This is a genomic window from Lysinibacillus sp. HST-98, from assembly GCF_016757845.1.
GTDB lineage: Bacteria > Bacillota > Bacilli > Bacillales_A > Planococcaceae > Lysinibacillus > Lysinibacillus capsici.
Genome location: NZ_JAENHX010000005.1, coordinates 229367 through 274036 on the forward strand (window position 1 = coordinate 229367; position 44670 = coordinate 274036).

At 34.8% G+C, this 44670-nt stretch carries 41 protein-coding genes and 1 pseudogene; 10 read left to right on the top strand and 32 right to left on the bottom strand.

What is annotated here, in order from left to right; all coding sequences use genetic code 11:
- Positions 1-695: 695 nt before the first annotated feature.
- A complete protein-coding gene (locus JIN86_RS14010; RefSeq protein ID WP_202342221.1) occupies positions 696-2051 on the bottom strand; it encodes an FAD-binding oxidoreductase in 1356 nt (451 codons plus the stop codon).
- 470 nt (positions 2052-2521) lie between these two features.
- On the opposite strand from JIN86_RS14010, the gene JIN86_RS14015 reads away from it, so the two are divergent.
- Positions 2522-2821: a PepSY domain-containing protein gene (locus JIN86_RS14015; RefSeq protein ID WP_202342245.1), complete on the top strand. Its 300-nt coding sequence runs from the start codon at positions 2522-2524 to the stop codon at positions 2819-2821.
- Positions 2822-2915: 94 nt separating this feature from the next.
- Here JIN86_RS14015 and JIN86_RS14020 read toward each other — a convergent pair whose 3' ends face one another.
- The 7 genes from JIN86_RS14020 to JIN86_RS14050 form a co-directional block, all read right to left on the bottom strand.
- Complete coding sequence (locus JIN86_RS14020; protein WP_004230379.1) at positions 2916-3461, bottom strand: TlpA family protein disulfide reductase; 546 nt, start codon at positions 3459-3461, stop codon at positions 2916-2918.
- On the bottom strand, positions 3458-4144 hold the full coding sequence (locus JIN86_RS14025) for an ABC transporter ATP-binding protein (protein WP_004230380.1): 687 nt from the start codon (positions 4142-4144) through the stop codon (positions 3458-3460). The genes JIN86_RS14020 and JIN86_RS14025 overlap by 4 nt, the downstream gene beginning before the upstream one ends.
- Entirely contained in the window at positions 4141-4890 is a 750-nt protein-coding gene (locus JIN86_RS14030) for an ABC transporter permease (RefSeq protein ID WP_004230381.1), read from the bottom strand. Before JIN86_RS14030 ends, JIN86_RS14025 begins: the two co-directional genes overlap by 4 nt.
- A 44-nt stretch (positions 4891-4934) precedes the next feature.
- On the bottom strand, positions 4935-5387 hold the full coding sequence (locus tag JIN86_RS14035) for a nitrous oxide reductase accessory protein NosL (protein ID WP_004230382.1): 453 nt from the start codon (positions 5385-5387) through the stop codon (positions 4935-4937).
- Positions 5384-6649, bottom strand: coding sequence for a right-handed parallel beta-helix repeat-containing protein (locus tag JIN86_RS14040; RefSeq protein ID WP_202342222.1), 1266 nt, complete (start codon positions 6647-6649; stop codon positions 5384-5386). Before JIN86_RS14040 ends, JIN86_RS14035 begins: the two co-directional genes overlap by 4 nt.
- Positions 6621-7262, bottom strand: coding sequence for a nitrous oxide reductase accessory protein NosL (locus JIN86_RS14045; protein ID WP_004230385.1), 642 nt, complete (start codon positions 7260-7262; stop codon positions 6621-6623). Before JIN86_RS14045 ends, JIN86_RS14040 begins: the two co-directional genes overlap by 29 nt.
- Before the next feature lie 200 nt (positions 7263-7462).
- Complete coding sequence (locus tag JIN86_RS14050; protein ID WP_004230386.1) at positions 7463-8056, bottom strand: class I SAM-dependent methyltransferase; 594 nt, start codon at positions 8054-8056, stop codon at positions 7463-7465.
- Positions 8057-8377: 321 nt separating this feature from the next.
- Between JIN86_RS14050 and JIN86_RS14055 the strand changes: the two genes are divergently transcribed.
- The 3 genes from JIN86_RS14055 (at position 8378) to JIN86_RS14065 (ending at position 11786) form a co-directional block, all read left to right on the top strand.
- Positions 8378-9706 (top strand): c-type cytochrome, encoded by a 1329-nt coding sequence (locus JIN86_RS14055; RefSeq protein WP_202342223.1) that lies wholly within the window; start codon positions 8378-8380, stop codon positions 9704-9706.
- Positions 9703-10743 (top strand): cytochrome ubiquinol oxidase subunit I, encoded by a 1041-nt coding sequence (locus JIN86_RS14060; RefSeq protein WP_202342224.1) that lies wholly within the window; start codon positions 9703-9705, stop codon positions 10741-10743. Before JIN86_RS14055 ends, JIN86_RS14060 begins: the two co-directional genes overlap by 4 nt.
- A gap of 614 nt (positions 10744-11357) precedes the next feature.
- Positions 11358-11786: a HEAT repeat domain-containing protein gene (locus tag JIN86_RS14065; RefSeq protein WP_004230391.1), complete on the top strand. Its 429-nt coding sequence runs from the start codon at positions 11358-11360 to the stop codon at positions 11784-11786.
- Between the two features lie 410 nt (positions 11787-12196).
- Here the strand turns inward: JIN86_RS14065 and JIN86_RS14070 are convergent, their stop codons facing one another.
- The 4 genes from JIN86_RS14070 to JIN86_RS14085 form a co-directional block, all read right to left on the bottom strand.
- Complete coding sequence (locus tag JIN86_RS14070; RefSeq protein WP_202342225.1) at positions 12197-13369, bottom strand: anti-sigma factor; 1173 nt, start codon at positions 13367-13369, stop codon at positions 12197-12199.
- A complete protein-coding gene (locus tag JIN86_RS14075) occupies positions 13359-13901 on the bottom strand; it encodes an RNA polymerase sigma factor (RefSeq protein ID WP_202342226.1) in 543 nt (180 codons plus the stop codon). Before JIN86_RS14075 ends, JIN86_RS14070 begins: the two co-directional genes overlap by 11 nt.
- A 347-nt stretch (positions 13902-14248) precedes the next feature.
- The gene (locus tag JIN86_RS14080) at positions 14249-15265 is read right to left on the bottom strand and encodes an LCP family protein (RefSeq protein WP_202342227.1); all 1017 of its coding nucleotides are present in this window, start codon (positions 15263-15265) and stop codon (positions 14249-14251) included.
- On the bottom strand, positions 15258-15782 hold the full coding sequence (locus tag JIN86_RS14085) for a sigma-70 family RNA polymerase sigma factor (RefSeq protein WP_004230396.1): 525 nt from the start codon (positions 15780-15782) through the stop codon (positions 15258-15260). The genes JIN86_RS14080 and JIN86_RS14085 overlap by 8 nt, the downstream gene beginning before the upstream one ends.
- A 475-nt stretch (positions 15783-16257) precedes the next feature.
- Between JIN86_RS14085 and JIN86_RS14090 the strand changes: the two are divergent.
- Positions 16258-16781: pseudogene (locus JIN86_RS14090) on the top strand (LysE family translocator); the annotation flags it as partial.
- A 564-nt stretch (positions 16782-17345) separates the two neighbouring features.
- Entirely contained in the window at positions 17346-17621 is a 276-nt protein-coding gene (locus JIN86_RS14095) for a YqhV family protein (RefSeq protein WP_202342228.1), read from the top strand.
- Positions 17622-18166: 545 nt separating this feature from the next.
- Here JIN86_RS14095 and JIN86_RS14100 read toward each other — a convergent pair.
- Positions 18167-18487 carry an ArsR/SmtB family transcription factor gene (locus JIN86_RS14100; RefSeq protein ID WP_004230401.1) on the bottom strand — a complete coding sequence of 107 codons (321 nt, stop codon included), beginning with the start codon at positions 18485-18487 and terminating at the stop codon, positions 18167-18169.
- Positions 18488-19017: 530 nt separating this feature from the next.
- Here JIN86_RS14100 and JIN86_RS14105 point away from each other — a divergent pair.
- Positions 19018-19638, top strand: coding sequence for a class I SAM-dependent methyltransferase (locus JIN86_RS14105; protein WP_202342229.1), 621 nt, complete (start codon positions 19018-19020; stop codon positions 19636-19638).
- Positions 19639-19800: 162 nt separating this feature from the next.
- On the opposite strand, the gene JIN86_RS14110 is transcribed toward JIN86_RS14105, so the two are convergent.
- On the bottom strand, positions 19801-20694 hold the full coding sequence (locus tag JIN86_RS14110) for a DMT family transporter (protein WP_004230404.1): 894 nt from the start codon (positions 20692-20694) through the stop codon (positions 19801-19803).
- A 183-nt stretch (positions 20695-20877) separates the two neighbouring features.
- Here JIN86_RS14110 and JIN86_RS14115 point away from each other — a divergent pair, with 183 nt between their 5' ends.
- The gene (locus JIN86_RS14115) at positions 20878-21747 is read left to right on the top strand and encodes a LysR family transcriptional regulator (protein WP_202342230.1); all 870 of its coding nucleotides are present in this window, start codon (positions 20878-20880) and stop codon (positions 21745-21747) included.
- 45 nt (positions 21748-21792) lie between these two features.
- Here JIN86_RS14115 and JIN86_RS14120 read toward each other — a convergent pair whose 3' ends face one another.
- Positions 21793-23949, bottom strand: coding sequence for an ATP-dependent helicase (locus JIN86_RS14120; RefSeq protein ID WP_202342231.1), 2157 nt, complete (start codon positions 23947-23949; stop codon positions 21793-21795).
- Positions 23950-24175: 226 nt separating this feature from the next.
- On the bottom strand, positions 24176-24625 hold the full coding sequence (locus JIN86_RS14125; RefSeq protein WP_004230407.1) for a GNAT family N-acetyltransferase: 450 nt from the start codon (positions 24623-24625) through the stop codon (positions 24176-24178).
- Between the two features lie 188 nt (positions 24626-24813).
- Between JIN86_RS14125 and JIN86_RS14130 the strand changes: the two genes are divergently transcribed.
- The gene (locus tag JIN86_RS14130; protein ID WP_202342247.1) at positions 24814-25041 is read left to right on the top strand and encodes a hypothetical protein; all 228 of its coding nucleotides are present in this window, start codon (positions 24814-24816) and stop codon (positions 25039-25041) included.
- A gap of 87 nt (positions 25042-25128) precedes the next feature.
- Here the strand turns inward: JIN86_RS14130 and JIN86_RS14135 are convergent, their stop codons facing one another.
- The 4 genes from JIN86_RS14135 to JIN86_RS14150 all read right to left on the bottom strand — a co-directional run bounded on the left by JIN86_RS14135 (position 25129) and on the right by JIN86_RS14150 (position 27914).
- Positions 25129-25947: an SPL family radical SAM protein gene (locus JIN86_RS14135; RefSeq protein ID WP_202342232.1), complete on the bottom strand. Its 819-nt coding sequence runs from the start codon at positions 25945-25947 to the stop codon at positions 25129-25131.
- Between the two features lie 30 nt (positions 25948-25977).
- Positions 25978-26511 carry a methylated-DNA--[protein]-cysteine S-methyltransferase gene (gene adaB / locus JIN86_RS14140; RefSeq protein WP_202342246.1) on the bottom strand — a complete coding sequence of 178 codons (534 nt, stop codon included), beginning with the start codon at positions 26509-26511 and terminating at the stop codon, positions 25978-25980.
- The gene (locus tag JIN86_RS14145; protein WP_202342233.1) at positions 26495-27115 is read right to left on the bottom strand and encodes a bifunctional transcriptional activator/DNA repair enzyme AdaA; all 621 of its coding nucleotides are present in this window, start codon (positions 27113-27115) and stop codon (positions 26495-26497) included. The genes adaB and JIN86_RS14145 overlap by 17 nt, the downstream gene beginning before the upstream one ends.
- A gap of 85 nt (positions 27116-27200) precedes the next feature.
- Positions 27201-27914, bottom strand: a complete 714-nt coding sequence (locus JIN86_RS14150) for a 2OG-Fe(II) oxygenase (protein ID WP_202342234.1) — start codon at positions 27912-27914, stop codon at positions 27201-27203.
- Positions 27915-28076: 162 nt separating this feature from the next.
- On the opposite strand from JIN86_RS14150, the gene JIN86_RS14155 reads away from it, so the two are divergent.
- The gene (locus JIN86_RS14155; protein WP_202342235.1) at positions 28077-28988 is read left to right on the top strand and encodes a DNA glycosylase; all 912 of its coding nucleotides are present in this window, start codon (positions 28077-28079) and stop codon (positions 28986-28988) included.
- Positions 28989-30619: 1631 nt separating this feature from the next.
- On the opposite strand, the gene JIN86_RS14160 is transcribed toward JIN86_RS14155, so the two are convergent.
- The 12 genes from JIN86_RS14160 to JIN86_RS14215 form a co-directional block, all read right to left on the bottom strand.
- Positions 30620-30940, bottom strand: coding sequence for a stage III sporulation protein AH (locus JIN86_RS14160; RefSeq protein WP_237497281.1), 321 nt, complete (start codon positions 30938-30940; stop codon positions 30620-30622).
- A gap of 385 nt (positions 30941-31325) precedes the next feature.
- Positions 31326-32246 carry an ABC transporter ATP-binding protein gene (locus JIN86_RS14165; protein ID WP_202342236.1) on the bottom strand — a complete coding sequence of 307 codons (921 nt, stop codon included), beginning with the start codon at positions 32244-32246 and terminating at the stop codon, positions 31326-31328.
- 11 nt (positions 32247-32257) lie between these two features.
- Positions 32258-33469, bottom strand: coding sequence for an ABC transporter permease (locus JIN86_RS14170; RefSeq protein WP_202342237.1), 1212 nt, complete (start codon positions 33467-33469; stop codon positions 32258-32260).
- A 17-nt stretch (positions 33470-33486) separates the two neighbouring features.
- Positions 33487-34611: an ABC transporter gene (locus JIN86_RS14175; RefSeq protein WP_202342238.1), complete on the bottom strand. Its 1125-nt coding sequence runs from the start codon at positions 34609-34611 to the stop codon at positions 33487-33489.
- Positions 34612-35004: 393 nt separating this feature from the next.
- Complete coding sequence (locus JIN86_RS14180) at positions 35005-35433, bottom strand: GNAT family N-acetyltransferase (RefSeq protein WP_269799456.1); 429 nt, start codon at positions 35431-35433, stop codon at positions 35005-35007.
- Between the two features lie 637 nt (positions 35434-36070).
- Positions 36071-36865 (bottom strand): aminoglycoside phosphotransferase APH(3'), encoded by a 795-nt coding sequence (locus JIN86_RS14185; protein WP_009371688.1) that lies wholly within the window; start codon positions 36863-36865, stop codon positions 36071-36073.
- A gap of 236 nt (positions 36866-37101) precedes the next feature.
- A complete protein-coding gene (locus JIN86_RS14190; RefSeq protein WP_202342239.1) occupies positions 37102-38358 on the bottom strand; it encodes a DUF4179 domain-containing protein in 1257 nt (418 codons plus the stop codon).
- Complete coding sequence (locus JIN86_RS14195) at positions 38355-38855, bottom strand: sigma-70 family RNA polymerase sigma factor (protein ID WP_004230431.1); 501 nt, start codon at positions 38853-38855, stop codon at positions 38355-38357. The genes JIN86_RS14190 and JIN86_RS14195 overlap by 4 nt, the downstream gene beginning before the upstream one ends.
- Positions 38856-39024: 169 nt before the next feature.
- Positions 39025-39387, bottom strand: coding sequence for a hypothetical protein (locus JIN86_RS14200; RefSeq protein ID WP_009371692.1), 363 nt, complete (start codon positions 39385-39387; stop codon positions 39025-39027).
- A 40-nt stretch (positions 39388-39427) separates the two neighbouring features.
- Positions 39428-40867, bottom strand: a complete 1440-nt coding sequence (pdxR, locus tag JIN86_RS14205) for a MocR-like pyridoxine biosynthesis transcription factor PdxR (RefSeq protein WP_202342240.1) — start codon at positions 40865-40867, stop codon at positions 39428-39430.
- Between the two features lie 133 nt (positions 40868-41000).
- Positions 41001-42293, bottom strand: a complete 1293-nt coding sequence (gene hemL / locus JIN86_RS14210) for a glutamate-1-semialdehyde 2,1-aminomutase (RefSeq protein WP_225341037.1) — start codon at positions 42291-42293, stop codon at positions 41001-41003.
- Positions 42294-42319: 26 nt separating this feature from the next.
- Positions 42320-43546 carry a benzoate/H(+) symporter BenE family transporter gene (locus tag JIN86_RS14215; protein ID WP_009371695.1) on the bottom strand — a complete coding sequence of 409 codons (1227 nt, stop codon included), beginning with the start codon at positions 43544-43546 and terminating at the stop codon, positions 42320-42322.
- Positions 43547-44670 lie beyond the last annotated feature (1124 nt).

Consider the following 44670-nt stretch of genomic DNA (forward strand, 5'->3'; position numbering starts at 1 on the left):
AATCTAGGACGGGTAGCTTCAGGAGGTATTTTGCACTTTTTTAAGTGATATGTTACACAAACAACTTGATGTAGTTTAAGAAAATGCGGAATTACAATGTTAAAAAAAATAATTCTAATGCTAAAAATCGTAATTCCTCGATACTAAAATTGAATTTGGCAATTTTTATTTTAATTCCATTGTTCCGCCTAGTTAGCTATCCATGTAGTGCAAAAACAGTACCCGAATATTGAAGTTCGTTATTCATTTAAAACAAACTAAAAAGTCACTTTCCTTACAGAGAGGAAAGTAACTTGTAGTCTTTTTCAATGGCCTGATTGTGGGACTACTCTATTGTTACTCAATAATTATCAATTAGATATGTATATTGGACATGTCTAGATTAAATACTATTATTTATACGAATAACCTTTTGAGCGATCAATTATGAGGAGCATCCGATAACCAGTAAGTTGTGACCAATTTACTTATATTATGTAAACTAAAAATTATTTGGCGAGGAGTCGGGCTTGATTGCGTCTACTACCCATGCCATTGCAATAAACCCGCCTTCTTTGCATGAGGATTTTAAAGCTTCATCATATTTTAGACAAGTACTTTTATTTAATTAATTTGAAACGAAGATTTACAGAACGTTTATAGTATAGCCGTAAATTATCTCTTATATAGTGATCATTTCCTATTTCAATTTAATTTCATTTTAATCCCTGTGGAAACCTAAATACATTAAACGGATCATACTTTTGGTTAACTTGTTTCAACCTCTGTGCATGGCCTCCAAAGTATTCCTTATCATAATTTTTAAGCTCACTTATAGGAAAATTCACATAAGAACCTTTTGTCATATTTTTAATCATTTCAAAACGCTCACGAACCCACTCCTGATTATCTCTTGCATACTTATCCTCTATCCATACAGACTGGACACCCATTATATATTTAGCATCTCTATAGTAAAAAGCCGTTTCTTCTTTATCAATGTGCTTGATTTCTCCTCCTAATGCATAAAAAGAAATAGCAGCATATACAGAACCATCCGGAGGACTTTGGACACTAGTTCCAATATTTTTAAGCTCTTCTACTGTATAGTTTCTTTGTACAAACCTACCAGTGGATTTAAATTTTTCGAAAGGTGGATAGGTTGCCTCTACCTTTTTCACTGCTTCTAGAAAGGAAGATTCTTCTAAGTTCAATCGAAACCCTTTAATTTCTGCAAAAGGTTGTAAAATCTTTTTTGCTAATTTGGATGGACCGTAAAAGAAACCAGTTCCGAAAATTCCTAACCCTTCATTTTCAGCGTTATAAAAGCTTGTTACTAAAGTCATTCGTTTATCCAATTTAGGCAACCAATTTTGCCAAATATTCATGACATCTATTTGCTTAGCCATTGTTGTATTTACATAATAGAATCTAATGAATGTGACAGAACGTTGTGTTGGTTTTGGTAACTGAAAAGTCATGCTAATAACCACTCCAAAGTTACCTCCACCTGCACCTCGACAAGCCCAGAAAAGATCAGCGTTACAATTTTTATTTGCCTTAATAATCCTTCCCTCGTAATCTACTAGTTCTAGTTCTAGTAAACTATCACACCCCAACCCATAAAGTCGACTGGAGAATCCCCATCCACCCCCGAGTGTAAAGCCAGATACTCCGACAGTGGGGCAAGTTCCACCAGGAAAAACATATCCATTGGAGCCAACAAAATCATACACTTCCGTGTTTTTTGCTCCAGCTTCCATCTCTAATATGTGTGTTTTCTTATCTAGTTTCAGCGTATTCAATCTACTAATATCAATTACAAGCACGAAATCACCATTAGAATAGCCTTCATAATGATGTCCTCCAGACCTAATGCGGATATCCACACAATGTTTACGTGCCCAATGTATGGCATTCACAACATCTTGTCTTCTTTCACAATAGACAATGATCAATGGAAACTTTTGATTGGCACGATTCCATTCTTGTCTTGCTTCATTGTAGTTAGAATCTTTTACGGTTACTACTTCACCAGTTAGCCCTTTTAAGAACAATGAATCTTGCTCCATTTCAGTCACCTCTATCAACACAATAATAATTTTTCTACTAGTTTATTCTTTTGGTTGAAAGTGGTTTAGGTTTTAGGCTGATATAATTGACTACTGTAGCTAAATATAATGAGTTAGTTTAGAGTTAAAAAGCATGCAAATCCATCGGAAGTTTATTGAAAAAGCACGCTAAGTTAAATACCTGAATGATTGTCAAACAATTAATCCTAACTCTTAAGTGATTTAAACAAAATTAAAGAGCATCATTCTTATTTGTAAATGATGCTCCTCTAAAAAACGTTCCTACTTATCTTGTAATGATTTATGATTTAGAAATGTATTTAGTCTAAGTTGGCAAAATTAAAGGGTAAGAAGGTTTTTTTCGTCTATCAATGTGTAGAAAACTCCGCATATAACTTGTACATCAGCATCTATCCTCTGTTAGAACAAAATTACCTAATTGAGTTAGAACATAGTGGTTTACATGGGGAATTCCACTACATGAAGGACATCTATTTGGTTGGCCAAATAGAATCATCAATCGATTTATTTGTCTAGCATTTTTATATTTAATCTACCTTGGCTTTAAATCATGGTTATTACGTAGACAAAAGGGTATGATTTCTGCACCATCTATGCCAAAGGAAATATCTATTCCATTTTGTATTTTCATGATTTTACTAGGTGTCATTATGCCACTCTTTGGAATTTCTCTTATTGTAGTTGTTTTAATTGAACTAATTTTTGGATTTACAAAAAGGAATAGAACCGCCATTCAAGGAAGAAAATAACGAACAATAAAGTATACTCATAATAATAAAAACCAGGTGCTAACACAATAAGCTCCTGGTTTTTATTAATATTAAGTTAATATCTGTAACGTTCTTACAAGCTTTTTATAATATTATCTATATATGCCTCATCAATGGGTCCATAAACTTCATGAACAATCTCTCCATTTGCGCTTAGAAATATTGTAGTGGGTATTGTAAAACCACCGAATCGCTTTCGGATATCCCCAGTTTCATCCAATAAAATAGGTAAATCCCATCCCTTTTTAGTAGCATATTTAGTTACCGTTTCTATACTTGCTTCGGTATCAGTTGCATTGACTGTGACAATCTGTACATCTTTTTTTGTGTCATAATAATTTTGCAAGCGTGGCATTTCCTCATTACAAGGTCCACACCAGGTTGCCCAAAATACAAGGACAACCGGTTTGCCTAGATAATTGTATAATGTTTTTGGTTCGCCTCTGAGATTTGGCAATTCAAAATTTCGCACTGCTCTATCTGAAAGTTTTATATCTGCTGTGTTAACTGTACTACCAATTATTTCTTTAGAAGTTTCAGTTTTATCTGAATCTAAATAGCTAATAAAGACAATACCAATTAAAATTAAAACAACACTTGCTGAAAGCCAATTTTTCAAGACCTCTCCTCCCCTAAATACAATTTCAACCATAGGGATTCTAAAGTTTCTTCCGAATATTGTCTTTTCAGGCTCGAAATATTACCAGACGCAAGAATTTTACCTTTATGAATGAAAATTACTTCATCTGCAATCTCCTCTACTGTTGATAGTAGATGAGTAGAATATAAGATTAATTGACCTTTCTTTCTTTCTTCCTTTAAAATTGATTTCACTCTGTTGATCCAATACGGATCTAGACCGTTGGTAGGTTCATCTAAAATATACACTTCGCATTCGCCTAACAGGCTTTGTGCAAAGTTTAAACGTTGTCTCATTCCTTTTGAAAGCTCACTAACAAAACTATTTTTATGCTCGAATAGATCAACTAACTGTAAGATATCATCTTGACTCTTACTATTAATCCCCTTTAGCTTACCTAAAAGCTCAATAATTTCTTTCACTTTGAGTGTAGTTGGAAAGTTTAAATCATCAGGCATATATCGTACTCTTCCTTTGGGAATGCCAGTTATAGTCCCTTTATCTAAGGGTAATTGTCCCATAATCAGTTTCATTAATGTACTTTTTCCAGCACCATTCTCCCCCACTAACGCTACAATTTTCCCACTTGTAAGTTGATAGGTAACTGGGCCAATTTGTTGTCCTTTACGATATGTAATCACAACCTCTTGTAGCTCTATCATCTATAGCTCTCCTTACGTTTCAACTTTAAAAAAGCAAGACAAAGTGGAATAAACCACCATACTATTGTGATACCTATTATCAAGCCAATCCCTAGACTAGTTTCGTAAAACTGTGATAAATAATAAAACGACTTCCCTAAAATACCTGTTTGTTCTATTTGAATTAAATAGATATAGCGGAGCCACTCAATAATATTAATATGAACATGTGTATAAATTATTTTTTCATAGACGTGTTTTGGAATAATGGTTCCAATTGCCATTACTACATAATTACTCAATAATGTAAAAACTGCCCATAGCCCTAGACTAAAACCTAATGCCTGTAATCGATGTATGGAAAAAGCGCCAATCATTACACTTATAGCACTAAAAACAACGATAATAACTGTTGTTAATACAAGAAACTGACTATCTATATGAACGCCACCAAAGAAAGAACCTACAATTAAAATAACTGCCTCTGTAGTTGCTAAAGCAAATAAAAAAATGGATACTAATGCAATATATTTCGCCCCTAAATAATGTGCGATACTAACAGGATATGATCGTATTAATTGATACCATCCTGATTCTATATCAGCAGCTATACTCATTGCTCCTATTGTCAAAATAAATAAAGGAAACAAAAAAAGTAATAAATTTAAGAGAGAGGCTTGAAAGCGGTCGAATCCGCCCGCATCCGTGTTTAACTGTTGCAACATCAAAATAGCAACAAATAATACAATAAAAATACCAAGCAACATGTAAATCCACTTACTCCGGAAAAGCTGTTTTATTTCCGATTTAATCAATGTTCATGCACACCCCAATTAAATGACGTTACTAATTCTTCGTATCCAAGAGGCTTACCCGCACCATTTTCTTGCTCATAAATTGCTGCGTCTCCAATCGACGCAAAGGCAAGTACACCATAATTCATGGGTGTCCAATAATCCTCATTATATAAATAAGCTGCCGTTTTCACATCTATCCATTCTTGCTTATCATTTGATTTGATATAAGCTGCTGCTACTTCTTGCTCTGGACTTTTCAAATATTCAATTAAACAACCTAGATCATCAAACACTAAATAATCATTATTCTTGAAAATTACTTGCCCTGCATAATCAGGATGCGTAATACCCATGTTACAAACAATACAAATATCCGTCTCTGGATCAATATCTCGAGGTTCTATGGTCTTCTCCGAACAACCCATCAAAAAAAGTCCAATTACTACTAATAAAATGATCTTTTTCATTTCAATTTCCTCCAACTTAAAACTAGTACAATCAGTAAAGCAACGCCAATGCTAAGATGTTTTCCTGAAAAGGATACTTGCCAAGGCTGACCCTCACGAACAATGGGTTGCGCATCCATTAGAGCATTTGGTTCTGATATTTTGTTATCCATCTTTTCTAATAATCCAGTGGCTGTACTCCCAATAAAATATTGATAGTATTCGTTTTTTAATACCCATTTACCGAAAGTAGACGTTGCAATGTAAACACTATCGCCATAGCCATCCTCATCGAAGTCTTCCCCTTCGTAATCATCATAAACATTCGCTCTAAGTGTTATGCCTTGGGACCCACTTGAAGCAACGAGCACATTTCCATAAAGTTGATTGTTTGTAACAAGGACATCTTTTGGCTTTATATTTTTAAATACTAATAAATTACTAGCAAATATATTACTGGACATATCTACCGTATCTGCCTGCTGTAATTGAACGGCTATAGAATTTTCACGAATGATATTTTGGACCACATTTACTTTTGAAGTTTGATAAAGTGTAATGCCAGAACTATTTAAAGCATTTTGATGTTTAATTGTGTTCTCTTCTATATCTACATTATTTGCCATCATGGACATTACCCCTGTTATATGATGTGAGTAGTTATTCTGAAGTAATTTCATATCGCTACCATACATGATATGAGTCCCGTAACGTCCATACGTAATCGTGTTTTTTTCGATTGTAACTTGTCTGCTATTCTCTAAGTAAATCCCATCTTGTGTTTGTGTAATAGTACTATTTTTAATATGAATACCTTTAGAGTTATAAAGAGAAATACCATGGCTTTTTTCTGAATAATGACCAGATTTACCAATAATGTCTACTTCAGCAATTTCACTATTTTCTACACCATCGAAGTAAATAGCAAACCTTTTTGTTTGAAAAGAATTTTGGGTTATTTTTATGTTTTTAACTTTTTTTGCAACAATGCCTTGCTCTCCAAGAAATTGAATGTCACTAATCTCTACATCATCAGCTTTAATTTCTATTTTTCCAGTGAATTTAACACCTTTGTTTCCGTTTATTTTAATAGGTTCTTTTATTAATAAATTTTCTGAATATAGTCCTGGTTCTAGCTCTAAAATCTCACCCGACGAGAGACTATCAATCTGCTGTTGTACGCTCTGAGCATATGCAGGTGTTGAAAATCCAACTATGCAGAAAAAAAGGGCAAGTAAACTGCCCTTTTTCATATTAGTGACTATGTGTTTCTTCAGTTCCATGCTGGTCCTCACTATGTTGTTCATGGTCCCCTTTTTCTTGCATCATTTTTTCACGACGTTCTTTTGCTGCTTGTTTAATTACGTCTAATTCTTCAACTTTTGCGGTTGGATTTTCTGAAATATAAGCTTTTGCATCTTCTTCAAAGGCAAAGAATATATACCCCCAGTTCATAGGGGATTTCATATCCGTTTTAACAGCTGTAGCTTCCTCAACATCTATCCAATTTAATGTTATATAATCTCTCACAAATTTTTCATTCGTTTGATTTTGAACCAACTCCGCATTTAATAAACAGCCAATGTCGTCATAAAATGCAATCGATCCATCTGGTTTAACAGATTGCGCAGAAAAAACGCCTAGGTCATGGTCCTTTGTATATACTTTCATATTACACATTTCACAAACAGTATCCTCTGCTGGCTCTTGTAGACGATCATCTATTTTCCACTCAGCAGTGGATGCTAAATATGTAACTTCATTCTTCGGTTGCTCTGAAACAACCTCTTCATGTGTGGGCTCCTGTTGAGTGTCTTTGTTCGTTCCTGTTGTACTATCCTCATTACATGCATAAAGAGCTAGCATAAATGGAACAATTAGAAAAACTTTCTTCATACCTTTACCTCCAAAGTAATTATTTTACTAGACATATTTACTTTACTAAAAAGTTGTGAAAAAAATTAGAAATTAAAGTGACAATAATATTCTTTTTGAATAGTTAAAATCGATTACGTGAAGATTCGCTCCTACCACAACCTTACTATTTCTTTGAGATCTCCTTGAAGAAAATGTATTTTGAATTGTAAAAAAATGTCTTATTTTTCTATAATAACTTGTATGACACGGCGAGTATTTGTTTGGAAAGAAACTTCATATTGTTCTACCTCCCCTGTGAAGTAATGTTTTAGTTTATAACGCCTAGCCCACCTTAATATATCTTCAGCATTATATAAATAAGCCATTTCGTTTGGTCCTCCTGTATTGTATAAAAGCTGCGCATATTCATACACCTCAAACATAAAAACACCATTTAATTTAATAGAGTTCATTATTTTTTCCAATATCACTAATTGGAATTTGTGCTGAAAATGACCAAATACCATGATTGCACCATCATAAGTTTCTTGAGGTAGCTCATACTCTATTAAATCTGCTCTTATTGTAATAATTGATACACCATTCATTCTTGCTAATAACTGCACCTTTGCTAGACCAGATGAAGTTGAATCATAAACTGTTATCTGGTGTCCAAGCTTCGCTAAAAAAACCGCGTTCGCTCCCTCTTTCTCTTCATAGGCAGCAATTTTGGCTTGTTTAGGAAAATATTGAACTGCTGAGGTAATAAATCGATTAGCCTCAGTTCCATATATATATAATGGTGGACTAGCTTGCTTACTCCATATACTCATACCCTTCCTCCTATTTGTAAAAAGCTTCATTTTTTAACTATATTGTTCCTATTAACATGACCATTATAAAAAACAATTGAGAAATTCAAATGAACTTTATGCAACAAAAAATAGAATTTCATTTGTATAACCTATAGGGCTGCTATAAAAAATAGGGCTAATAAAGAGAGCCCAGTGTAAAGAAATTCTTGTTACTTAAACTATTTTGACAAAACAATGAAATATAGTTCCTTTCAATTTCACATATTACTCATTCGATTTTCAAAACTATTTAGTATGATTGCGTTGCATTTGATTAAAAAATGAAAGGAAGAGGGTAATATGAATTTTCCATCCGTGGATTATACATGGTTTGGTAATGGCACTGTGATTGCTCTTATTGCAATTATTCATGTGATAATTAGCCATGGCATCGCGATAGGTACATCTGTTTTAGTTGTATCGACTGAATATCGAGCGATGAAAAAGAAGAATGAGCAATTAGATCAAATAGCAAAAACAATGTTGAAATGGGTTTTAATCATTACTACAACTATAGGAGCGATGACTGGAGTAGGAATTTGGTTTTCAACCACAGTTATACAACCAGATTCCATTTCTTCTTTATTGCGTATTTTTTTCTGGGCATGGGTGGTTGAATGGGGAGCGTTTATCTCAGAAGTAATTATACTTATTATTTACTATTATACTTGGGATACATGGAAAGAAGGCGAACGTAAACGTAAACATATCATGCTGGGCGTAGCACTCAGTGTTGCTTCATGGGTGACAATGGTGATCATTACGGGTGTCTTAGCTGCAAAATTAACACCTGGGCGTTGGATTGAAACTTTTTCATTTTGGAATGCATTTCTCAATCCAACCTACTTCCCTTCACTTGGATTCCGCATGTTTTTAGCAATTATGCTAGCAATATCTTTAGTATCATTTTTTATCCGTTGGCGTATTAAAGATAAGGCTTTACGTACAGAAGTTTTTCGTGTATTTGCATTCTGGGGTGCTATCTCTTTACCTATGACTTTTATCATAGGGTTATGGTATTTATGGTCCATCCCAACTGAAGCCTATAATATGATTGTCTGGTCTACAGGGATGTCCGAGGTGATCTTCAAAAGTTTAAATATCTTAGGATTTAGTATACTTATTATTTTCTTAGTATGGCTTGCAAAAAGTCCAAAAACTGTCCCATGGATTCTATCAATAGCAGTGATGTTCTCATCCATTGGTTTTATTGGGGAATTTGAAGTTGTAAGAGAAACAGTAAGAAAACCCTATATTATCTATAACTACATGTATGCGAATGGAATGTTAGCAAAGAATGAAGAAAAACTTAAAAAAGAAGGTTATTTGGCCAATGCGACGTGGGCAAAAGAAAAAGAAGTAAACGAAAATAATATGGTTGAAGCGGGTAGAGATGTATTCGTTGGTCAATGTATTACCTGTCATACAATAGATGGGTGGAGAGATACAAGAGCCTTGTCTAGTAGAATGGTTGGTTGGGATAAGGAAGCCATTATGTCCTTTGTTCCGAATATGCATTTTGCACAAGTAGCAATGCCTCCATTTATGGGGACTGAAAAAGAAATTGAAGCTTTAGCTACTTATATTTTAACAGTACTTGAAGAGGAAGAAGAGGTGTCTACAAAATGAACTATTTAAGTTTTGCTTTAATTTCTTCAGATAACCCTTTACCAATACCTGCACCTATTGGGTTACTAGAAATTCTTATCGTTGCGACATTTATTTTTCATATCATTTTCGTGAATTTTACAATCTCATTGACTGCAGGAGCAGTTGGATTAGAAATTACGAGTATGATCAAAAAAAATAGTTTATTTGATAAAATGGCGCAAATTTGTTCATTTCATGCTTCCATACATAAGAGTATTGCAGTCGTTCTAGGAGTTGGCCCATTACTGATTGTGAGTGTCTTGTATACACAATATTTTTTTTCTTCAACTATACTAATAGGAAAGGCTTGGATGAGTTTACTAATCCTCCTAATTACTGCATTTCTTCTGTTATACATTTACAAGTTCACTTGGGATAAATATCAAACCAAAAAATTATTTCATATTAGTATTGGTTTCTTGGCAATGTTGATTTTATTCTTTGTGCCTCTTATTTTTATTGTCAATGTAACTTCTATGTTATATCCAGATCGATGGGGAGAAGCAAAGGGTTTTTTTGAAAGCTTAGTTTACTATCCTCAAATTTGGCAACGTTACCTACATTTCATGCTAGCAAGTTTAGCAACAGGTGGATTTTATATGTTTGTCTATTTTGCTTATCAGAAGCGGAAGCAGAAGAGATTAGAGGAACATGAGCAATCATTAAAACTTCTTGGTGCAAAAGTAGGCTTTTGGATTACAATTGTTCAGTTGGTAGCTGGTTTCTTATTATTATTTTCATTTGATACGAATATTCGTATGCTTTATTTAGGCGAAGATTTATTGTTAACATCTTTACTCATCATTTCTATTGTATTGACTGTCATTCTTTGTATGCTACTATATGCAGCAGGCTATAAAGATTCTACAAGTGCTTTTCTAGGATCTATAATTGTATTCACTTTTGTTATAGGAATTATGGGATGGATGCGACATGAATTAAGGGAAGCCTATTTATCTCCATATCTTGACGAACATCCACGAACAGAAGAAGGAATTGAATCTACCTCTGAATGAAATTAATTGTATTAATCATACTTCTATATAACGTAATCCTCAATCCCGTTTTTCTATTGGATAAACGGGATTGCTTTGTTATTAAAACAATATATCACTTCATTTAATTGAAATTATTTAGCTTAAACTATGAGATAAAACTTCTGCTCATAGATAAAATAAAATGTACATTGTAATGCACTCTAAGTAGATTCACTATATAAATCACTCTGATCAAATTGTCTTTTCATCATATTTTCCCCCTATTATAGGTATTACTTTAATTGTTGCTCTACTGTTTTATTCAAAACTAAACAGCCACACCTGTTTAGATGTGACTAGTAATACCATACTCAAGTATGAAGGTTACTTACGTACTTAAACTTCACTTTTATTTTACAATTTCTAATTGCTTCGCATTATAAGTTAAAATATCCTGAACTGAATTTAAAGTTCCGTCTGGATAACTTCTTAATTCAACCAGTTTTGCTTTATCTAAGAAACGAATGGCAACAGCAATATAGAAGTTATATCCTTCCCTTCGATTCTTCGCTATTTTCACCAAAACAACGTATAATAAGAGAAACAGAAGAAGAATTCATTTTTCCTCTAGTTAAAAAAAGAGGTGCAATTACTTGAAACAATTTGAAACAGCATTACCAGAGCAGTATGAAACATTAAAAAAACAGGCCAATTATACGTCTAGCTGGCGAGAGCGTTTAGACGCAGTCGAAAAGTTATCAGCTTATCAACATGACAAAATCATAGATTTATTAAAAAATCGTATGCAGCATGATACTGTCAACAAGGTGCAATTAGCAGCCTATGAAGCACTTGCGGCGTTTGGCGAGGACGTAGAGAAGCCATCACCTGCACGTTTTGATATTATTAAAGGAACAGAAAAAATTTTCCTGCGTGTTAAAAAGAGCTTGCCGAAGGACCATACAGTGGCAGACTTTGCGGATAAACTAAAACGTATGCGTTTAGATGTCTTTGACGCGTATGAAGGCGACAAAGGTGAACAATTTATGAACTGGTTAGAGGAACGTTGGACAAAACTATAATCAGCAGTTTTGCGATTTATGAAGGAAAGTCATTCTCTCCGCTTATGGAGGGAATGACTTTTTCATATCTTACGCTGCGGTTCATCGAAACCAATATTAAATTGTCTTACTTCTTTTCTTTGATGATCTATCTTTATTGTTTAATGATAAAACAAGCACCTAATAAAACTAACCTGCTCCTTTAGTTTAAGTGGAAATTTTCACAATTTCTTTGTTCCATAACAATTTTGATTAAATATGTTACTCAAGTAAATGGCTCTATAATGAGATCGAGCGCTAATCCTTATTACAAAATCGCGCCCGATTGCTGAAGTTTGTTTTTTTAACTTACAATTAAAAAAGTCTTATATCATATTTTATACAGATTTTTTCTTCACATTAAAAGGCTCTCACTGTAAAGTTTTTTACCACTAATTTAATTTCAACCGTATCGGATCAATCTCTTCTGTTATTTTTACAGTAGAAGGCACTATTTTGAAAGTGTTCGGTATATTTTGTAAATCGTTAAATTGTGCTCTATAAATGGTACGATTATTAGTACGTTTTTCATCAAATTTACTAGAATTTCTATCAGCAACAACTAAGCGATTATCGATTACAATATTCCATCCCATCGGCCTTATCTTTGGTTCACCTTCCGTAGAAATTTGAATGTGCAATGAATTATTTTCAATTTCTATTGAATCTACTGTATATTCTGCGTTTTCAAATTGAAATGGTTGCGGCTGTTGCGAATTTACTTGCGTCTCATTTAAATTGTGCACAATTTTTTCCATAGTAAACACTTCTAATACAGTTGACTTAGTATAGCTTGGGACAGAAACCGAATAAATCATTTCACCTAATACATTAGTTCGCCTCCCACTAGAAGAACTATTGATTAACGGTTTTTCTTTTAATCTATGCCCTGCAATCAATTCACCCGCATCATTTTTAAGGGCAAAATGGACATTTGTCCGAACTTCACCGAAAAAGAAATCTTCCATTTTATCAATTGGTGGATTTAGAAATTCATCATATTCATAACGAGTTAGCATTTGACTGTATAAATTTTCATAATAACGCTGATTTTCATCATTGAATTTTACACGAAATTCAATATCCATGTTTTCTCCATCATTAACCACTTGCTCGATTGAAACATCCAAAAACGGTGCATCTAAGCTAGGTTTTTGGTTTTGTTCACTTGTTTTAAGTACCTCCTGGTCACCACTGTTAGGTTCGATTAATTCCGCTGGTTCATCAATTGGCTGTGCAACTTCACTGGGCATTCGATTCCAATAATAAAATCCGAAACTTAAGAACAGAACTGCAGCACTAATTACACTAATTTTCAAACTATGCCACACTTTCTTACGCTTAGTATTTGTTTGAATAAGCTGCATAATTAGATCCGCTTGACTACTATGTTTAATAATTGGAGTATTAAGCTGTGCAAATAAAGTTTGCTGCTCCTTTCTTAATTGCTGGTATTCATTTTGACAACTTTTACAGGTTTGCAAATGGGCTTCAAGTTTCTCCAACTCATTAGCTTCTAAAAAGCCTTCCACATAATCTTCTATCAGTAACGAATCACATTTCATAAAAATAACCTCCCTTTGTAGTTCCGATTGATCTTAATTTTCTTTTGCTACGGTGCAGTTTGTTACGTACTTCGTTCATAGAAATTTGAAGCACTTCACTAATTTCATCGTAGCGAAGCCCGTTCACAAATTTTAGCAACAACACGAAATACTCGGTTTCATCTAGCTGCTGTAGGAGTTGTTCTAATTGCTCATTTTTCTCACGTAATAATAGAATTTTTTCTGGATAACGACCGTCTGCTATATCCATATCTATTGATCTTGCTTGCTGCTTATATTTTCTTAAATAATCAAAACACTTATTGACAACAATCCGATAGAGCCATGCATTAAACGACCCTTTTTTTTCATACTTATGTAGGTTATAGTACACCTTAATAAAAATATCCTGAACGATATCTTCTGCAACTGTACGATTACGAACAATTCGTATAACAGTGGTAAATACTTTCTGTTCATAATGTTTGATAATATATGCAAAGCAATGATCTTCTCCGTTCTTTACTCGTGCAATCACTTCATCTATCTCCATCTGATTCACCTCCTTACTACTATAACGATCAATTCTTTATTTCCTCTCAGAATAAGTTTAATTTTTTCTATTGACGGAGTGCTGCAAGGGAAATGCGGATTGACAACACTAAGAAATATACATCGAACGGCAAGGCATAAACGTCTAAATATTAGTGTATCTAGTGTTTTCGCTTCTTGCATAATAAGCTGTATAAATAAAATTTATAGAAAAAGCCACGAAAATGAACTGCACCCCATTATTAAATTGTGTCTAACAATGGGAGTGCAGTTCACGCTCATGGCTTTTTCAAGTGTTTCCAAACTTTGATTTGGGAACGTTATTTTGTATGTGTTTGTATATTATACTTACTTAAAGGTCGTTAAATTATCTGATATAGTATTTAAAAAATCTTTTTCAAATTTATAATAAAATTTACCCTCAGTCTCACTTAATGTTATGGAATCCGTTTGCATTCCGTTGCTTAAAGAAACCAATTTTATTGACTGAATTTCTAGCTGATTTTCTAACAATGAATCAAGTGATGTATTCGTTTCCATTTGAGTAAACATTTCTTTTAATTGTACTGGTGACATTTCAACTTCCATTTTATTAATTATAGCTTGCAATAGATTTACGAGATTTTCTTCATTTAGATTTACACCTTCTGTGGCTGCCATTAACAATGCGATAACTTCTTCACCGCTAAAACGCTGTAATCCTTTTTCAAATTCAAATGCTACTTGTGTGATTGCTCTCACTCGAATATCTTCTGACAAATCGTATTCTAATCCATTTACAGAATCAATGAGCGTTGAAATAGTTTCCACATCAATTACTGAATAATAATCAATTGGTAAAGCTACTAATTTTGAAACAGTCGTTTTTACATTATCAGCGCCCCCAAATTTATATGCAAACAATAATTTATCGTACAAAGGTGTCCCATCATTATTAGTCGATACTGGTGCATATGTCTCAGCAGGGAATGATACAACTTTCATCATCTTTTTATCTTTATTATAAGTAAGTAATAGATTTAGATAAATTCTATTATCCATCTCTTTTGATTTCACCGTAATTAATGTAGTTGAAACCTTCTCTTCTTCAACCACTTGGTTACTTGTAGTACGTATATTAGATTCTTTAGTCAGATTTCCAGGGAGTAATGATGGCAAAAATAAAAATAAACATAGACCTATTATTAATATAGAAACTGTTACTGGTGCAAATTTTTGTAGGAAAATAGGTGACTTTTTTTGCATATGAGAATCCCTGTCTATTTTCTTGATTTGTTCAAATACTTTTTGACGATCTTCTTTCGTAAATTGTAGTTCTTGATTTAACTTATTAGAAAAGTTAGTTTTTGAACGTTTCTCATTCATTAACTTCTGCCTCCTTTATCATCGACTCTAATCGTTGTTTTGCTCTTCTTAATCGAGTTTTCACTGTATTTACCGAAACATCTAAAACATTGGCAATTTCATCAGTCGTCAATGAATCGTAGTAGTATAGATAAACCACTTCCCGATATACTTTTGGTAGAGAAAAAATCGTATCTTTAATTTCTTCATTATTGTATTTATCAAGTACTGTTTTTTCTGTTGAAGGTAATATTGACTTCGCCGTTTCATTAATAAAACTTTTTACGTGTACCATTTTGTAATTCCAACTTTTCAAATAGTCCTTACATTCGTTAATGGTAATACGATAAAGCCATGTTTTAATTTGTGCGTCAAAGCGAAATGAATCAAGGTTTTTGTAACATTTGATAAACGTATTTTGAACCATGTCCTTCGCAATCTCTGCATCTTTCACATATGAAAACGCTAATCGTACCAACTCATTACCATAATCAATCATCAATTTTTCTAGTATGAAATCATTTTCTTCTCTACCCAATCTACTTCCCTCCTTCTCAACCTGCTCCCAAATTCTTCTATTAGACGATTATCAATTCAAGAAAGGTTCAATTTTTAAAAATAACTCCAAAATATCCGTTACCGACTTGTAACAATTGCGATTGTAAGTGCTGAAAACAGGTGGGTGTTGGATTTTTTAATTATTTGATCAACCTTTCCATAAATTCTATTGATTGCTCCTTTTATAATTCATTGATGTCTGAATTATAGACGCGATTTTTTGAAGGTGAATGACTCTTGTCTAATCATCTATTCTTCTCTCTTACTATTTCATAAGAATAGACTAGCATTATAATCATGTTGGATTAAATTAATGATATCAACCTTGATATGAGAGCAAATCTAAAGAGCATGTTTTGAAAAGATTGTTCAAAACATGCTCTTATTTATTGTGGCAGATTAAATTCTCTTTCAATTACTTTAATATCGATAAGGGCACCCCAAAAACAGATGGAGGTGCTGATACCATGTATCTTGTTGATAGAAGTATTTCACAAGGTAAAAGAACTGGTGTTTATTCTGTATTCGGTATTATTACTGGCTCCTTGGTTCATACGTTATTTGTTTCTTTTGGCTTAAGATTATTGATGTAATTTATCTCGTTTATCTAGGAATTAAAATGATATTTGATAAATCCAACATAGGTTTTGAAGCGTCATCTAGTAAATTAAACTTAAGAAAAATTTATATACAAGGTCTTTTAACCAGTTTAACGAATCCAAAAGTCTCGTTATTTATTATTGCTTTTCTTCCGCAGTTTATAGATATAAAAGCATCAGATCCTGCTCCTTTTTTAATATTAGGGCTTACATTTACAGCAACTGAACTCCTATGGTGTTTATTTGTTGCTTATTTCTCCTCGTACGTTACTAAAAAACTAAGAGGAAACCAAAAATTAGGTATGCTTCTGAATAAAATAACGGGAATGATATTTATTTGTATGGGGTTAAAGCTACTTCAAACAAAAGCTCCACATTAAACTTGTAAAATAAAACAATGCCCCCCTACCCAATGAGTTCCTTTCAAATTTGAAGGGACTGTTTCTTAATTAATATCCGTTCGTTTACTGCAGACTTTATTTCTGACATTCTTTCAATATAGTGATGATAAGTTTCCTTCCACTCCTTATTGAAGTAAAGCTCCTTTAGTTGAAGAAGGGATATCTTTTTTCACCTAGGGCTACAGGGAATCCTCAACTTACTAATAGTTTTTTGAGTGCTTGTTTTGCTCCAAATTTTAATCTAGCTCCAAGGCTACTAGCAAATCCCCTCAATTAATGAAGATATTTGGAAAACCTGCATCTTTTTTAAGTACCATTGAAAGAACTATTTTTCCCATACTATTTCCTATTAAAAACAGAAAATGGATTTATAAAATTGTTTTAATTCTTGAACTTTTAACTAGAAAATCACTTCATATAAAGCATTATCTAATAAGAATATTAGATACGAATCAGACATATATTAATTTTAGTATTTCATTTAAACAAAAATCTATTATTCTATTCATGTTGGAATTATATTAAATTTTCTATAAAGATAGGATGATGACAATTATTGAAAAGTCGGTTCTTGCGATGGTTATTTTACGTGTATTGTCTGGGAGTATTGAAGTAAGTGCTGGGTTGTTGATGCTAAAGTTAAATAATTTAGAAAAAGCATTTTATATTAATACAATGCTTGCTTTGGTTGGGCCAACCGTTTTAATCGTAACGACAGCAATTGCCTTATTTGGACTAGCAGATAAAATACCTGTGACGAGAATCATTTGCTTATTTACAGGTATAACACTTATTATTATTAGCTCACATAAAAAGTAAACATAAAATATTACTAAAATAATAATTATAAAGTATGAAAATGCCAGAATATGAAATTAGTAAATAGATTGATATCTTCCCATCCACCATTTTGGACATAAGTCTTCTTCTGTCTCGAACATTTATTTTATAGCCTGATTCCATTCATAATCTTTTCTTTGTTAAACTCTTTATGAATCACATAACATGTTTATCCGTCCATTTGAAAAATTTTTTTACTAATCATGTTCATTAAATCACTGTAGCGTGTGACGACGCTGCTTTTTTTTATGTATAATTAGCCTTTGCTTGCACAAATTAGTATTGAGTGTATCGCACGCACTTATACGGTGGTGGCGTTGGTTGACCGTCACGACCTCCCTCAATAAGGGTTACATTACCTCTGTAACCCTTTTTTATTTCTATTCAAATTAACATTACACTACATCAGGTAGGTTTCTACTTTGGATTAACCTTGATCAAACCTTTACGACCACTAACCCGATTTGTAAGTGTACTTCCCATCTTACTCAGTACTACAAACCTTGCCTATATTTAACTTCCCTTTAATCTACATGGTTTACACAGCACGCGACATCAGCATGAACATCTACTAAAACCGTATCAAACATTTCAAGAAGTTCGCGAATACGCTCATTTCTCAAACTATAGTAGCAATATTTTCCTTCATTACGACCAACAATAATGCCACAACCTTTTAAACAGGCTAAGTGTTGAGAGATATTAGACTGATTCCCCTTTAATTCCTCGACGATTTGAGATACTGTCTTCTCTTTCTCTTTGATACACTCTAAAATTTGAAGTCTTACCTTATTTGAAAATCCATGAATTAGTTTGATTTTTAAATCAATATTTTTTTCTGTCACAAAATCTCCTCCAATTCATATTAGACTTAGCTAATATGTTTTGATATGATCATATTCGATATCACTACTATGTGTGTCAAACATACTAGCACTACCTAATATGTCTGTCAAAAATTTTCAAAAATATGGGTCTCTCTTCAGCTAATAAACGTAGGCATCCTCAAGTTAGATTTTTTACTTTCCGAAAAGGAATATCAGTTTAAATTTGGGACAGGTTTCGCAACTGGCTGGACACTTGTAGTAATGGCTTTAGGGCGAACAAACCCCGATAAAGGCTTATTATACATACTTATTTATGTACTTGGCTTTTCACTTCCCTTTCTTAAGCTGTCACTATTTATTGGCAAATTACGTTTCTTTCAATAAAGAAGCCATCGATTTATGATGATTGGCAGATGAATTATGATTTTCATGGGGATTTTATGATATTTTGACATGATGACAAAGATATTGCGTGAGTCACTCCTATTTTTGGAGGGGACACAGGATTTTAGAAGCTCTTACGCTCTGTAGAAAGGTTGGATGTAGCATTGAATAATACGTGGAACAAAATTATCTATAAAATTGGCTCTTCCTTTTACGATAAACTTTTTAACACAGGTGCGTTTTTAAAGACTAGAAAGAGGATTTTTCAAGAAGTACCTTTTCAGCGTAAGCAAAAAATCCTCTATGTAGGTATTGGTACTGGGGCTGATTTAGAATTAATCAACTATGTTGATTATGATATAACAGCTATTGATTATTCTCCTGATATGCTAGCGAAAGCTCAACATAAATTCGAGCACTCTTCTATCAATTTTTTAGAAATGGATGCTCAAAAAATGTCTTTTGCAGATGAATCATTTGACTATATTGTAGCTAGTTTAATTCTTTCTGTGGTTCCTAATGAAAATAAATGCTTTGAAGAGATGATACGAGTTTTAAAGAAGGATGGTAGAATTCTTATCTTTGATAAATTTGCTCCTAAAAATCAAAAACTAACGCTAACAAAAAAATTGGTAAGGCCATTTATAAGTATGTTAGGAACAGATATTGGACGAAGTTTTGAGGAGTTGTTTAACCAAAATGATTATAGGCTCAAAATTATAAGAGATGAATCTGTTATGTTAAAGGGTATGTATCGATATATTGAAGTTATTAAACGCTCTTAGCTAAATCGTATAATCGCAATGAATGTTTCGGAGAAAACTCATCAAGGAGCTCAAGCATCTTATCAGAGCTAAAAAAACAACAATCAGTCCAAATAAAATTGGCTGATTGTTGTCTTAGTAATGGAATAACCTTATAAATGGTAAATACCATGTAAGAATTTGTTACTCTATTTGTTTTTTCATGAGTTGTTTTGAAAAGTTAAAGGATGGAATTTCGCTAACAAATGTAGAACCTAATAAGAATACCCCTCCGATAATTTGAACTAGGGTCATTTGCTCTTGCAATATCATTGCAGAAATCAAAATAGCTACAAAAGGATCGACATAACTGAGCATCGCAATACTCTGCCCTTTCAATTTTTCCATTCCCGAGAAAAACAACCAAAATCCAATCCCTGTATTAACGATACCTAAAATTAAAATAAAAGGAATAGATGCGCTTGATAATCCAAAAATCCCAAAGCCTTCTGTCAAAAAAACATACGGCAGCAGTAATAATGCGGTCGTTCCAAGTTGAATAATGGTCAGCTCCAGCTTGTCCATCTCTTTAATAAATTTGTTTAAAAGTAACAAAGCAGCATAAAAAGCAGCTGCCATCAATCCAAAGATAAGTCCAAGGAAATCATCTGATTCCGTTGCACTCACCCCTTCTCCTACAATCATTATCATACCGATCATTGCAATGACAATGCATATTATTTTTTTAATGGATAATGGTTCCTTAAGTACAACAGGTGAAAGAATCATTACAAATACTGGTGCAAAATAATATCCTAGTGTGGCATTGGCAAGTGATGTGTGGTCGTAGGATTGATAGAGAAAAATCCAGTTTCCTCCCAATGCAACGCCTGAGAGAATCAAAAATAAAGCATTCGTTTTTACTAAATTCCAGGATATTTTTTTCTTCATTATGGAGAAGATGAGCAGTAAAAATAAGCATCCTAGGAAACTACTTAGTAAAGCCCTTTCACTCGCCGCTAAATTAATGTTACGAACAACTAAACCGATTGTGCCAAAAATAATCATTGATACGATAAATTGAAATTTAGATTTCATGGTCGCCCCCCTAACCTACCGCATTTTAATAGATACTATTAGATACTTTTTTCCTTCCTTTTCTTCCACTCCCTTTCCACTTGCTTTTGTAATGGGAATAGCATAGCATACACATAAGTATTACAAAATTGAATGTTTATCATGTTATCTATAACAAAATAGCATGCAAGGGAGGATAGCGTTATGAATATCCAAAAATATATGGCCTTTGTCAAAGCGGTAGAATATGGGAGCTTTACAAGAGCTGCCGATGCATTAAACTATACACAGTCCGGCATCAGCCGTATGATCAACGATTTAGAATCAGAATGGGGAATATCCCTTTTTGAAAGAAGTCGTGCCGGAATCAGTTTAACATCTGATGGCTTAAAGTTACTGCCCCAATTACAGCGTATATGCAATGAGCATGAAATGTTAATGATGCAGATCGATGACTTACATGATATCCAATCAGGAATCATTCGAATTGGTACATTTTCTAGTGTAGCAACCCATTGGCTACCTTATATGATCAAATTCTTTAAGCAGGATTATCCAGGGATTGATTTCGAGTTACTATTAGGAGATTACACCGAAATCGAAAGCTGGATTATCGAAGGTAGGGTCGACTTTGGATTTTTACGACTGCCAACAAAAGCTGAAATGGAAACAATCTTTGTAGAGCAAGACCGTTTGTTGGTCGTCATTCATCAGGATCATCCTCTTGCTGATTGCGATAAATTTCCTATAAGTGAACTATTGACCAGTCCATTCATGCTTTTAGAAAAAGGCGCAAAAGCTGAAATCTCCGAAATTTTCGAGAAGCACAATATCTCGCCGCACATTTCTTTTACAACATGGGACGACTATGCCATTATGTCAATGGTGGAAAACGGGTTGGGAATCAGTATATTACCTGAACTGATTTTAGAACGTATTCCTTACCAAATTATTGCGAAAGAGCTCGAAGTACCTGCTTTTCGAACTATTGGAATGGCGATGAGAGAGCAAAAATCGCTGTCACTTGCAGCAAAGAGATTTATAGAATATTTATCCTATAGAAAGAGAAAATAGCACTACGATAAAAAGCGTATTCGAAAAAATCTCGAATACGCTGCATTAATCTTCGACCGCTTCTAAATAGCCTTGCTGTAAACATGTATCCGTCATAAACTGCTTTATCCCTGCATCAAATGACAATTTGATCGTGCTACTTGTGACCTCCAAAATTTTGCCTTCTCCAAACATCACATGCTTTACCTTTGAGCCCACGATTAACGCTGACTCCGTTGTAATTGTCCGATCATTACGGTATTGCTTCAGTGCTTTCCTCGGACTTTTCGACGCTTTCTTTGGTAATTCCTGAGGTGAGACGATTTGCTTTAACGCCTTCATGAATATTGATGGCACCACACTTGCTTTAAAACGCTTGCTGTATGAAATTAATTCCAAATGGCGAATTGCACGTGTGATACCGACATAAAAGAGCCTTGTTTCTTCCTCTATTGCTTCTTCCGTCTCACTAGGTAAAATCCCATCAATTAAGTCAATCAAATACACACGGTCATATTCCAAGCCTTTTGAACTGTGTAAGGTTGTTAAGGTAATGGCATTTATTTCATTTTTCAGATGTGATGTACGTGCTAAATTTTCAAGGTACTTCAAACGACCCGCAAATTCGGTCATCGTCGACGTATTGCGAGCAATTAGTCCAAGTACATTCACAATATCTAGTAAATTTTCATAATTAAAACCGAGGTCCTCGCTCATTTTCTTTAAGGCACGCTCATAACCAAAATCATAACGGATATGCTCTAGCATGGCTGTTGGTGTTGTTTGATCAAATTGAATGCTATCATACGTTTGGCGAATTCGCTTAATATATTCAGGCTGATAATCCTTTAGCTCCACATGCTCTAATAAAAGTGTGAATACACAGCCATCTTCTGGCACTTTCTGTAGGGCCTTAAATTGCGTTGGTGTAATATAAGCATTCATTTTTCTGTAAATTTTTTCAAATATTGAGATATTTTTTGTATTGTACGCTAGACGCATGAAGTTCATAATATCCTCCACGACCCAATGCGTAAAAAAGCGTATGGTGGAATCTTTCATATAGAAAGGCAGGCCCGCTCTATCTAACGCGTCCATAAGTGGAATGGCTGACGTATTATTTCGATATAAAACAGCCGTTGAGCCACGCTTAGACAAGCTTTTTAACTGATTCACTACATATTTGGCCTGTAAGCTGTAATTCTCTAGGATTTTAAACGAGATTGGCTCTGCTGCAGGATTTTGCGTAAACATTTGTTTGTTATATCGCTTTTTATTGCGCTGAATGAATAGATTGGCTGGCTCTACAATCGAGGCAGATGAACGATAGTTTTGTGTCATTAGTAAAACTTGTGCCTCTGGATAAATCTTTTGGAAATTCAACAAATAATCTGGCTCTGCACCACGCCAGCTATAAATGGCCTGATCCTCATCGGCAACGACGCATAAATTTTGATGGACAGCGACAAGCTTCTCGATGATTGCATGTTGAACAGGCGATGTATCCTGACTTTCATCCGTTAAATAAAAATCGTATCGACGCTGATATTGCGCCAACACCTCTCGATTTTTGGTAAAAATATCATTCGCCATTAACAGCATATCGTCAAAATCAATAAGCAAACGATCGCAACCTGTGCGTTTATATTCCTCATATCGCTGCAAAATCTCGACTTTTTTTGGCACCTTTACTTCTGCCATTGCCCATTCCTGTTCTGGCAACATTTTATTTTTGATGAACGTTATGTACGTCAGTAGCTCTTCTAACTGATCTTCAGTAATTTTCGAGCCATTTAATTGTTCAAAAATCTCACGAAGCACTCGTTTTTTTGACATAACACCAGGCTTGTCCGCTTCTTCCATAATCCCATATGAAATGCCCTGACGTTCAAGTGTCTCCCGCACCACTTGAAATGCTAAACTATGAATCGTCGAGAAATCAACTGGTGGCAAATGCGGAAAAAACTTTGCAAAACGTGCCCTCATATCATTTGCTGATGCCTTACTAAACGTAACAGCCTTGATGCGAGCAGGCTTAACACCAAGCGCCTCGATCATATAGCCAATACGCATAATAATGGTCGTCGTTTTTCCTGAACCAGGAGATGCCAATAGTAGCAACGGTCCATTCGTTTGCAATACGGCCTGCTTCTGCACATCATTTAGATAAACGCCAAGTGAACGCTCCTTTTCTTCAAAAAATGCTTTTTGCGCTCCATTCATATCATTTACTCCGTTCTAAAAAAATCTATTTTCTATTATACCAGATGATACTGCTTAACCTCCTAAGATCATTAAAAGCAACTGTAGCTCGACTACTACTCATTCAAGTAATTAATAGTCGTTAAGGAGATTGGTTGCCTCTTCATCATTTTTAAATCTTTTCAAAAACAAAAAAGCGTATATACAAAATGTACAACGCTTTTTAGTAGCTTGTTAGTGAAATTTTTTATTTGGCTATCCATTCATATTGAATATCAGCTAAATTCTCTTCATTTTCATGACCTCTACCTATAATTTTAAATCCATGTCTTTCATAAAATCGTTGAGCATTTTCATTAACCTCAAATGTGTATAAAGTTAATCGCCCATTTGCTTGTGCTTTTACTTTATCTAGTAATGTATGACCTATGCCCATCCCTTGATAGTCAACATGAATATATAGTTGGCTTATTTCCTCTTCGTTATAGGCAATCATTCCAACTACGTTTTCATCCATTAACGCTAAATCGATGTGAAACTGTTCAGCTAATAGATGATTTAAGAAATATACATGCCTTTCAAAGGTGTGAATTTCTTTCTGACCAATCGCCTTTTCCTTACTATCTCGCCACATAGCAACTGTTTGTTCAGCGTATTGGGGGTTATATTGCGTAATAATTATTTTGTGTTGGTCCACTACTGTACCTCCTTAAGTGCTAACTGTAGTTGGTGCATTACCATTCTTCACAATTACTTCGGATACCGTTTGATTGGTTATTATAAACATATGGCCTGTTTACTTTCATCTTATATTATTTTGATGGTCTAAGAAATAAATTAGGTAAATTTTCAGTCATACTGTACTCCTTAATAAAGTAAAGCACATTGCTTGAAGAATTAAATGTAAGTTCTACGGATAAAAAAACATCTTCCACTCACACTAATGGTGGAGGTGAGATGAAAATGGGAAATAATAAACATAAAAATAATAAAACGCAAGACAACAAAAAACAGCAGAATCAAAATCAAAATGCTAACAATGAGCGTAAAAACAGAGAAGAGTTTGCTGAAGAAGTAGATTTCAGTCAAATTCAAAATGAAAACAAACGTTAATCATACTATCATGTGAAGAAACCCTAATACTCACTTCAGTAAAGATGGGTATTGGGGCTATTTTTATAATCCATCTATTACAGCATTTTACGGCTCAAACCCAGCCTGACTTATATAAACATGATTTTCTGGAAAGATTTCAATAAATCGGTTGTATATTTTTTTTATTACATCTGGTCCATACCATTCTTCTAAACCAAGTTGGTCATATTTTTTCTCAATCTCAAGTTTTCTTGTGCGTTTTCCACCACTGCCATCTCCCATGAAGTAGTCATCTATACATATCCGATCGACGAGTTGCTTCAATTTCAAAGGAAAATATTCTCCACTTGGTAAAATGGGCGCGATAGCAACTTGGGTCGGTATGTCCGCAGCTGCTAATTTTTCCAATGTCTTAAAACGCGCTTGGATTGGAGGTGCCATTGGCGTAAAATGTTTACGTATCGTTTCCGAATCTGTCTCAATTGTCATACTTACCCGCACTTTTTCTTTAAATTGTCGCAGTAAATCAATATCTCGACTGACAAGTGGACTTCTCGTCTGTACAAATAAGAAATCAGGGGGATCCTCTAGCATAACCTCTAGTAAAGATCGCGTCACTTTTTCCTTATGCTCTATTGGCTGATACGGGTCTGTACTTGAGGACATAAAAATGGTTACAGGCCCTTTGGCTTTGGCACGATGAAGCTCCTTTTTTAATACTTTCGCCGCACCGTTTTTAACATCGACCCAACTACCCCATTCCCCTTCTCGAAAAAGAGATACAGGCATTTGACGTACATAGCAATAAGAACATCCAAATGAACAGCCTGTATAAGGGTTGAGTGAATGCGTATAGCCAGAAAGAAAGCCAGTTCCTTTATTCAGAATGGTTTTTGGATTTTTATAAAGGATTTCACATTTCATACGGAACCCCCATTCCATGTACGGTAAGTATTACGCATTGCTAGACGAACCTCGCTCTTCAAGGTCCAAAAGCAATTTTTTCATTGCTAATCCGCCCCGATAGCCTGTTAAAGAGCCATTCTTTCCTGTTACACGATGGCACGGTACAGTAAGTAACACTGGATTAGCCCCAATAGCCGCTCCCACAGCACGAACAGCTGCTGGTTTATTTATAGCATGGGCAATGTCTGAATAGGATTTCGTCTGCCCATAAGGAATTTCACAAAGTGCTTGCCAGACTGCTAGCTGAAATGGCGTACCTTTGTACTCCAATGGGACAGTAAAGGTTTTCCTCTTTCCTGCTAGATATTGAATGATTTCATTGACATAGGGTTCAAGCTTTTCCTCATCTTCAACAAGAGGACTTCCTGGAAAGCGTTTCTTCGCCCATTCAACCATTTCCTCGAATGGTTTGTTCTGTGAACCTACAAACACAAGGCCCTTGGAGGTAGCAGCAATATAAAAATGCCAATCCTCAAACTTGAGTAAAGACCAATAAAGGGTTGGTTTATTGTTTGTTTCCATCATTTATTTCCTCCATTTTTCTCATTTGACGAAATTGCGCTGGGGTCTGACCTGTTTTCTTTTTAAATAAAGTAATAAAATAGGGCGCATTCGCCATACCCACACATATGGCAATATCGCCTATTGCTTTATTCGTCTGCATCAAATACTTTTTAGCCGCGTGTACGCGAACTTGTTGTATATACTCAACGGGCGTCATGCCTTTAATCTTTTTAAATGTTCGATGCATATGATAGGGACTCCCATGACAAATCATTGCTAATGATTCAAGCGTTAATTTTTCAGCGAAATTTTGATCAATGTATGCTGTGATGACATCAACCCACTCGCTATCAGGTAAATTTTCATTAGTAGGCTTGCAGCGTTTACAAGGGCGAAAATTTGCGCGAAGTGCTTGTTCTGCGGTTGCAAAAATACATACATTCTCTTTTTTCGGAACGCGAGACTTACAGGATGGTTTACAGAATATCCCTGTTGACTTGACAGCATAAAAAAATTGATTGTTGTACGCTGTATCATTCGTGATAATGGCTTGCCATTTTTCATCTGTCATCATTTCTACATTATTCAAAATATCATTTTCATCATTCATAGGCTCATGCATTTATCTCACCTCTCCTTACAATATACTCCCTAAAAATTCACCATGTACAATTCTAGATATGGAATAGCAAGATATTGAAGTTTTTTTATTTAGAATCGTGAAAAATGATGCCAAGACCGTATCGTTCTCCAGCAGTAATCGTACTTACTCCATGACGAACCGTATGTTTATAATATCCCCTTTTCCCTAGAACAGGTCTATGGTTTGTAGGAAAGATGAGCGCACTGCCTTGATCTAACGTAATGACATGTCCCCTACTCTGAGCACGTGGAATTTGTTCCACTAGGAGTGATTCTCCACCAAAAAAGTCTTGTTCGCGTTGATTTAATACAAATACTACTTGAAACGGGAAAAACACATCGCCATATAAATCTTGATGCAAACAATTAAAGCCACCTGTTTCATACTTTAAGAGTAACGGTGTCGGTCTAGTTTGTTCATATTCTTTACAAGTGTTCAAAAAATCTTGAAGCTGAGCTGGAAACTGCGCTGTTTTCTTTAAATAACCTAACCATCGATTAGCTGTTTTGGCCAATTCTTGATAAAAGGACTCTCTTAAACTTTGGATGATTTCAGGCAATGGATAGGAAAAATATTTGTATTCCCCCTCCCCAAAGCGATATCTCGTCATATTAATGGTCGTTCTATATGGCTCTTCTGTACTATACATCCCTATTAAGAATTCACATTCCTCTTTTGTTAAGATTACTGGAAGCTTTGCAAATCCTTGCTTATCTAGTTCATGTTGAATGGAATCCCACTCTAAGCTGCCAACACGTGTTTGAATATCTTGGACCATTTTTATTCCCTCCTTAGCCTTCTTAATAACTAACACTATAACCTCATCAATAGAAAAAAATAAGGCGTTTAGAATGGAATAGCAAGATAACAAAATGAGTAAAGCTACTTTTATGGTAAAGTAAACTAACAAACTGTGTATGTTGTAAAGGAGAATGAAAAAGTGATATGGCATGACGTTGATGATGTGATGATCATTACCTTACCAGAAAATTTTGATATGAATGCGAATCTAGGCTATTTAACAAGAGAAAAAAATGAATGCATGTATGAAATAGAGAACGATATCATCATAAAAGTGATAGCCATTGGAGAAATGCAGTCTTTAGTACAGATAAGCGTAATTGATAATCAACAAATGGTTGTTCAATTCCTAAATGATTCTAGACCTATTGAGAAGTGGGAACAGGAAAAAATTGTCACATATATTCATGAATGGTTTGATCTTGATAACGATTTAACACCATTTTATGAAATGGCAAATTCAGATCCATTACTTCAAATACCTGCGCAAAAATTCTCTGGATTACGAGTTATCGGCATTCCCGATTTATTTGAAGCATTATGCTGGGGCGTTTTAGGGCAACAAATTAACCTTGCCTTTGCCTACTCTTTAAAGAGACAATTTGTAGAAAGCTTTGGCGATTCTATCGAATGGAATGTTAAAAAGTATTGGGTATTCCCTCCGTACGAACGAATTGCACAGTTAACACCTACTGACCTAGCAGCTATTAAAATGACAGTAAAAAAAAGTGAATATATTATTGGCATTGCAAGACTAATGGCAAACGGAGATTTATCGAAGGAACAATTAAAGAAAATGGATTTTAAAGAGGCAGAAAAAAGCTTAATCAAAATACGAGGAATCGGACCTTGGACAGCCAACTACGTGCTAATGCGTTGCCTAAGGTTTCAGACAGCTTTTCCAATCGATGATGTGGGTCTGATTAATTCAATAAAATCATTACGTAATATGAACCGAAAGCCTACCAAAGAGGAAATCTTAGAGCTATCCGAACCATGGAAAAACTGGGAATCCTACGCTACCTTCTATTTATGGCGTGTTCTCTATTGAATCATTACAACTAGGAAAAAGGAAACCGTTTTGATAAAAGATATATCAAAACGGATTCTTTTAATCATTTAATACGTGTAATCTATCACACTCACGCCGATTAATAAGAAAACATTATTTACAATCGGTATATAAATATCAAAATGCGGATTATTCGGATCTTAATCAATTGGATATTGTTCATGTTTTAAGAGCATATAAGGATAACTGTAAGGAAAATAAGATTAATGGTTTAACAATGGGATTTGCTCCCCCACTGTTATAGTGAACATAGAGGAGCTGCCTAAGGACTGTTTAATTTTTTCCGTTATTCAGGTATGAACATAGGAGGTATATATACAGGATTAAATTTTGTTCTGCCAAGTATTCTCAACTTTATTTTATTGAGTGCCTTACTTTTTCTTATTGCTCTTCCAGTATCCTAGTTTAAAGAGTAGAACTTTATAACATAATTTTATGTCATAGTTGCAGTCATACTGGCTTGGTTTTCCCTTTTAGGCTAGTTGAAGCTAGTTGAACGTTAAAGATTTTACGTTAACAAACAAACTTTCCTGTTACAACTTTTCAGTTTTTTAAGAGCAAGCTGCACAAGTTTGTTATAGAACATACATCCTAATTATGCGACAATTCAGGCTAACGCCTAGGACATTCATCTCTTCTTACTCACTGGGCTACACCCTTCACGTTCCTTGAAGTGGAGTCTTATGTCAGAAAATGGTAAAAAATGAAGTGTACTTGCAGCATCTTTAGATTTCCTCACCAATAAAGTTGCCGATTAAGCCCATAATGTAGGCGATGCTTTCTTTTGCTACCTTTCGTTTCACTACTTTGAATTTATAAAACTGCCTGGTTGGACGTCGTTGGCAGCTTAAAGGAGTTTGATCTTACATGATGGACTTGAAACTCAATTTTGATGCTTGATCCTCAATCCATAAAATGCAGTAAAAGTTCAAAATTAATTATTTATAGTTAGTCATAAGAAAAAAATCAGATGTTACTTCTATAAAATTTATAGAAATAAGCGCCTAGCCCTATATCTACAATGATAGGACTGGCGCTCTTAGCTTACTCTTCTGAATGGTTAGATTTTTTTAATTGTAAAAAATCATTGAATCTCTTCCTAGGCTTAATAAAATAGTAAATCAAAGGAAGGGATACTAGCACAATAGCAATAGCATATTATTGCTAGCATTGTGCATTCCATATGTAAATTTGATACAGACATTTTTGATATTCAAACAAATCGACCTTCGTTAGAAGAGATATTTATGAATGACTAACAACAAGAAAGCAACTACTTTTAAAGAAGTTGCTTTCTTGTTGGTTTTTCCATGTTAGATGGCTTTACTTTAAAAATTTCTCGTTAAGCCGTTAATGGGTTCCAATAAAGCAGTACATTATTGTAAAGATCAGCATAAAGGTTAAAACTGCTCCTAGTACATTTTGGTTATACGTATTTTTTCCATTTATTAGTTTTTTTAAAAAAGTAGTGAAATTTAAAAAATGTAAAACTCCTAAGACTGGTATAACAAACAACGTTATAAATAACATAAAGTACTCCCCCTTTTTTTTATTTTATAAAGTAACAAGAATTGCCCATACAAAAAATCAAATAAGCGACATCTTTAGCTTCATAAAAAACAGTCCCATACTTTTTTATTCACCCAGAAAAAACCTTCATGCGAACACGCTGCTAGTAAACATTGTTTATCTTCATAAAACATTAAATCCTTTGGTAATTCTGGCGTAATCCAACCAAAAAGTGAGTCGCTACGCTCCTTCAAAAATTGAGCAGTCGTATCGTTTAATAGAAAATAATAAACAAATGCCGTATTTTCGCCAAGCGTTGTCGTCTCCCATTCATTTTGAACCTTTCTTTCGATAAGCTGACTTTTAATAGGAGTCAATAGCCCATCAACAGCCGCTAACCGTAATTCTTCATTTTCCATCAATTGTCTGTTCTCAACAAAGGCAAAGCGGTTACATCGTTTCGCTAGTATATCAATAAGATGTTAATAGCGTTGCCCCATCATATTTTCAGTAATCATCATCAATTTTCATTCCTCCTCCTTTTCTATACTCAATTCAAAGCGCTCTATTTCAATCAAATATCCCTATAGGCCCCATTAAAAAAGAGCTGCGGGTAGCAACTCCATGATTTTGAATGAAAGCCATCGTAGAAAGCACTATGTGATTATTTCCTCCCCTATGCTTGTCATAACGAATGGATGCAAAATCATAAAAGCTTCTGTTGATTAATTCCTGCATCCATTCGTTCTATTGAGAATGTGTAACGATTACACCTTCCCACATCATCTAGCATAGGATTCAAAAAAACTAGGTCACATTTTTATACTCATGATAATACATAGAATACAAATCATTTAATGTCACTTTTCCAAATGCAAAATCCACTACATTTCTCTCCACTAAAAATGATGTAAGCGAACTTAATATAGCGGCTTCAGAGCTTGGTAAATGAATTAATGTTATTCCATTTGTAAGTGTTTGAAGCTTTATGTTTGGAAACAGCTCGTACAGTTGTTTTTCAGTTGTACTCGTCATGTTGTTCACACGAATCGTTTTAATATGGGCTTGACTGAAGCCTTCTATTATTTGGTTCGTATCCACTAGTTTTCCTTCGTTAAACAAGAAAATTCGATCTGCATATTTCTCTAAATTGTCTAGTAAATGCGAGGCAATAATAATCACCTTCCCCTCCGCCTTTTTCTTTACTAATATCTTCGAAATAATTTCTACATTATTTGGATCAAGACCGTTCATCACCTCATCCATCATCATAATGTCCGTATTCGTAACTATTTGCATAGCAAAGCAAAGGCGCTGGCGCATACCCAGAGAATATGTGCCTGTTTTTTTATTTACATAATGCCCCATATTTAATATTTCAATGGTTTCATCTATAAGTTTTAAATCGGATTGCCACATGGTTGCAAACATTTTTAAATGTTCACGCCCGCTTAAGTGATTATACAAGTCACTTTGGTCTGGCATCATCGACACAAAACTATGAATTTTTACTTCATTTGATTTATTCGAGTAGCATAGTCCATCTTTAAATACTACTTTCCCTTTCATAGGCTTTATATAATTCATCAACACATTCATAAATGTGGATTTTCCTGTTCCATTTGGTGCAACAAGTCCAATCATTTCACCTTGCTCAAATGTCATTGAAATATCATTTAACACTTTATTTTCCGCAAATTGCACAGTAATATTTTGAATATCAATCACCTGTGTCCCCCCTATTTAATTAGCTTATAACGTCTATTCATAACAGTAAGCAGCATGAATAAAATGACGACTACAGCTAAGACAAGTAGCAACTGTAATCCTAAATTGAAATCTAAAAAATCGTTCATATAATAAAAATTTCGTTGTTTTGAAACAATTTGTCCCACTTGAATGTAAGAAGTTGGGTAAATTTGAATATCCCAAAAGTAACCAACATATCGGCTGAAATAAAACTTTTCGCCAAAAATAAGGAGTAAACCTATGGCAAAATTCATCATCTCGTTACGGAATAGGATACTGCACAATAGTACAACGTTGATAATGACAAAGAACCAAGTAAAAAGCAAAATGAGGGTTTGTCCTAAAAACATCCCTAAAGTCATCGGTTCAAATTTACCCTCCTGACGCCAATCGAGATGAGGAGCATACATGGGTGATGGTAAATTGAAATTTCCAAAGCCGGATTGTAAGCCTATAATAATGAACCCAGCAAAAAGTGGTACAAATAATACGAAGCTACCTAGTAGTGCAACGATCATTTTCATCAATAGCTTTTTCCAATCGCTAATAGGAAATCCTTTGATAATAGATGGATGACGCCGATCTTTTGTCACGATATCAATAGCTAAAAGTAGTACACACACAATTAAAATAACAGGTAGTAATCCCTTTAATAAACGCTCGAACGTTTGAAGGGCTGTCCGCTGTTCGAAAATTTCCATTGATAATTCATAATTTGCGTTCGCATACGTATCATAACGGGCTGCCTGCTCTAAATAAGCATAAAAGGCATCATCTTCTGCATAATCATTATTTTTTATAAAATACTTTGAGTTATAGGAGAATGAATCACTTTTGTATGTAATCGCATTCGTAAAGTAATACCAATCACGAGTTACCTCTGCATATTTTTTTAGATTCCCTTCATCTAATGCTTCTAATCTCGCTTTATCTATTGGATTAATTTGCTGAAATATCTCAATTGCAAAGATGATGGCCGGATGTAGTCTATATATGTTTTGCCCCTCCATCGAATCTAAAAATTCCTGCCGTGTTAAATAGCGAGCCTCAATTTCTTCATATTCGACTTGTTCAATCGGATCATATGCATGTGCTATTTTAAACACATAAAAGAAGGTTGCAAAAGCAAGCAAAAAATAGATAGCTAAGTTTTTCTTATTCGTAAAAAATTGTTTGAATTCAAATTTGAAATAACTCCACATGCTAATGAGTACCTCCCCTATGCCCTTTTGATTTTTCCTGTTGAGAAAAACGTTTTAATAGCGAATAACATTAAAATAATACAGATAAGCAATATGATTAATCCTAGATTCATCGTAATATCAACAGGCTGTGCTAAATCTACTGGTACGCCTCTTAAAATATCATTGAAGTTCATGAAATTGAAAGGATTATAGGGAAATACACTAATTAAAGATGGGAAAATCATCGGTAAAAAGAACAAGATAAAGTGCACGAATAATGTTAGATACATATTTTTCAGTAACACATTCAAGATAATCGACAGCAGCATGACGAAAATGGAAATGACGAACATATAGCCAAGGCTCATCGCGATATATTGGATGGAAGAGATTAATACAGCATCTCCTACGTATATTCCTACTGGATCTAGTGGGTTTCCAAGTCCATTTAATACCCAAAATGGACTAGCGCAAATAAAAATGAGTAAAAAGCTTGTGATGATGGTGAACAAAGAAATCATACATTTGGATAAAATATAGAAATCAAAACGAACAGGAAAGCCTTGAATTAAACTAGAATGCTCAAAATCATCTAGCAAAATAGAACTTGTTTGGAAGCTAATAAATATGTACCAGCCTGCACCTACGTAACTAAAGAAAAATAATAAGAAAGGTATGTATTGAAATAAGTCGGTTATTTTATCCCTTCCCGCATCATTCATCCATTTAAAATAAAGATAGTCCATCGAATTTTGTAATTTAGAGGGTAATAATTCTGCGATGTCATTGTATCCTTCTAATTGGAATGCCTCTTGTCTTAATTCAGCAAGCTGAAGTGAAGCCTCATAATACATGGATTGTCTGTCCATCGTTAATGTGGCTATTTGCAATGCAATCTTACTTTTTTGCTTCGTTAAATTTTTAAATATGTCGCTGCCATCACCTGTTTCCGAGGCATCCTTCACTTGAAACTTTGATAGTATCGCCTGTGTTGAATAATAATCACCCTTTTTCTCAATAAGCTGATTACCAACGGCTTGTGCCTTTATATAAAACATAAAGCCAAAAACGATCATGACAACAGCAATTAGTGCAACTAAATTTCTTCGATTTGCTCGCTCTATCACTAAACCTACTTTTAATGCTCTTAACACTGGCATCCTCCTCGCTTTTTATTGTGATAGTCTTTAGAATACTATGATAATGCTTAGTGGATATTTTTTCAATTTTTTGTATTTTGAAGGTTATGAATAGTACGAATAAAAAGGTTGCTACTTGTTGGATGAATAGCAAATAAATAATATGAAAATATAAAATTTAGTTACTTTTAAATTACTAAACTATTTAACGATTGAAAGTATCTTTCTTCTTATTTTCATGTTAGGTATTTATAGATTTAAATTTTGTATAGTAATTATCTAATGGACTGCTTCTAAAACAGATATTTATGTTACTGGTACATTCCATAAACGACATAAGTAAAAGGACTGCTTTTAACAGTCCTTAAAATGATCAACTATTTAAAATGGCTTGTTTGCCATGTTCCACATAAGTTAAAGCGAAAATTCATAGCCAGTATAATTAAACATATTCCTGAATCTTATCTTTTCTGCAACTGCAACAGAAGACTTGTTCATATCCATACAATCCCAATAGGCAATCCAATTATTCTTTAAACATTCTTGAACATAATCGTATGCGAGTGTTTGAGCTAGTTTTTTTCCTTGGTGAGTCTCTATAGTTTCGATATCTATGCCATGTACATTTGCAGCAACAATGCCTGAAATACATGTACTCACAATCTCATTACGATGAATTATACAATAGCCCATGCCTTTAAGGAGGAAAATATCAGTTGAGGACCAAAAATCTCCTATTTTGGATTGTAAAAAGTCGATGTTATTGATTGAATGATCCTTATTTTCAAGAAGTGTAGCAGTGATTTTAAAAAGCTCGTATTCATAATCCATTTTGGGTACAATATCTCCTTTATAGTCACCCTGCTGTAAAGTGTAAACTCTTTGAAGCCAGTTCCCTAAATGGCGATGTTCAAAGCTACTACGAGTATATTTTTAATGATCGTAACTAAAATAGCCAGTATTAATACAATATTTGAATAATTGCCCTTATTAGTTGAAGAAGCTTTCGTTTAATTACTCTTGTTCTCTAGCCTTTCAGCTAAATCATGAAAATCTTGCATTGATGATTTTTTAGCTAACGCGATCCCTTTTTGAATAGATATAAAAGGAATGATTAAACACCATTTTATAAATCGCTTAGATTAGCACCAATTGTTCTAAAAGGAACTAGGTTTGCACTTGTTCCTCATGATTTATTTGTATAGTATTGATGAAGGTCATTATATTTCCATCGACCTTAATCACTACAAAAATAAGCAACATGAATACGTACATGATAAATATTCCTTTCCAAGTGTTTTTAAGCACATTCGCAAACTTCCTTCCACAAGCTTCTTGTTAGTTGATAACTAAAATTTTAGTTATGCCATTCATACTACCTACTAACATAAATTAAATTAACCAGCACCGTTAGCTTGAATAGAAAAGGGCTCTACTCCATACTTGAAGGAAAGCACCTAGCTAGTTAAATAACAAAACATTAAAAAAATTCATATAATCCATTTACAAAATAATCATATACGTTATCATCAATAATCTTTTCCCCGTACCCTTCAAAAAATATGACTTTATCTATTTCATGTTCAAAAGCATTGGGTTTTGGGCGTATAGCCAATGATACGTCATACCTTGGGTCACCATAAGCTCCGCTTCCCCAATCAATTACTCCTGTGATGACTCCGTTGGAAACTAAAACATTATCAATTGTAAAGTCTCCGTGAATAAAAGTTTGTTTATACAAGTTAGGTTTATTTGTTTTAATATATTCTAATAATTTCTCATTTCCATCTACTTTATAATTTTTCAGATTATATTCAGCTTGATTTAGCATATGGTCAATCCATTTTTGTTCACAAATTAACTCTTTTGGACATGGGGTTGTATGGATTTGAAATAGGAGTGCACCAAAATTAAATATCATTTCTTGCCGCTTCGCTTTATTTTTCTCGCTGAATAAAGCAGTCCTTAGTGTTTCCCCCTCTAAAAACTCAAGGAGAGCCCAGGAGTCCCTTTTGTTATTTTGTTCAACAAATTTCTTTACTTTTGGAACAGGTAGTTTGGCTTGATCAGTCAAACAGTTTAATACAGATACTTCTCTATTCAACCAAGAACAAAATAATTCTCCCTTTGTCCTTTTCAATGCATAAACCCCTTTATTATTTTCAATTAATCCAACATCGGAGGTGTAACCTTGCCGTGGAAACTTTATAGAATGAATCTTGTTAAGATATTCTTTAATTTCACTTGGAATTTCATCGATATGTATTGGTTGCATTGCGTACACCCCATCTAATAAGAATTTTTACTATACCTAATTCTTCTTTTTATTTATTAAAATTCCTTCTTCAACTAAATAGCATCACTATTTTAACTAGAAAAAAAATTCTACTCGATACTTTAAGGACAGCATCTCTTTAGTTCAGTAAGTAGATGTTTTGATAATATATTTCTTGTGAAATAAAGCAAAGCAGCTATTCAAAAAGGTGCGTCTTTTTGAACAGCTGCTGCTTTTTATTGCAATGGAATGCTTACTTCAATATTTTCCCCAATCGGATGAGGGTAATAGTTTAAATATAGCTTAGCTTTTCCATTATATTCTTCAAATTGTGATGTCTCCACTACATACTGCTCGTCTCGTGAAATGGTCAAACTTTTGAATTCTAATGGCGTGCCATCTTCTTTTATGGCGTCAGAGAGCTTTAATAATTTGCCTTCATTATTTTTATTCATCTTAACTGCTACACTTTGCTGCACTATTGAAATGTCCCCCTTAAAATAAGGAGGCTTCGTAAGTATCTCTTTTGTGCCAAAATCAACTTCGATAAAATCCTCACCCTTTGGCACAGCTTGAACGGCGCCAATCATAACCGTCAATGACGCTGGATCATCGAAATAATTACTTTGCAAATAGAGCGTAAATTTGCCATCGCGAATATTCCCGTCTGTTGAAATGTCATTTCTAATACTATCTCTACGTTCACCGCTTTCTGTCATGATGGCAACATCATCGAGCGCTAATAGTTGCATTGTATTATCTTTGGCTACCTCAATATCGAGTGCCACTTTTAGTGGCGAACGGCGAATTTGTGTAATTGTAAATTGCTGCCCATTGACATCGATCGTACGATTGGCAGTAAAAATTTTCTCCTTTGCAATCTCGTTTTTCAGTGAAAACGGTAAAGATATTTCAATGTTACCTTTCTCTTCATCCTGAAAGTGAAAAACTGCTTTAAAATCCTTGGAAGTATAGGCGATAGGCTTTAAAAAACTATATTTCACTGTTGAAGAGATGTATGTTTGATTGCTTGCATTCATGGTAAACGTACAGCCGCATTCAATCTCCTCATCTCCTTGAAACAATTGAACTTTCTCTAAATTTAATTTTGAAATATCAAATGAGGCATCAGCGTCATAGAACAGGACAAATCCTAAATTATCGGCAATCACGCCCTGCAATGTAAGTGCTAGACCTTTTCTAGATTGCGTCACATTGATTTCTTCATAGTATTCATGATCTACAATATCTTTTATTCCTTTATCTATTGCAATCGCTGTGACAATTGCTTGAAAGCCAGGTATTTTGGCAACTTGGCTAGCAATCGTTGGCGAGACGCGAATTGAAAAGAGAAGGCTTAGGCAAAGCATGGAGATGCATGCAACCGAAACAATGCGCTTCTTTCTTCTTTTTTCTCGTTGAACTTTCCGAAACATGTCCATGCGAACTTGTTGCAGTTTCTCCTTTGGAACGTCAATTAATGATTTACTCATAGCCAGTCCTCCTTTTCTCTAGCAAAGCTTCTAAGCTTCTTTAAAATGTGATGAAGCTTCGATTTTACAGTACCCTCAGGAATTTGATTGAGCTCGGCAATTTCTTTGTTTTTTAGTTGCTGGAAATATTTCATATAGACGAGTTGCTGCTCCGATAAAGATAAATGTTCCAATAATTTCTCCATATCTGAGTAGATGACCCATTCAGATAGGTGGTGTTCCTCAATCTGAACAGTCGGTGGACGTTTTCGTAAATGGTCTTTACAACAATTGATTAAGACACGCACAAGCCATGTTCTGGCATATTCGTGCTGTTGTACGGTATGCATTTTTTTGAGTGCCTTGTAAACAAGCTCCTGCATCACGTCCATAGCATCTTGCTCATTTTTCATATATGTAAAGGCCATGCGATATAAAATATCCTCATCCATTTCAATCAATGAAAGTATCGCTTCTTGATCTCCACGTATAGCACGCTGCTCTAATTCAAATTTCATCCTTTTTCGCCTCCTTCTCTCATTAGACTCAACCTTGTTGCATTTCGTTCAAAATTTTTGAAACTTTTTAGGAAACTGTCATTTCAACACATCTCCCCATTAATAGTAAGAAGCGATTGCTCTAATTGAACAATCGCCTCTTCCCCTAACCTGTATGTATTGGTAAACATTAAACACCATAATGAATCATCCATTTATCTTGCTTTATTGCTTCAGCTATTTTTTTGATTAATTCTTCAAGTTCTGCAGATTGGTATTCGACATTGGCTTCACTCACCATATTTAAAAATTGTTTATGGGAGCTCGGTGGTATCAAGGTTATCCCCCAATAGGCGAGACTTTTAAATGGCCTATTTGTGTTGTGTGCAAAAGTTTCGAGGTGATGTATTTTTTTGCCAAAATTCTTTGAAAGCAGTTCATCAAAGAGGTCACCATCTACACCGATGCAATTGTATTTTTCAGGTTCATAAGCAGCATACTCCTTGTCTTTTTCTATACAAGCAATGATCCCAAACTCATGAATGTATGGCATAGTATCGCAACCTCCAATTCCCTTTATGCCCGGCTAATGATTACGTTTCTTGCAAGAGAATCTTTGCAAGACGAAAAATGCCTTCCTCAATGGCTAGCTCATCAATTTTAGCAAAGCCTAGTACCCATCCTTTCCGATTATTTTCTAAGCAATACTTGCTAAGTGGATAAACACGTATCCCATTTTCGAGTGCGAGGTTCGTCATTGCTTCTTCATCAAACGATTCTTCCGCTTCAAGAAGCATATGCAAACCCGTTTCAATGCCACTTAGCTTGAAACGTTCGGCTAGTCCTGTTGCCATGATTGCCTTTGTCATCGCTTCATGTCTACGTCGATAGACATTTCTAGCTCTCCTCATATGACGCATAAAATGACCGTGCTCAATAAAATGAGCAAGCGTTAATTGCTCCATAATGGGAAGATGCCGATAGGTTAATTGTTGTACTTGCGCAAGCTGGCGAATGGCATCTTTTGGGCCGATAACTGCCGATATTCGTATGCCAGGAGCAACCATTTTAGAAAAACTCATCATATATAATGTGTTGTGGGGTTGTTGGCTAAACAAAGTAGGAAGCGGGCCACCTCGATACCTAAATTCACCATCATAATCATCTTCTACAATCCAAAATTGATTTTTCGCAGATTTTTGCAGCAATTGTTGTTTGCGTGGCTCAGACATTATGACACCCACTGCACATTGGTGAGAAGGCGTAACAAAAATAAGCTTGGTTTGTGGATCAATCTGCTCTACTTGTACGCCATACTCATCCACGGGCACAGCGACAACATTCATACGCCTATATTTCATGGTCATCCAGGCTGCAGGAAAGCCCGGATCTTCAACAGAAACCGTTTCTCCTTCTTTTAGAAGGGCTTGGGCAATCAGATCGATGCTATGCTGCGCGCCAGAGGTTAAGATGATTTGGTCAATCTCTACATGAACACCTCTTTCAAATGTCAGGTAACGTTGAATCTGTTCACGGAGCGGTGTGAAACCGTAGGCATCGCCATAGCCCCAATTGGTCAGATCTGTTTCTGCTGAAGCCTGTAAAAACGATTGTCGCCAAGTTTTTCGGAAATGCTCGTCCAAATACGGCTCATGAGGACAAAAATCGATTGCGACGTTTCCATTTTCTTTGCCTCTAAACCAACTGTTTAATTCATCAACTGCCACGTTTAATAAAGGTAATGTTGGCGTAGATGGTCCTTGAGGAATCACCTCATCTGCCAAGTTGGTTTTAAATCCCCATTCACTTACTCTTGTTCCTCCACGCCAATTTGTCACGGTATACCCTCGACTAAATAATTCCTCATAAACAATTTGTATAGTTGAGCGAGAAACACCTACTAATAAGGCGAGTTCTCGGGATGGAGGAAGTAACTCCCCTGGTGGCCATTTGCCTGTTGTAATATGATGAATAGCTTGGTCAAGTAACTGTTGCCATATAGGATTTTTATCGTCTCGGTTAACTTGTAACATTCAATTCACTTCCAGTTAGAATAGAGATTGTTAAAATATGCGAAAATTAATCGTTTTGTACAGTCAATAAGTATTATACTATCAAATCGATCATTTTATAGATATAGGATGTTTGTAGTACACCTTGCATCATCTAATTACATGATAACATCCTTTTAAAGGCTACATCTGCAGCATGAATCGTTCTATCAATATCATGTATGGAATGAGCAGTCGAGATAAATATGCTTTCATATTGAGAAGGAGGTAGAAGTATACCCTGTTTTAGCATTTCTTTATAAAAACGGCGAAACATCTCAGCATCTATTTTTTGAGCATCATCAAAATTTTGTAAGGGATGATCGATGAATGCGTAGCCAATCATTGTCCCAGCTTTCGTTGTTTTAAGTGGAATATGGTTGTTATGAGCTACTTTTGATAAGCCTTGTATAAGCCGATCTGCTAACGCTTCGATATACGAATAACTGTTATGATTTAATTTATTGATTGTGGTATACCCCGCTACCATAGCGATTGGATTACCCGATAAGGTTCCAGCCTGATAAATACTACCTTCAGGTGCAATGTGATTCATGATTTCTTTTCTTCCACCATATGCCCCAACAGGCATTCCTCCACCAATGATCTTTCCTAAACATGTTAAGTCTGGTTTTATGTTATAAAGCCCTTGAGCAGAGTGGTAATCTATACGAAAACCAGTCATGACCTCATCGAGTATAAATAGGCCACCATATTTTGTAGTGAAAGAACGTATTGCTTGAAGAAATTCAGGGTTAGCTGGTATTCCCGCCATATTGCCTGCAAACGGTTCTACGATAACTGCTGCAATTTGTGAGCCATATTTATCAAATATCGTTTTCAGGACTTCGATATTATTATAAGGAATGGAGATTGTATGCTTAGTAATCTCTAAAGGTACACCCAGACTATCAGGAAGGCTGAATGTAGCAATTCCTGAGCCTGCCTTTACTAATAGATGATCACTGTGCCCATGATAGTTTCCATCAAATTTCACAATGATGTCTTTGCCAGTAAAGCCTCTAGCTAGTCTAATGGCGCTCATTGTCGCTTCTGTACCCGAATTAACCATTCGAATCTTTTCTATGGAAGGTAGGCGAGTAGATATTAATGTGGCTAGCTTATTTTCTTGTAAAGTTGGCAATCCAAAACTTGTCCCCCTCTGGATGGCTTCAAGAAGTGCATCTGAAACCTCCTTATCTGCATGTCCATGAATTAATGGGCCCCAAGATAGCACATAATCTATATAGCGATTGCCATCAATATCATATATGTTTGAGCCTTTCCCATGACTCATAAAAATTGGCTCCATCCCAACTGATTGAAATGCTCTCACTGGGCTATTTACCCCACCAGGCATAAGTTTTTTTGCTATTTCGAAGGCTTCTATTGATTTCGTCGTATCGATGTTAAAAACCACCTTTCGTAGTGATATTATCTTTGTCTAATTTGTTGTCCCTCATTTATGCTTTGCTGTTTTCTGAGCAATGGAACATTCATTAATAAATGTGCGCCCAAACCTGCTACAAGCCCCCAAAATGCCCCGCCAACTCCAAGTAAAGTAACATTTGCAGCTGTTGCCAAAAAAGTAATGAGTGCTGTTTCACGCCCAATTGGATTTGTTAATGCATTGGCAAGGCTACTTCCAATTGTGCCTAGCAACGCTAATCCCGCTAATGTTGCAATGAACGTAGCTGGGAGAATTAAAAACAATGCAGCCAATGTTACCCCAAAAATACCGACAATTATATAAAAAATGCCACAGACAATACCTGCAATATAACGTTTTCTTGAATCCTCATGAGCGTCCTTCCCCGTACAGATGGCTGCTGTAATTGCTGCTACGTTAAAAGCATGTGATCCAAAGGGGGCTGTCAGGAGTGATCCCAATCCTGTTACAATCAAAATCGGATTGGCACTCGTTTTAAATCCATCATTTCGCAACACTAGCATGCCTGGCATGTACTGTCCTGTTAAGGTAATAATAAAAAGCGGCAAAGCGACACCCAATAATGCATGTAGAGAAAACGTTGGCGCAACAAATACAGGAGACGCGAAGGCTAACTCGATATGGCTGAAATCTACCTGCCCCATACTTATTAAATAAATCAAGCCAATGACTAGCATACCGACAATTGCATAGCGAGATGTAAACCTTCTTAATACGATATACGTAGTAAACAGGACGATGACAAGTAAAGGTTCCACTTTCGCACCACCAAAGGCTGAAATACCAAATTGTAATAAAATACCTGCCAGTAAACCTGAAGCAATGCCTGGCGGAATGAGTTGGACAAAACGTTCAAACATGCCTGATAAACCTAACAAAACAAATGCTATTGCAGAAATAATATAAGCACCAATGGCTTCAGCATACGGGGTAACCGCTAAAGCCGAAACAAGAAACGCTACGCCTGGTGTTGACCAAGCTGTAATAATGGGTTCACGGTATCGGTAACTTAGCCAGATACCCGTTACCCCCACACCAATGGAAATCGACCATATCCATGATGCAGTCATTTCTGGACTTAGACCAGCAACCTTGGCAGCCTGAAACACCAAGATAAAAGTGCCCCCATAGTTAACTAAGACAGATATAAAAGCAGCGATGGTGGGCGACAGGAAATCACGCACATTCAGTGAAACGGATGTTGAGTTCATACACTTTCCTACCTTTCTACAAATTATTTTAATCCCTTCTTCATACTAGGAATTCATCACGTATTCTCGTCCTTTAAGGACTGTTTCCTTCCTTTGTGGAATGTCGTTTTCCTATTGTCATTAGCCCTCTTTATGTAATGTGTCATTCCATAAATTTCAATTTGCTTGATTCGAAGTAACGCTTTACTTGTCGCTATCTAATAAAATGTCAATCTACCTGAACTAAACAGAAGTAGCACTCCCCCTCCTTGCTAATAAATGAACGGTCTTAGCATAACGCAATACGGATTGATAAAAAACATCCAAAACTGCGAATTTGAGCAGTCCATAAAATTAGGTACAATAAAATAACCACTATCCCTATAGTGTAGTTTTATAAAAATGACTAATCGTTAAAAACAAAGATTGATCATTCATATTAAGTTTGATAAAAAAATCCTGTGTTGAAATGCAGGATTTTTTTGTCAACAAACGGGCCATTTAATAGAATAAAATACAATAATTATTGGACGCGAAGATTGTGAAGATTACTTAAACTAATGGTGCAGGTTAGTTGAAGTACCATCTCTTTTTTATATTGGAACTTTCATCTAAATACAAACGTTAAACTTATAAATTCTCTACTGTTATTAATAGTTTTGTGAAATAGAAAGGGGACTTTTATGAAATCCAATCTTTTGGTGTGGGTATTTTTTCTTCCTTTATTCTTATTTTTCAGTTTAATGCTATATATTGAAGTTTCAATTTATTCAGCTTTGCCTCCAGAACTAGGTGGAAGGGGTTTTTGGGTGGAATTTAAAAATGCTTGGTATCGTTCAATTTGGTTTTATGCAATAGTATTGATATTTTCCTTCTTGCTTTATTTGAAGTTTTTACATAAAGGAAAATAAAGAATTAATAAACTTTTGCTGTTGAACTAACGGGATGCTTTAGTTTAGCAAGAATTATGCTTATAATCTTCCACAATCGGGCGCGATTCTGGAACAAGAATCAGCGCTTTTTTAATTAAAGGGCCAGATTATTGATAAACCTTTTCAATAAAATTGGATATTATTGTTGAATTATTGAGTAAAAGATTTTGAAGCTTTTCACTTAAACTAACGGGGCAGTTTAGTTCAAGAATT

Bases quoted from the DNA above. Each gene is read 5' to 3' on its own strand.
- JIN86_RS14035 (WP_004230382.1), bottom strand. From the start codon at position 5,387: ATGAAAAAGATCATTTTATTAGTAGTAATTGGACTTTTTTTGATGGGT.
- JIN86_RS14115 (WP_202342230.1), top strand. From the start codon at position 20,878: ATGAATATCCAAAAATATATGGCCTTTGTCAAAGCGGTAGAATATGGG.
- JIN86_RS14040 (WP_202342222.1), bottom strand. From the start codon at position 6,649: ATGGAACTGAAGAAACACATAGTCACTAATATGAAAAAGGGCAGTTTA.
- JIN86_RS14145 (WP_202342233.1), bottom strand. From the start codon at position 27,115: ATGCATGAGCCTATGAATGATGAAAATGATATTTTGAATAATGTAGAA.
- JIN86_RS14185 (WP_009371688.1), bottom strand. From the start codon at position 36,865: ATGCAACCAATACATATCGATGAAATTCCAAGTGAAATTAAAGAATAT.
- JIN86_RS14135 (WP_202342232.1), bottom strand. From the start codon at position 25,947: ATGAAATGTGAAATCCTTTATAAAAATCCAAAAACCATTCTGAATAAA.
- JIN86_RS14195 (WP_004230431.1), bottom strand. From the start codon at position 38,855: ATGAAATTTGAATTAGAGCAGCGTGCTATACGTGGAGATCAAGAAGCG.
- JIN86_RS14070 (WP_202342225.1), bottom strand. From the start codon at position 13,369: ATGAAATGTGATTCGTTACTGATAGAAGATTATGTGGAAGGCTTTTTA.
- JIN86_RS14190 (WP_202342239.1), bottom strand. From the start codon at position 38,358: ATGAGTAAATCATTAATTGACGTTCCAAAGGAGAAACTGCAACAAGTT.
- JIN86_RS14095 (WP_202342228.1), top strand. From the start codon at position 17,346: ATGATGACAATTATTGAAAAGTCGGTTCTTGCGATGGTTATTTTACGT.
- JIN86_RS14030 (WP_004230381.1), bottom strand. From the start codon at position 4,890: ATGTTGCTTGGTATTTTTATTGTATTATTTGTTGCTATTTTGATGTTG.
- JIN86_RS14215 (WP_009371695.1), bottom strand. From the start codon at position 43,546: ATGAACTCAACATCCGTTTCACTGAATGTGCGTGATTTCCTGTCGCCC.
- JIN86_RS14080 (WP_202342227.1), bottom strand. From the start codon at position 15,265: ATGAATGAGAAACGTTCAAAAACTAACTTTTCTAATAAGTTAAATCAA.
- adaB (WP_202342246.1), bottom strand. From the start codon at position 26,511: ATGGAAACAAACAATAAACCAACCCTTTATTGGTCTTTACTCAAGTTT.
- JIN86_RS14055 (WP_202342223.1), top strand. From the start codon at position 8,378: ATGAATTTTCCATCCGTGGATTATACATGGTTTGGTAATGGCACTGTG.
- JIN86_RS14150 (WP_202342234.1), bottom strand. From the start codon at position 27,914: ATGGTCCAAGATATTCAAACACGTGTTGGCAGCTTAGAGTGGGATTCC.
- JIN86_RS14110 (WP_004230404.1), bottom strand. From the start codon at position 20,694: ATGAAATCTAAATTTCAATTTATCGTATCAATGATTATTTTTGGCACA.
- JIN86_RS14170 (WP_202342237.1), bottom strand. From the start codon at position 33,469: ATGTGGAGTTATTTCAAATTTGAATTCAAACAATTTTTTACGAATAAG.
- JIN86_RS14045 (WP_004230385.1), bottom strand. From the start codon at position 7,262: ATGAAGAAAGTTTTTCTAATTGTTCCATTTATGCTAGCTCTTTATGCA.
- pdxR (WP_202342240.1), bottom strand. From the start codon at position 40,867: ATGTTACAAGTTAACCGAGACGATAAAAATCCTATATGGCAACAGTTA.
- JIN86_RS14120 (WP_202342231.1), bottom strand. From the start codon at position 23,949: ATGAATGGAGCGCAAAAAGCATTTTTTGAAGAAAAGGAGCGTTCACTT.
- JIN86_RS14175 (WP_202342238.1), bottom strand. From the start codon at position 34,611: ATGCCAGTGTTAAGAGCATTAAAAGTAGGTTTAGTGATAGAGCGAGCA.
- JIN86_RS14200 (WP_009371692.1), bottom strand. From the start codon at position 39,387: ATGCCATACATTCATGAGTTTGGGATCATTGCTTGTATAGAAAAAGAC.
- JIN86_RS14050 (WP_004230386.1), bottom strand. From the start codon at position 8,056: ATGAGTATATGGAGTAAGCAAGCTAGTCCACCATTATATATATATGGA.
- JIN86_RS14025 (WP_004230380.1), bottom strand. From the start codon at position 4,144: ATGATAGAGCTACAAGAGGTTGTGATTACATATCGTAAAGGACAACAA.
- JIN86_RS14075 (WP_202342226.1), bottom strand. From the start codon at position 13,901: ATGGAGATAGATGAAGTGATTGCACGAGTAAAGAACGGAGAAGATCAT.
- JIN86_RS14010 (WP_202342221.1), bottom strand. From the start codon at position 2,051: ATGGAGCAAGATTCATTGTTCTTAAAAGGGCTAACTGGTGAAGTAGTA.
- JIN86_RS14060 (WP_202342224.1), top strand. From the start codon at position 9,703: ATGAACTATTTAAGTTTTGCTTTAATTTCTTCAGATAACCCTTTACCA.